At 66.0% G+C, this 55,131-nt stretch carries 57 protein-coding genes and 1 pseudogene (1 of these 58 cut by a window edge); 41 read left to right on the forward strand and 17 right to left on the reverse strand.

Translation table 11 applies throughout. The features are described 5' to 3' along the window. Positions 1-314: the 3' end of an HTH-type transcriptional regulator ArgP gene (locus AC3WR5_RS10425; protein WP_492484120.1), read on the forward strand. 673 nt of this gene lie to the left of the window's left edge; the window shows 314 of its 987 coding nt (coding positions 674-987); its start codon lies off the left edge, out of view; its stop codon occupies positions 312-314. Here the strand turns inward: AC3WR5_RS10425 and AC3WR5_RS10430 are convergent. Beyond that, a complete protein-coding gene (locus AC3WR5_RS10430) occupies positions 267-1,532 on the reverse strand; it encodes an SLC5/6 family protein (protein WP_492484122.1) in 1,266 nt (421 codons plus the stop codon). The two genes, AC3WR5_RS10425 and AC3WR5_RS10430, sit on opposite strands and share 48 nt — an antisense overlap. Then, complete coding sequence (locus AC3WR5_RS10435; protein WP_492484124.1) at positions 1,529-2,470, reverse strand: fatty acid desaturase; 942 nt, start codon at positions 2,468-2,470, stop codon at positions 1,529-1,531. The genes AC3WR5_RS10430 and AC3WR5_RS10435 overlap by 4 nt, the downstream gene beginning before the upstream one ends. Before the next feature lie 257 nt (positions 2,471-2,727). Between AC3WR5_RS10435 and AC3WR5_RS10440 the strand changes: the two genes are divergently transcribed. The 20 genes and pseudogenes from AC3WR5_RS10440 to AC3WR5_RS10535 form a co-directional block, all read left to right on the forward strand. Continuing rightward, on the forward strand, positions 2,728-3,135 hold the full coding sequence (locus AC3WR5_RS10440) for an ACT domain-containing protein (RefSeq protein ID WP_492484126.1): 408 nt from the start codon (positions 2,728-2,730) through the stop codon (positions 3,133-3,135). A 200-nt stretch (positions 3,136-3,335) separates the two neighbouring features. Next, positions 3,336-3,734, forward strand: coding sequence for a hypothetical protein (locus AC3WR5_RS10445; RefSeq protein ID WP_492484128.1), 399 nt, complete (start codon positions 3,336-3,338; stop codon positions 3,732-3,734). Continuing rightward, the gene (locus AC3WR5_RS10450) at positions 3,715-4,482 is read left to right on the forward strand and encodes a helix-turn-helix transcriptional regulator (RefSeq protein ID WP_492484130.1); all 768 of its coding nucleotides are present in this window, start codon (positions 3,715-3,717) and stop codon (positions 4,480-4,482) included. Before AC3WR5_RS10445 ends, AC3WR5_RS10450 begins: the two co-directional genes overlap by 20 nt. A gap of 136 nt (positions 4,483-4,618) precedes the next feature. Next, positions 4,619-5,182 carry a hypothetical protein gene (locus tag AC3WR5_RS10455; RefSeq protein ID WP_492484132.1) on the forward strand — a complete coding sequence of 188 codons (564 nt, stop codon included), beginning with the start codon at positions 4,619-4,621 and terminating at the stop codon, positions 5,180-5,182. A gap of 10 nt (positions 5,183-5,192) precedes the next feature. Next, positions 5,193-5,702: a lytic transglycosylase domain-containing protein gene (locus tag AC3WR5_RS10460; protein WP_492484134.1), complete on the forward strand. Its 510-nt coding sequence runs from the start codon at positions 5,193-5,195 to the stop codon at positions 5,700-5,702. Continuing rightward, positions 5,699-5,989, forward strand: a complete 291-nt coding sequence (locus tag AC3WR5_RS10465; RefSeq protein ID WP_492484136.1) for a TrbC/VirB2 family protein — start codon at positions 5,699-5,701, stop codon at positions 5,987-5,989. Before AC3WR5_RS10460 ends, AC3WR5_RS10465 begins: the two co-directional genes overlap by 4 nt. Positions 5,990-6,007: 18 nt before the next feature. Then, positions 6,008-6,340, forward strand: coding sequence for a VirB3 family type IV secretion system protein (locus AC3WR5_RS10470; RefSeq protein ID WP_492484138.1), 333 nt, complete (start codon positions 6,008-6,010; stop codon positions 6,338-6,340). Beyond that, on the forward strand, positions 6,324-8,816 hold the full coding sequence (locus AC3WR5_RS10475) for a VirB4 family type IV secretion/conjugal transfer ATPase (RefSeq protein WP_492484140.1): 2,493 nt from the start codon (positions 6,324-6,326) through the stop codon (positions 8,814-8,816). The genes AC3WR5_RS10470 and AC3WR5_RS10475 overlap by 17 nt, the downstream gene beginning before the upstream one ends. Then, the gene (locus tag AC3WR5_RS10480; protein ID WP_492484142.1) at positions 8,813-9,220 is read left to right on the forward strand and encodes a hypothetical protein; all 408 of its coding nucleotides are present in this window, start codon (positions 8,813-8,815) and stop codon (positions 9,218-9,220) included. Before AC3WR5_RS10475 ends, AC3WR5_RS10480 begins: the two co-directional genes overlap by 4 nt. A 13-nt stretch (positions 9,221-9,233) precedes the next feature. Beyond that, positions 9,234-10,334: a TrbL/VirB6 family protein gene (locus AC3WR5_RS10485; protein WP_492484144.1), complete on the forward strand. Its 1,101-nt coding sequence runs from the start codon at positions 9,234-9,236 to the stop codon at positions 10,332-10,334. Between the two features lie 26 nt (positions 10,335-10,360). Beyond that, the gene (locus tag AC3WR5_RS10490; protein WP_492484146.1) at positions 10,361-11,065 is read left to right on the forward strand and encodes a TrbJ/VirB5 family protein; all 705 of its coding nucleotides are present in this window, start codon (positions 10,361-10,363) and stop codon (positions 11,063-11,065) included. A gap of 69 nt (positions 11,066-11,134) precedes the next feature. Continuing rightward, the gene (locus tag AC3WR5_RS10495) at positions 11,135-11,920 is read left to right on the forward strand and encodes a VirB8 family type IV secretion system protein (protein ID WP_492484148.1); all 786 of its coding nucleotides are present in this window, start codon (positions 11,135-11,137) and stop codon (positions 11,918-11,920) included. Next, a complete protein-coding gene (locus AC3WR5_RS10500; RefSeq protein WP_492484150.1) occupies positions 11,917-12,840 on the forward strand; it encodes a TrbG/VirB9 family P-type conjugative transfer protein in 924 nt (307 codons plus the stop codon). The genes AC3WR5_RS10495 and AC3WR5_RS10500 overlap by 4 nt, the downstream gene beginning before the upstream one ends. Further along, a complete protein-coding gene (gene virB10 / locus AC3WR5_RS10505) occupies positions 12,837-14,294 on the forward strand; it encodes a type IV secretion system protein VirB10 (protein WP_492484152.1) in 1,458 nt (485 codons plus the stop codon). The genes AC3WR5_RS10500 and virB10 overlap by 4 nt, the downstream gene beginning before the upstream one ends. After that, entirely contained in the window at positions 14,291-15,376 is a 1,086-nt protein-coding gene (gene virB11 / locus AC3WR5_RS10510) for a P-type DNA transfer ATPase VirB11 (RefSeq protein WP_492484154.1), read from the forward strand. The genes virB10 and virB11 overlap by 4 nt, the downstream gene beginning before the upstream one ends. Then, positions 15,373-17,379, forward strand: a complete 2,007-nt coding sequence (locus AC3WR5_RS10515) for a type IV secretory system conjugative DNA transfer family protein (protein WP_492484156.1) — start codon at positions 15,373-15,375, stop codon at positions 17,377-17,379. The genes virB11 and AC3WR5_RS10515 overlap by 4 nt, the downstream gene beginning before the upstream one ends. A 15-nt stretch (positions 17,380-17,394) precedes the next feature. After that, on the forward strand, positions 17,395-18,048 hold the full coding sequence (locus AC3WR5_RS10520; protein ID WP_492484157.1) for an OmpA family protein: 654 nt from the start codon (positions 17,395-17,397) through the stop codon (positions 18,046-18,048). Between the two features lie 32 nt (positions 18,049-18,080). Further along, positions 18,081-19,223, forward strand: coding sequence for an LPD7 domain-containing protein (locus tag AC3WR5_RS10525; RefSeq protein ID WP_492484159.1), 1,143 nt, complete (start codon positions 18,081-18,083; stop codon positions 19,221-19,223). A gap of 10 nt (positions 19,224-19,233) precedes the next feature. Beyond that, on the forward strand, positions 19,234-20,478 hold the full coding sequence (locus AC3WR5_RS10530) for a DUF1173 domain-containing protein (RefSeq protein ID WP_492484161.1): 1,245 nt from the start codon (positions 19,234-19,236) through the stop codon (positions 20,476-20,478). A gap of 413 nt (positions 20,479-20,891) precedes the next feature. Beyond that, a pseudogene (locus tag AC3WR5_RS10535) lies at positions 20,892-21,065 on the forward strand (IS21 family transposase); the annotation flags it as partial. Position 21,066: 1 nt separating this feature from the next. On the opposite strand, the gene AC3WR5_RS10540 reads toward AC3WR5_RS10535, so the two are convergent. From AC3WR5_RS10540 to AC3WR5_RS10565, 6 genes are all read right to left on the reverse strand, one after another. Further along, entirely contained in the window at positions 21,067-23,052 is a 1,986-nt protein-coding gene (locus tag AC3WR5_RS10540) for a DUF3732 domain-containing protein (RefSeq protein WP_492484163.1), read from the reverse strand. After that, a complete protein-coding gene (locus AC3WR5_RS10545; protein WP_492484165.1) occupies positions 23,052-23,546 on the reverse strand; it encodes a three component ABC system middle component in 495 nt (164 codons plus the stop codon). The genes AC3WR5_RS10540 and AC3WR5_RS10545 overlap by 1 nt, the downstream gene beginning before the upstream one ends. Before the next feature lie 2 nt (positions 23,547-23,548). Continuing rightward, on the reverse strand, positions 23,549-24,760 hold the full coding sequence (locus AC3WR5_RS10550; protein WP_492484167.1) for an ABC-three component system protein: 1,212 nt from the start codon (positions 24,758-24,760) through the stop codon (positions 23,549-23,551). A 140-nt stretch (positions 24,761-24,900) separates the two neighbouring features. After that, a complete protein-coding gene (locus AC3WR5_RS10555) occupies positions 24,901-25,455 on the reverse strand; it encodes a PDDEXK family nuclease (RefSeq protein WP_492484169.1) in 555 nt (184 codons plus the stop codon). 55 nt (positions 25,456-25,510) lie between these two features. Continuing rightward, the gene (locus tag AC3WR5_RS10560) at positions 25,511-26,617 is read right to left on the reverse strand and encodes a helix-turn-helix domain-containing protein (protein WP_492484171.1); all 1,107 of its coding nucleotides are present in this window, start codon (positions 26,615-26,617) and stop codon (positions 25,511-25,513) included. Beyond that, the gene (locus AC3WR5_RS10565; RefSeq protein WP_492484173.1) at positions 26,614-27,213 is read right to left on the reverse strand and encodes a hypothetical protein; all 600 of its coding nucleotides are present in this window, start codon (positions 27,211-27,213) and stop codon (positions 26,614-26,616) included. Before AC3WR5_RS10565 ends, AC3WR5_RS10560 begins: the two co-directional genes overlap by 4 nt. Positions 27,214-27,349: 136 nt before the next feature. Between AC3WR5_RS10565 and AC3WR5_RS10570 the strand changes: the two genes are divergently transcribed. Together AC3WR5_RS10570 and AC3WR5_RS10575 are read left to right on the forward strand one after the other, a co-directional pair. Then, positions 27,350-27,946 carry a DUF6088 family protein gene (locus AC3WR5_RS10570; protein WP_492484175.1) on the forward strand — a complete coding sequence of 199 codons (597 nt, stop codon included), beginning with the start codon at positions 27,350-27,352 and terminating at the stop codon, positions 27,944-27,946. Then, complete coding sequence (locus AC3WR5_RS10575; protein WP_492484177.1) at positions 27,939-28,964, forward strand: nucleotidyl transferase AbiEii/AbiGii toxin family protein; 1,026 nt, start codon at positions 27,939-27,941, stop codon at positions 28,962-28,964. The genes AC3WR5_RS10570 and AC3WR5_RS10575 overlap by 8 nt, the downstream gene beginning before the upstream one ends. A gap of 119 nt (positions 28,965-29,083) precedes the next feature. Here AC3WR5_RS10575 and AC3WR5_RS10580 read toward each other — a convergent pair whose 3' ends face one another. Both AC3WR5_RS10580 and AC3WR5_RS10585 read right to left on the reverse strand, forming a co-directional pair. Then, positions 29,084-30,058 (reverse strand): relaxase/mobilization nuclease domain-containing protein, encoded by a 975-nt coding sequence (locus AC3WR5_RS10580; RefSeq protein WP_492484179.1) that lies wholly within the window; start codon positions 30,056-30,058, stop codon positions 29,084-29,086. A 15-nt stretch (positions 30,059-30,073) separates the two neighbouring features. After that, positions 30,074-30,649, reverse strand: coding sequence for a hypothetical protein (locus AC3WR5_RS10585; protein WP_492484181.1), 576 nt, complete (start codon positions 30,647-30,649; stop codon positions 30,074-30,076). Positions 30,650-30,850: 201 nt separating this feature from the next. Here AC3WR5_RS10585 and AC3WR5_RS10590 point away from each other — a divergent pair, with 201 nt between their 5' ends. The 5 genes from AC3WR5_RS10590 to AC3WR5_RS10610 all read left to right on the forward strand — a co-directional run bounded on the left by AC3WR5_RS10590 (position 30,851) and on the right by AC3WR5_RS10610 (position 33,075). Next, entirely contained in the window at positions 30,851-31,216 is a 366-nt protein-coding gene (locus AC3WR5_RS10590) for a hypothetical protein (protein WP_492484183.1), read from the forward strand. A gap of 1 nt (position 31,217) precedes the next feature. After that, positions 31,218-31,928 carry a StbB family protein gene (gene stbB, locus AC3WR5_RS10595; RefSeq protein WP_492484185.1) on the forward strand — a complete coding sequence of 237 codons (711 nt, stop codon included), beginning with the start codon at positions 31,218-31,220 and terminating at the stop codon, positions 31,926-31,928. Further along, on the forward strand, positions 31,925-32,386 hold the full coding sequence (locus tag AC3WR5_RS10600; RefSeq protein WP_492484187.1) for a hypothetical protein: 462 nt from the start codon (positions 31,925-31,927) through the stop codon (positions 32,384-32,386). The genes stbB and AC3WR5_RS10600 overlap by 4 nt, the downstream gene beginning before the upstream one ends. Before the next feature lie 90 nt (positions 32,387-32,476). After that, the gene (locus tag AC3WR5_RS10605; protein ID WP_492484189.1) at positions 32,477-32,755 is read left to right on the forward strand and encodes a ribbon-helix-helix domain-containing protein; all 279 of its coding nucleotides are present in this window, start codon (positions 32,477-32,479) and stop codon (positions 32,753-32,755) included. Then, positions 32,752-33,075, forward strand: coding sequence for a type II toxin-antitoxin system RelE/ParE family toxin (locus AC3WR5_RS10610; protein ID WP_492484587.1), 324 nt, complete (start codon positions 32,752-32,754; stop codon positions 33,073-33,075). The genes AC3WR5_RS10605 and AC3WR5_RS10610 overlap by 4 nt, the downstream gene beginning before the upstream one ends. A gap of 41 nt (positions 33,076-33,116) precedes the next feature. Here AC3WR5_RS10610 and AC3WR5_RS10615 read toward each other — a convergent pair whose 3' ends face one another. From AC3WR5_RS10615 to AC3WR5_RS10625, 3 genes are all read right to left on the reverse strand, one after another. Continuing rightward, positions 33,117-33,470: a DUF7673 family protein gene (locus AC3WR5_RS10615; protein WP_492484191.1), complete on the reverse strand. Its 354-nt coding sequence runs from the start codon at positions 33,468-33,470 to the stop codon at positions 33,117-33,119. A gap of 107 nt (positions 33,471-33,577) precedes the next feature. Beyond that, entirely contained in the window at positions 33,578-34,462 is an 885-nt protein-coding gene (locus tag AC3WR5_RS10620; protein ID WP_492484193.1) for a DUF932 domain-containing protein, read from the reverse strand. Between the two features lie 90 nt (positions 34,463-34,552). Continuing rightward, positions 34,553-35,026, reverse strand: coding sequence for a single-stranded DNA-binding protein (locus tag AC3WR5_RS10625; RefSeq protein ID WP_492484195.1), 474 nt, complete (start codon positions 35,024-35,026; stop codon positions 34,553-34,555). A 1,041-nt stretch (positions 35,027-36,067) separates the two neighbouring features. Between AC3WR5_RS10625 and AC3WR5_RS10630 the strand changes: the two genes are divergently transcribed. Next, complete coding sequence (locus AC3WR5_RS10630; protein WP_492484197.1) at positions 36,068-36,439, forward strand: VapC50 family PIN domain-containing toxin; 372 nt, start codon at positions 36,068-36,070, stop codon at positions 36,437-36,439. A 253-nt stretch (positions 36,440-36,692) separates the two neighbouring features. Here AC3WR5_RS10630 and radC read toward each other — a convergent pair whose 3' ends face one another. Continuing rightward, positions 36,693-37,223, reverse strand: a complete 531-nt coding sequence (gene radC, locus AC3WR5_RS10635) for a RadC family protein (RefSeq protein ID WP_492484199.1) — start codon at positions 37,221-37,223, stop codon at positions 36,693-36,695. A gap of 720 nt (positions 37,224-37,943) precedes the next feature. On the opposite strand from radC, the gene AC3WR5_RS10640 reads away from it, so the two are divergent. After that, a complete protein-coding gene (locus AC3WR5_RS10640; RefSeq protein WP_492484201.1) occupies positions 37,944-38,087 on the forward strand; it encodes a hypothetical protein in 144 nt (47 codons plus the stop codon). Between the two features lie 138 nt (positions 38,088-38,225). Here AC3WR5_RS10640 and AC3WR5_RS10645 read toward each other — a convergent pair whose 3' ends face one another. Then, the gene (locus tag AC3WR5_RS10645; RefSeq protein WP_492484203.1) at positions 38,226-38,519 is read right to left on the reverse strand and encodes a hypothetical protein; all 294 of its coding nucleotides are present in this window, start codon (positions 38,517-38,519) and stop codon (positions 38,226-38,228) included. Positions 38,520-39,102: 583 nt separating this feature from the next. Between AC3WR5_RS10645 and AC3WR5_RS10650 the strand changes: the two genes are divergently transcribed. After that, positions 39,103-41,031, forward strand: a complete 1,929-nt coding sequence (locus AC3WR5_RS10650) for a hypothetical protein (RefSeq protein WP_492484205.1) — start codon at positions 39,103-39,105, stop codon at positions 41,029-41,031. Between the two features lie 883 nt (positions 41,032-41,914). Here the strand turns inward: AC3WR5_RS10650 and AC3WR5_RS10655 are convergent. Beyond that, positions 41,915-42,664 carry a FadR/GntR family transcriptional regulator gene (locus tag AC3WR5_RS10655; RefSeq protein WP_141287651.1) on the reverse strand — a complete coding sequence of 250 codons (750 nt, stop codon included), beginning with the start codon at positions 42,662-42,664 and terminating at the stop codon, positions 41,915-41,917. Between the two features lie 198 nt (positions 42,665-42,862). Here AC3WR5_RS10655 and AC3WR5_RS10660 point away from each other — a divergent pair, with 198 nt between their 5' ends. From AC3WR5_RS10660 to AC3WR5_RS10700, 9 genes are all read left to right on the forward strand, one after another. Then, positions 42,863-44,422 (forward strand): sugar ABC transporter ATP-binding protein, encoded by a 1,560-nt coding sequence (locus AC3WR5_RS10660; RefSeq protein WP_492484207.1) that lies wholly within the window; start codon positions 42,863-42,865, stop codon positions 44,420-44,422. Beyond that, entirely contained in the window at positions 44,419-45,402 is a 984-nt protein-coding gene (locus AC3WR5_RS10665; RefSeq protein ID WP_492484209.1) for an ABC transporter permease, read from the forward strand. Before AC3WR5_RS10660 ends, AC3WR5_RS10665 begins: the two co-directional genes overlap by 4 nt. Positions 45,403-45,465: 63 nt before the next feature. After that, positions 45,466-46,407: an ABC transporter substrate-binding protein gene (locus tag AC3WR5_RS10670; protein WP_492484211.1), complete on the forward strand. Its 942-nt coding sequence runs from the start codon at positions 45,466-45,468 to the stop codon at positions 46,405-46,407. 48 nt (positions 46,408-46,455) lie between these two features. Continuing rightward, positions 46,456-47,472, forward strand: coding sequence for an aldo/keto reductase (locus AC3WR5_RS10675; protein ID WP_492484589.1), 1,017 nt, complete (start codon positions 46,456-46,458; stop codon positions 47,470-47,472). Further along, on the forward strand, positions 47,469-48,305 hold the full coding sequence (locus AC3WR5_RS10680; RefSeq protein WP_492484213.1) for an amidohydrolase family protein: 837 nt from the start codon (positions 47,469-47,471) through the stop codon (positions 48,303-48,305). The genes AC3WR5_RS10675 and AC3WR5_RS10680 overlap by 4 nt, the downstream gene beginning before the upstream one ends. A gap of 8 nt (positions 48,306-48,313) precedes the next feature. Beyond that, entirely contained in the window at positions 48,314-49,324 is a 1,011-nt protein-coding gene (locus tag AC3WR5_RS10685; RefSeq protein WP_492484214.1) for a zinc-binding alcohol dehydrogenase family protein, read from the forward strand. 10 nt (positions 49,325-49,334) lie between these two features. Beyond that, positions 49,335-50,492: a mannitol dehydrogenase family protein gene (locus AC3WR5_RS10690; RefSeq protein WP_492484216.1), complete on the forward strand. Its 1,158-nt coding sequence runs from the start codon at positions 49,335-49,337 to the stop codon at positions 50,490-50,492. A 39-nt stretch (positions 50,493-50,531) separates the two neighbouring features. Continuing rightward, on the forward strand, positions 50,532-52,070 hold the full coding sequence (locus tag AC3WR5_RS10695) for a UxaA family hydrolase (RefSeq protein ID WP_492484218.1): 1,539 nt from the start codon (positions 50,532-50,534) through the stop codon (positions 52,068-52,070). Continuing rightward, complete coding sequence (locus tag AC3WR5_RS10700; RefSeq protein WP_492484220.1) at positions 52,067-53,011, forward strand: sugar kinase; 945 nt, start codon at positions 52,067-52,069, stop codon at positions 53,009-53,011. Before AC3WR5_RS10695 ends, AC3WR5_RS10700 begins: the two co-directional genes overlap by 4 nt. 132 nt (positions 53,012-53,143) lie before the next feature. Here the strand turns inward: AC3WR5_RS10700 and AC3WR5_RS10705 are convergent, their stop codons facing one another. Next, complete coding sequence (locus tag AC3WR5_RS10705; protein ID WP_492484222.1) at positions 53,144-54,013, reverse strand: SDR family oxidoreductase; 870 nt, start codon at positions 54,011-54,013, stop codon at positions 53,144-53,146. 101 nt (positions 54,014-54,114) lie between these two features. Here AC3WR5_RS10705 and AC3WR5_RS10710 point away from each other — a divergent pair, with 101 nt between their 5' ends. After that, positions 54,115-55,014, forward strand: a complete 900-nt coding sequence (locus AC3WR5_RS10710; protein WP_492484224.1) for a LysR family transcriptional regulator — start codon at positions 54,115-54,117, stop codon at positions 55,012-55,014. Positions 55,015-55,131 lie beyond the last annotated feature (117 nt).

Below are 55,131 nucleotides of genomic sequence, written 5' to 3' on the forward strand. Positions count from 1 at the left end.
CATCCGCCCTGCTTGAAGGCATCGCGATGGGTGCCGGCTACGGGTTGGCGCCCTCCACCCAAGCCCAACGCCTGGTTCAGGAAGGGGTGCTGCAAGAGCTGGCACCGGGCGATCCTGTGCACGTCGACTTGTTCTGGCATCACTGGGAGATGGAGCCGCCCATGGCCAGGGAGATCACCGACCTGATCGTCGGCCATGCGGCGAAGTGCCTCGTCCAACCGCGCCGGTCGACCAGCAAGCCACGCCGTCAGCGGACGCTGTCTTCGCTACCGGCGCGACGCAGGCCACGCGAAGTGGTCATCGCGTCGATGTAGCGCGGCTCGCGCCACGGCAGCGGACGCCAACCCGGCAAGGAGCGAGACCAGCTCGCGATTCGGAATCGGCCAACTCAGCCAGGTCACGACGAAGACAGCCAACGCGACAAGAAAGCCGGTCGCGATCACCCAGGTTTCGTCAACCCTGTGCCCATGCCTTCCAAGGAGAAAGCCATAAAGGCTGACGCCGACACTGGCGATGTAGACCACATTGACCGACACCATCGTGTCCACGATGGGCAAACCACTGGCCGTCAAAGTCGCTGCGACGGCCATGGCGATGGAGGCCGGGACAAGAGGCGTCATCCAGAGGCGGCGAGGCCCAGCTGCCTGCAGCGCTGACACCATGGCGCGCAGCACCGCGCCGCCCGATCCAAGCGCCGCGACACAAAGCGCGCCGAGCATCATCGGGGCAACACCGACCGCCAGATGCTTCGCGGCCAGCGACAGCGCCTGCGGCACGACCTGCTTGGGATCCGCGATGCCAGGCCAACTCGGCTGGGCAATCGTGGCCAGCACGACCGCAGGGGGCAGGAACGCGAGGAAGAGCAAACCGACGCCTGCCAGCAGGCAGCCACAGATGGCCGCGCCAGGCCCGCGTGCGGCCAGGACGAACTGATGGTAGTCCGCTCCGGTGCAAACGAGCAGGCCCACGCCAATGGCGATCGTGAAGGTCTGCGCCACGCCGAGCGCCGGCAAGGCCCGAGCGAATGCCGGCAATGATCCGACGTAGAGCTCAACACCGCCGCTCGTGACCAAGGCGAACAAGAGGACCATCGCGCTGGCCGCAAGGCAACCGGCGAAGACGACAGAAGCCGCGCGCAACTCGACGCGAGACGCCGCGAAGATCAGCGCAATGGCTGCGGCATTTGCTGGCACGGCGTTGACACCCAACAAGCGGATGACGGCGACCGCGCCATGGATCTGCGCGGCCAGCACGCCCGCCATCCAGATGACAGAAAGCAGTGCGACCAGCCGTCGCACGCGCTCCCCGCACTGATCTCCAAGCAGGTCCCACACGGGACGGCTTGCCCGCCACAGCCGGCCGGCGACAGCAGCCATCGCCATCATTCCCAGCCCAGTCGCAACACCATAGACCGCACCCGCCATGCCGAATCGCAGGGCGTATTCGCCTGAACCGAACAGGAAGCCAGTGCCGTAGCTGGCCGAGATCAGGAGTGCGCCGACCTGAAGTGCGCCCAGCGTCCGTGCTGTCACTGCGTCGGCCCTCGCTGCCATGAAGCCACCGCTCGCCCGGGACCCGAAAAGTAGGCCTCGCTGACACAGGCGCGCTCCTGGTACTCAGGCAGCGTCGCAAATAGGCGCTGGGCGTCGGGCAGCCTGTAGTACGGAATGGCCGGCAGGAGATGGTGGGTCAGGTGGTATGCGTTGTTCCGTGGATGGATGAGCAGCGACCACGGTCCTGCGGCCTTGATGTCGCGCGTGAAGCTGAACACACCACCAGGCGCAAGGCCATGGTGATCGCACATCTCCCGGAAGGTGGTGATCAAGTGAAAAACCGTGCATCGAGCGGCCAACCACAAGGCAAGCATCCTGACCGCCGCACCGACGCCGGTCGCCGCGGCAAGCGCAGCGAACAGCAGCGTCCACCACGCGAGGATGTACAGCTTCTCTCGGCGGGAAACACCTCTGTCCAACAAGTGCCCGCAAGCCGAACCCAGCACCGCTCGCACGGACAGCGCGTTGACCGCGACCGCCGACACCCAGGATCGAGCCTTCATCGGCGGAATCGGGATCAAGTCGGGGTCGGCGCCCTTCGCCCCGAGGTCCAGATGGTGGCGGAAGTGCAAGTCTCGATAGCGCGGAAGGCTCGCGAACAGTACGGGCGCGATCAACGCCCACGTCACCAGATCGTTCACCACTTGGTCGCGCATCAGGTTACGGTGCGCAGCGTCATGCAGGATGTTGCCCAGCGCCCGCTGGCGATTGCCGAGGACCAGCAGCGCAAGCGGCGATGTCCAGGGTTCGTGCAGCGCGACAGCGAGCGCTGCACAGATCGCTGCAACATCGACAAGAATGTCCCTGATCGGGCGCCAGCCCTCCAGCTCCAGCAGTGGCAGGTGAGGGCTGCCGGCGCGACGCAAGGACTGCCGGAGCAGCGCGATGTCGGACAGTACTTCCGAGCGGGTGGCCATGGCAGACCTCCTTGAGCGCGGCCGACGGGCGCCGTGGAAAGGGCCCGCACTCGACCGGATCGTCCCAGCCGCGACCCCAAGGTACCAAGCCGCCGCCGCCGGTGATCGCGGTTTAGCAACTTTCGCTTCAGGTCAGGAACGCTAAACCGGAGCCGAGCTCATCTCCCGCTTGGTCGTTCGATTGAAGGTTCCTTCGGCGCTGGAGGATGGCCATAATCTCGGCCGGGGTGGGTCCAAGCAGGCTAGAGGAAATCACGATGACCGCAGTTCGCGATCTGCACGACTTGTGCCGAGAGATGACGCCGAGCATTGCCGGTGACGTCTTCGTCTTTTGCACCTTCAGTGACTTCCGACTTCCGCAGGGCGTCGATCCCATCTGCACATTCCGGGAAGCTGAGGGGCTCACCGCCATCATCAGCAAATCGCAGGCGGAGGCAGCCAGCGTTCGCTACACCTTCCCCTGTCGCCTCATCACCCTCACCGTCCAGTCATCGCTCGATGCAGTCGGTTTTCTGGCCTGCATCACGGACAGGCTCGCGCACGCAGGCATCGCCTGCAATGCTGTGGCGGCCTTCCACCACGATCACCTCTTCGTGCCCGAAGCCCGCGCTGCGGAAACGATGGAAGTCCTCCGCCGGCTCTCCGCAGACGCCAGCGTCTCCTGATTTCGGTTGAGCCTCGCCCTTGCGCGATTTGCTGTCGTTTAGCAGAGCTGACGCGGCCACAAAATTTACGCAAACCGGTCCTGATGCATTGACAGGCACTGCAGCTGGTTTCTAGGCTGCGCTCGCGGAATCTCTTGGATCGTATGACCCGCAGTCGGGACGACGGATGAAGAGGTACCGGATTCATTGGGAGCGCCGCCATGAGCACGTCGCAGTCACGAGCCAAGAAGCATCCGACCAATCGCCCTGCTTTGGATCAGGATTGGCGCGGGCGCCGAACGCCTGCAGGACGCCCGCGATTTGCATCCGCCGTGCCTGTCCCTCCAACGGTCGCATCCCTCGCCCGAGATCGCGGACAAGTCCATGCATCGTGGATCTCCGAGCACGGCTGGCTTGAACTCGTCGTGGGCGCTGATGCCGCCGGCCTGCAAGTCCAGCTGAATACCTGGCTGCACACTGGCACGGCATTGGAGGAGTGCTTCGTCATCCACACCCTGGCCGAGTTCGAGCATTGGCTCGCCAAAGCGCCGACCAAATTCGATCACCCCATCGCTCACGACGAACTGCGGAGGTTTGCGCATGGCAACCTCGCTCAATGACGCCGACCGGCGCAGTGAACCTGCACTTTCCGCTTGCCCCCCAGCAGCATTCGAGCTTTGCGAGTTGGCCAGTTCGCTGACCTTCGCCGACCTGGCGAGCGTCATCTCTGCGCTGGAACTGGCTGCGCAGACGGGCGGCGCAAGCGCAGCACTTTTCGTCTGGGCGATCTCACACAGCGGCCAGGGCTGGTACCGATCCATCGCGGCACTGGACCCAGACTGGACGGCAAGCGCGCTGAGGCAATTGCACAGCGGCCCATGCAATTGGTTGGCCCATGCTGCGCGATCGAGCGAGCCCCTGCTCGTTCAGCAGTCCCTCGATGAGCGACAAGAAGCAGAAAACCAGAATCCCGACCCCAGCGGACGTGCGCGAGCAGTCTGGCTGATTCCTGCGCCGCTTCCTCGAGGTTCTGACGCACTGGGCCTCCTGATACTGGCAGGCGAGGATGCGCATTGCCTCGACCCCGCCAGCCGCCTGATGCTGGTCTACCGCGCCCTGGCTCTGGGGCTGACGGACTGGTTCCAGCGTCGAGGGCGCGACGAACTGGTTCAACGCGCTCACCTGACGGACCGTGACCTCGAACTGCTGCGTCGCGAGTCGCTTGGGCAGGGTTCAAAGCAAATTGCATCGGCCCTGAACACGGAGCCGAAGACCGTCGACTGCCGCTTTCATCGGCTCAACGTGCGGCTTGGCGTAGCCAGTCGCCGCGATGCGGTCCGGTTGTGCAAGCGATATGGGCTGCTCTGAGACAAGCCCGTCGCCGGCGCGCAAGAAAGTCGCGCAATTGAAGCAGTGGTGCACGCGGATACGGCGCATAGAGTGAACTCAATGCAAGTCGCCGGGTATCCCGAAGCGGCCTCGCAGCCTCAGAAGGAGCCGCGACATGACAACTGCAATGACCGCCCGCGTCTCTTCGCAGACGAGTTCCCCGCTGCGCCAGCGCTGGATCGCCTCGGCGCTGGCAACCCTCGCAGCCATGACCGGTGCTTTCTTCGCAGGTCCTGCCCATGCGGTCGACGGCTGCCTCGTACTGCTCTGCTTCGCCGCGCCCAGCTGGCACGCCATCCCGCAGTGCGTCCCGCCGATCAAGCAGGTGTTGCATGACCTGGCCTTTGGCAAGCCGTTCCCGACCTGCGGCATGGCCGGTGGCGGCAACTCGGCCAACAACGCCTGGGCCAACGCACCAAGCTTCTGCCCGGCGCAGTACACGCGGGTCTTCGAGAGCGACATCGGCCCCGTCTACACCTGCGACTACACCGGCGCGGTGTCCGTCTCGATCAATGGCGAGCCCTTCACCCGCACTTGGTGGAGCATGAGCGGCGACACCGTGACCGAATTCAGCCAGGCTGCGAAAACACAGCTCGGCACCTGGGACACACGGTTCGACGACGACTACGCAGCCTGGCTCGCCTCGTTGCCGCCGCCACCAGTCGAACCGGGCAACTGAGGTCCATGCCATGGACGCGTCCGCCTTCCTCGCGTTGGCAGTGACCTGTGCACCGCAGGTGCACGCCGACACCGCACGGGCTCTCGTCACCGTCGAAAGCGCCTTCAACCCCTGGGCGATCGGCGTGGTCGGCGGGGCGCTGGTGCACCAGCCGCGGCACCGCGCAGAGGCCCTGGCCACAGCGCGTGCCCTGCGAGCTGCTGGTTGGAGCTTCAGCGTCGGTCTCGGCCAGATCAACGTCGGCAACTTGGAGCGCCTGGGCCTGACGATTGAATCGGCCTTCGAGCCATGCACCAACCTGGCGGCCATGCAGTCCGTGCTGGTCGAGTGCTTTGACCGCGCACGTACTTCGGCAGCGGCTACGCCGGTCGACCAAGCGGCCTTGCGACAGGCCCTGTCCTGCTACTACAGCGGCAATTTCGTCACCGGCTTTCGCCAAGGCTACGTGCGCAAGATCGTAACCGCCGCGGTCACCGCTGCACGTCCCGTTTTAACCGCCCAACCAAAGGACAAGACATGAAGCCCCTCACATCGATTCGCCGCGCCGCACCGGCGCTGGCAACCTTGCTGGTGCAAACCGCACCTCGAATGGCCATGGCCGACGGCTTCGACAAGATCAACACCACGGTGATGAACGTCAACGCCATCCTGGTGACGATCTCGATCGCGGTGGTGACCATCGCCATCATCTGGGCCGGCTTCAAGATGATCTTTCAAGGCGCGCGCCTGGCTGATGTGTCCAACGTGCTGATCGGAGGCACGTTCGTCGGCGGCGCCGCGGCTTTCGCCAGCTACATCGTCAGCTGAGCGACGACAGGCCAGACCATGCAAGTCGAAGCCATCTACAAGGGCGCAACGCGCCCGGCCATGAAGCTGGGCATCCCGCTGGTGCCACTGGTGGTGCTGTTTGGCACCGGGATGCTGCTGGTCATCTGGGGCGGCATCCTGGTGAGCTGGTGGATTGCCCTCGGGGTGGTGATCGCATTGGTACCTGCGCTGCTGTGGATGCGCTTCGTGACCGCCAAGGACGACCAGCGCTTTCGGCAAATGTTTGTCGCCCTGAAGCTGCGCCTGCACGACCGCAACCGCCGCTTGTGGTACGCGCGCAGCTACACGCCCACCCTTTACCGGAGCAACCGCGATGCTTGGCATGTCTAAGACCAACGGCGCCGACGCGCGGCCGGGCCGAGACGCCCGCGTGGCTTCGCGGCCTCGGTACTGGGCGCAGGCCCGGACCGAGAACCCGTTGGCCCGCTTCATCCCGTTTTCGTCGCTGCTCAGCCCGCACGACGTCATCACACGGGGTGGTGACTACCTGCGCGTGTGGCGCCTGGACGGCGTGGCCTTCGAGTGCGCCGATGACCAGCAGATCAGCGAGCGGCACGAGGCCTTGTGCAGCCTGCTGCGCAACCTGGCCGGTGGCCAGTGGGCGCTGTGGACGCACCGGTTGCACCGGATTGCAAGCGACAGCCTGCAGGACCCGGCACAGCCCGGCTTCGCCCGGGACCTGTCCATCGCCTACCAAGCCAAGCTCGGCGAGCAGCGGATGATGAGCAACGAGCTCTACCTGACGCTGGTATACCGGCCCAATGTGTCGCGTGTGAGCCGTGCGCTGCAGTCGACTCAGCGTACGCGCGCCGCCATCGCCGAAGCGCAAAGCGAGGCCCTGCGGATCATGGAAGAGCGCAGCGCGCTGGTGGACCGGGTGTTGCGCGGTTTCGGTCCCCAATTGCTCGGCAAGCGGGCGCACCGCGGCCGGACCTACTCCGAACTGGCCGAATTCCTCGGCTACCTGGTCAACGGCCGCTGGCGGCCCATTCCGATGACGGCTGGGCCGCTTTACCGAACGCTGCCCACGGTTCGGCTGTCCTTCGGGGGCGACAAGCTCGAACTGCGCCACGGCGATCAGCGGCGTTATGCAGCCCTGGTGGACATCAAGGAGTACGCCGATGCGGTCGAGCCCGGCATCCTCAACGCCCTGCTCTACGAGGCCAGCGAGTTCATCGAGACGCAAAGCTTCTCGATCCTGCCGCGCCGCGAAGCGATGCGCTCGCTGGAACTGCAGCGCGACCAGCTCATCGCCAGCGACGACGTGGTGGCCAGCCAGGTGGCCGAGATGGACGTGGCGCTGAACGAACTCGGCGACGGCCAGTTCTGCATGGGGGAGTATCACTACAGCCTCGTCGTGTTTGGTGAGGATGTGGCCGATGCCGGCCGTCGGGCGGCGCAGGCCATCGGCGCGATTGGTGAGGCTTCCAGCCTGCAGATGTCGCCGGTGGACTTGGTGGCCGATGCCGCTTGGTTCGCCCAGATGCCAGGTAACTGGCAGTGGCGACCCCGGGATGCCAAGCTGTCCTCGCGCGCCTTTGCGGCACTCGCCAGCGCTCACAACTTCGCCCGCGGCAAGCGTGAGGGCAATCCCTGGGGCGAGGCGCTGGCCCTGCTGCGCACGCCCTCAGGCCAACCGTTCTACCTGAACCTGCACAGCAGCCCTGAAGGCGAGGATTCGGCCGACAAGAAGCTGCCGGGCAACACGCTGATCATCGGCTCGACCGGTGTGGGCAAGACGACGCTGGAGATGTTCCTGCTGACGCTCACGCGCAAATGGAACCCGGCGCCGCGGCTCGTGCTGTTCGACCTGGACCGTGGCTGCGAGATCGCGATCCGGGCTCTGGGCGGACGCTACTTCACACTCGAAGCCGGCAAGCCCACCGGCTGCAACCCATTGCAGCGCGAGCCGACACCGGCGCGCATTCAGTTCTGGGAACAGTTGATCCGCACCTGCATCGCCACGCCGAGCATGCCCCTGCTGCCGGCCGACGAACGGGCCATCGCCGATGCGGTCAGGGCCATGGCAATGATGCCGGCGCCACTTCGCCGCTTCTCAACCGTGCGCCAGAACCTGCCGAAGGCGGGTGAGAACAGCCTGTTCGAGCGGCTGGGCCGCTGGTGCCAGGGTGGCGCGCTGGGGTGGGTGTTCGACCTGGCCGACGATCAGTTGCTCGACCTCGACGAAGCATCGGTCATCGGCTTCGACACCACAGAGTTCCTGGACCTGCCCGAAGTTCGCACGCCGGTGATGATGTACCTGCTGCAGGTGATGGAAGAGTTCGTCAACGGTGAACGCCTGATCTACGTGATCTCCGAGTTCTGGAAGGCGCTCGACCACGAGAGCTTCAGCGACTTCGCCAAGCAAAAGCAAAAGACGATCCGCAAGCAGAACGGCTTGGGCATCTTCGACACACAGAGTCCGTCCGACGTGCTGCGCCACCCCATCGGCCGCACGATGATCGAGCAGAGCGTGACCAAGATCTTCCTGGCCAATCCTGAAGCGGTGCGCGAGGAATACATCGACGGTTTCGGCCTGACGCAGGCCGAGTTCGACATCGTGCGCAGCCTCGGCGCACAAGGCGGCCGGCGCTTCCTGGTCAAACAAGGCCATGCCAGTGCGATTTGCGAGTTGGACCTCGCGGGGCTGGAGGATTTCATGACCGTGCTTTCGGCCACCACCGACAACGTGGCCCTGATGGACGCGGTGCGTGAACGACACGGCAACGATCCGTTTCAATGGCTTCCCGTCCTGCTTGCCGAGGTTCACGATCGCAAGTTTCGAACCTCCAGGAGAGCCGCATGAACGCTGTTCGTCACCTCACTGCAGCGGTCGCCATTGCAGTTGCCGCCACCACCACCAGCGCCCAGTTCGTCAAGGGCAACGAGGCTGTCAAGGTGATGCCTGATGGGACCAAGAAGGTGGAGACTCCGCCTCTTCCGTCAGCCACCCTGGCCATGCCTTGCACTGCCGACAACCCGGCATGCGCAGCGAGTGGATGGCGGATGGTCGAGACCGCGGATGGCCTTCGCGAATGCACCGAGATCTACGCGCGACCGGGAACCTGTCGTCCTTCGACATTCGGCACCGAGAAGAGGCCCCGTTTGTGGATCGTGAAAACGCGAGGTCAGTGGATGCAGTGCCAGCTTCCTGACATCGGCAGCAAGTGCGTGAGCACGAAAGCCTTGCCCTACAGCGCCATTCAATGATTGAGGTGACGCAATGTTCTCGTGGGTCGGATCTCAATTTGACAGCGTTCTGAACACGTATGTACTTGGCGTCGTGTCGGCGCTGATGGCTGGAATCGCACCCATCGCACTGACGGCGATGACTTTGTGGGTGGCCCTCTACGGCTGGGCCGTGCTGCGAAACGAAGTCTCGGAGACCTTGCCTGTCTTCATGTGGAAGGTATTCAAGATCGGCCTTGTCCTGGCCTTTGCTCTGCAGTCCGGCTTCTACATCAGCAACGTCTCCGACACCGCGAACGCACTTGCCACCGGCGTCGCATCGACGTTTCTGCCCGCTGTCGCCAATCCAGCAACCATCGCTACGCCATACGCGATCCTCGACACCTTCAACGACAAGGCCGGCCAGCTCGTGCTGGATCTGTTGAAGGAAGCGGGGATCATGCGGCTGGACCTGATCTTTGCTGCGGTGATCACGGCATTGGGGAACGTGATCTTTCTGTGCATCGCGCTCTTTGTCGTCACGCTCGCCAAGGTGTTCCTGACCTTCGTGATTGCCGTTGGTCCGCTGTTCGTTCTCTGCCTCGCCTGGCGGCCCACGGCCCGCTTCTTTGACAGTTGGCTGTCCATGGTTTTGAACGCCGTTGTGCTGACCTGGTTCGCGTTCTTCGCGCTCGGGCTCAGCGCATACATGGGAGACACGCTGGTCCAGACGATCCAAGACCAAGGCGGCTTCCTCGGCGCAACCTTCAACGTCATCGGCGAGAGCCTGAAGTACTGCGTCGTGATGATCCTCATGGCCATCATCTGCTTCCAGGCGCCCAGCCTGGCCTCCGCACTGACTGGCGGCGCCGCAGTCCAGCAGGGCATGCAGATGATCCAGAACGCCCTGATGGTTTCAGGCCTGCGCTCCGCCTCGTCTGCAAGGGGCACGGGTGGCGCGAGTGCGGCCGGCGGCGTCATTCGCGCCGGTGCCGGCCTGCCCTACGCGACGGGCCAGGCCACCAGCGCCGCTGCCTCGGCCACAGGTCGCGCTGCGGGAGCCATGGCCGCCGGTGCCGGCGCTGTGGTTCGCCAAGGTTACGGCGCGGTGCGAACCGCCGCCTACAAGCTCGCCGCATTGCGCGGTCGGGCGTGATCGTCAACCAGCACAGGAGCCTTGCCATGCGCATCCGTCTCACAGCCGCTGCCGTCGCCTGCGCCATCGCGAGCAGTTTTGGCGCCAGCAATGCCCTCGCCCAGGGCATCCCGGTCATCGATGCCGCGAACCTGATGCAGACCGTCCAGCAGGTCCTTAACGACATCACCGAGATCAACAACCAGGTGCAGCAGATCACCCAGATGCAGAGCCAGCTCGACAGCATCAACGGCATGCGCAACCTCGGCAACGTCTTCAACAACCCGATGCTGCAAAACTACGTGCCGGCGGAGGCCTACACCTTCGTCAACGCCATCAACTCGTCGGGCTATTCCGGCCTGAACGCCACGGCCAAGGCACTGCGCGACGAGGCCATGGTCTACAACTGCACGGACCTGATCGGCGACGCCCGGACCAGCTGCCAGGCCTCGCTGGCCCAGCCGTATCAGTACAAGGGCCTGCTGCAGGACGCGATGAAGTCGGCCGCGGGGCGCCTGTCGCAGATCCAGTCGCTGATGGGCCAGATCAACGCCACCACGGATCAGAAGGCCGTGCAGGAGATCCAGGCCCGTGTCGGCGCGGAAGGCGCCCTTCTCGCGCACGAGATGTCCCAGCTGCAGATGCTGCAAGGCATGGCCGACAGCGAGGAGCGCATCGCCAGGTCGCGCGATCGCGAACGCCAGTACCAGATGCTCGTCCGCACTGGGAAGGTATCCGACTACCTGCCCTGATGCTTGATCCCTGATCCTTCTGCGCCCTGCTCTACCGAAGCCCGCGCGCAGTCCACCTGAGGTCCCAACATGAGTGCCGTCCTGTCACCAGGAATAGCTGCTGCATTGCCCGGTCGCTCCCAAAGCCCGGAGCAGGACGGCGACAAGACCACCGCTGAGCAGGCGGTGATCGACGCCAACCGGGCGTGGGAGCTTGACCGGGCGTTGATGCTCGAACGATCCGAACGGCGGGCATGGTGGGTGGCCATCGCAGGCCTGACGCTGGGTTTCATCGGCATCGCAGCCGTCTTCGTCCAGGGTCCGCTACGCCGCGTTGTGGAGATCCCCATCGTCGTCGACCGGGTCACCGGCGAGGCCACGGTCCAGCAGCGGCTGGACGTCGAAACCATCCCGCCGATGGAAGCGCTCGACAAGCACAACCTCGCCACCTTCGTGCGCGCCCGGGAGGGCTACAGCTGGGCGTTCCTGCAGCGCGACTTCGACCAGGTGGCGCGAATGGCAGTGCCGGCCGTGTTCGCCGACTACAACCGCCAGTTCGAGGGCGACGGTGCCCTGCAGAAGAGGATTGGGCCGACCGAGGATTGGCGCATCAACGTCATCGGCGTGCGCTTGACGGCCTCCGCTCGCAGCGGCAGCAAGGGCCAGGCGACGGTCACCTACGACAAGGTGGTGCGCCTGACGGAGCGCAACCTGCCCGAGGTCACCACGCGGCACGTGGCCAGCGTCAACTTCCAGTACCAGCCCAAGGTGCTGGCCAAGGAGCGCGACCGAATTGAAAACCCGTTTGGCTTCGTCGTCACCGCGTATCGGTCCGACCCCGAGATCAACACGACCGCACCGGGAGCCAAGCCATGAAAGCCCTGACCTGGCTCGCAGCCATGGCCGGACTGACGCTGTACGGCCCAGCCGTCGCCACCTCAGAGCCGGCAGATTCTCGCCTGCGCGAAGTGGTCTATGACCCGCACGCAGTGGTGACAGTCCCAGTCAAGCGCGGTGTCGTCACCCTGGTCGTTCTCGACACCGACGAGTCGATCACCGAGGTAGCGGCAGGCCTGGGCGGCGACTGTGCGAAGGCTGAAGCAGCATGGTGCGTGGCGGCCCAGGCCGGCGGCCGAAACATCTTCGTCAAGCCCAAGAGTTCGGCCAGCGCGGCGAACAACCTGGCCGTGGTCACCGACCGCCGCACACATGCCTTCCGCTTTGTCGTGCTGGCCGATGGCGACCCCAAGCCGCCGGTGTACCGGCTGGTGGTCAGGGCGTCGGCCCAGGTGATGCCTGTTGCTCGGCTCACGCAGCGCGAGACGGCGCCCCTGATCGCACTGCCAGCCTTGCCGCCGCCATTGCCGCCTGAACAAGTCGTCGCCGAACGGCTGCAGGCCAAGCCGCAGGTGATGAACACCCGATATTCGGTTGCCGAAGGCGACGGCTCGCAGGACATCGTGCCGACCCTGGTCTTCGACGACGGCCGTTTCACCTACCTGCGCTTTCCAGGCAACCGCGAGGTCCCGGCCGTGTTCCATGTCTTGGGCGATGGCAGCGAGACGCTGGTCAACGCACGCATGGAAGACGACCTGCTCGTGCTGGACCGCGTCAGCCGGCGGCTGATGCTGCGCGCCGGCGCGGCTGTCGTCGGCCTCTGGAACGAGTCCTTCGACCTGGATGGCAGGCCACCCGCTGATGGCACCACCGTGCCAGGCGTGCAGCGTGTGCTGAAGGACGAAACCGGTGGCCACGCCGTTGCGGCCACCGACATGCACAGAGGAGTGACGCCATGAAGCGCGACACCACCGAGAGCGGCAATGCCGATCCTGAAATTGGCGCCCAGACTGCTGCCGACGCGGACGGCCCCACGATCTCGCCACTGCCCGGCGAGCCCGGCATTCCCAACGTTGCAGCCCGCCAGCGCGTGTCACTGTCGAAGAAGGGCTTGCTGGCGGTTGCACTGCTGATCGGCTCGCTTGTCGCCGTCGCGGGCCTGACGATCCAGCGGTTCACGGCCAGTGGCAAGAAGACCAACGACGCGGCGGCCACGCTGGTGAAGAACAAGCCAACAGCGGCGACCGCAGAGCCGCGCCAGCTTGACATGTCTGCAGCACCCGCGGCAAGCACGCCCGCGGCCACAGCGCCGCGCATCCCGGCCCTGACCCCGACGGCCGAAGAGCTCGCCGAGCCCATCGGCGTCCGCCGGACAGGATCCGGTGATGCCGCGTCGGGCGGTCCGAAGACGGCGTCGCCGCTGGACGCCCCTGTCCTGCTGGTCACCTCCCGCCCGGGCGCATTCAACCGAAAGGCGGATGCAGCCACGCCTCCTGCTCAAGACGGCGCGACTTCGCCCGATGCTGCTAGCCCATTCGATCCAATGGCCGCAACCTCGCGCAACTTGCAGGGCTACCAGCGCCAGCTTCAGGGCCTGCTCGACAGCATGACCAAGTCCGCCGCACTGGCCACAGGCCAGGCGACCGGCCAGACACCGTCGGGATCCCTTCTCGGCGGGCCGCCGATGACCGGCACGGCACCCATTGGTGGAGCCACTGCTGGGGGTGGCCTGTTCGGCGGCCAGCTCCAAGGCTCCGCCACGCCCAAGGTGGCCGCCTCCATGCTCGGCAAGCGAAGCCTCACGCTGCCCAAGGGCACCGCCTTCACCTGTGCGCTCAAGACCAAGGTGATCAGCGCCGCATCCGGCCTGGTCGGCTGCCAGGTGCAGCGCAACGTCTTCAGCGACGACGGGCGCGTGCTGTTGATCGAACGTGGCTCGCACATGGATGGCGAGTACCGCGTTGCATCCGTGAAGCCCGGCACTGTGCGCATTCCGGTGCTGTGGACCCGCATCCGCACGCCGCTTGGCGTCATGGTCGACATCGACTCCCCTGGCACAGGCCAGCTGGGCGAGTCCGGCATTGACGGCTACGTCGACAACCGCTGGGGCGAGCGCATCGGCGCGGCCATGCTGCTGTCCTTGATCGACGACTCGGTCAAGCTCGTCATCCAGAACCAGGCCAACGAAAGTGACAGCAGCGACCAGGCCAACACCGTCGTGCTGCCGTCCACCACGGCCAACACCAACAAGCTCGCCGAGAAGGTGCTGGACAGCACCATCAACATCCCGCCGCTGATCTACCAGAATCAAGGCGGCATCGTGGGCATCTACGTCGCCCGGGACGTGGACTTTTCGTCGGTGTACGCGCTGAGGCCCACCGCCAACGAGCTGGCACGCGAGGTGGCGCCATGAACCCGCACACCTGCGAGCACGAGACCCTGGGCGAAGGCTGGTGCGGTGACGCGACCTCGGTGGTCGAGTTCCTGCGCCCGTTGCGCGACCAGCTCGATGCGCCTGGCGTGCTGGAGGTCTGCATCAACCGGCCCGGCGAATTGCTGGTCGAGACGGTGCATGGCTGGCAGACCGTGCCTGCGCCGGAGATGACGCAGGAGCGCTGCCTGTCGCTGGCGACTGCGGTTGCCACATTCTGCGACCAACAGGTCAACCAGGAACGGCCACTGCTGTCGGCCACGCTGCCCAGCGGCGAACGCATCCAGTTTGTGATCCCGCCGGCGGTGCCGCGCGGCACGGTGTCGGTCACGGTGCGCAAGCCGTCGCACCTGATCAAGCGGCTGGAGGACTTCGAGCGCGAAGGCCTGTTCGAGCGCACGGCCACCGTGACGCGCACGGCGAACGCCGAACTACTGCCGTTCGAGCGCGAACTCATGGCGCTGAAGGACTCACGCCGCTACGCCGAATTCCTGCGTCTGGCGGTGTGCAAGCACCAGACCGTCGTGGTCAGTGGCAAGACCGGCTCGGGCAAGACCACCTTCATGAAGGGCCTGGTCGAGGAAGTGCCCAGGCACGAGCGGCTGATCACGATCCAGGACACGGCCGAGCTGACGCTGCCCAACCACCCGAACGTGGTGCACCTCTTCTACAGCAAGGACGCACAGGGAACGGCCCGGGTGACGGCCAAGTCGCTGCTGGAAGCCTGCCTGCGCATGAAGCCAGACCGCATCTTCCTGGCCGAGGTGCGCGGCGACGAGTGCTTCCACTTCGTGCGCCTCGCAGCCTCTGGCCACCCAGGCAGCATCACCAGCGTGCATGCCGGCAGCTGCGCGCTGGCCTTCGAGCAGATGTCACTGATGATCCGCGAGACCGGCGCTGGCGGCGGACTGCGCTTGAACGAGATCAAGTGGCTGCTGAACGTCGTGGTCGACGTGGTCGTGCAGTTCGATCGCGACGAGCGCGGCCGCTTCATCTCCGAGATCCTCTATGAGCCCCGCGGCCAGCGGCTCAGCCGAGGGGATGCACAGGTGGCGCCAGCATGAGCAGCGTCACTGCCTTGCCGTTTTCTGCATGGCCCGCAGGCCGCAAGGTCGCAGCCTGCGGCTTTGCAGTCATGGGCTACGTCGTGCTGGCCTGTGCGGCGTTCTACGTGGCAGGCGCCCTATTCCTGGTGCTGAACAAGGCCAACCCACGACAGGCGCACTTCGCCAGCATCGTGCACTACTGGGCTTTGTACGCGGAAGATGCTCAGCTCCGCAAGAAGCTGCAGCTCTCAATTGGCGTCTCGGGGTTCGGCCTGCTGATCCTGCTGCCTGCGGGCCTTGTCGCCGCAGCACGGCCGCGCCGCGCGCTGCATGGCGATGCCCGCTTCGCCAGCCCCTCCGAGGTGGACCGCGCTGGATTGACCCGCAGCGACAGCGACGGTCAGCCCGGCATCCTCATCGGCCGGCACCGCGGCAAATTCCTGTCGCTGCCCGGCCAGCTGTCGGTGATGTTGTCCGCCCCAACTCGCAGCGGCAAGGGCGTGGGTGTCGTGATCCCCAACCTGCTGAACTGGCCCGACTCGGTCGTGGTGCTCGACATCAAGGGTGAGAACTACGACATCACAGCAGGCTACCGCGCCACGCATGACCAGGCTGTCTATGCCTTCTCCCCCTTCGACGAAGACGCGCGCAGCCACCGCTGGAACCCGCTGACCGCTGTGCGCTCCAGCCTGCTGCACCGCGTGGGCGACCTGCTCACCATTGGGCAGGTCTTCTTTCCCAACGATGGCGGCGGCACTTCATCGGAAGCCTTCTTCAACGACCAGGCGCGCAACCTGTTTTTGGGTCTGGGCCTGGTGCTCCTCGAAACGCCAGACCTGCCACGCACCATCGGCGAGATGCTGCGCCAGTCCTCAGGCAAGGGCCGCTCGCTCAAGGATCATTTGAGCGGCCTGCTCACAGCACGTAGGAACGAAGGCGCCCCCTTCTCCGACGAGTGTGCGGACGCCCTGCAGCGCCTGTTGTCAAACTCCGAGAACACGCTGTCCAGCGTGGTCGCCACCTTCAACGCGCCGCTGACCATCTTCGCGGATGCCGTGGTCGATGCGGCCACGAGCGCCGACGACTTCCGGCTCCAGGACGTGCGCCGTCGTCGCATGTCGGTCTATGTGCGCATCCCGCCGAACCGGCTGGCCAACGCCCGGCCGCTGCTCAACCTGTTTTTCTCGCAGCTCGTCAACCTGAACACCCAGCACCTGCCCGAGCAGGACCCGACGCTGAAGGTGCAATGCCTGCTGGTCAACGACGAGTTCACGGCCATGGGCCGCGTGGGCGCCATCACCAACGCCGCCGCCTTCCTTGCCGGCTACAACTTGCGTCTGCTGACCGTGGTGCAGGCCATGTCCCAGCTCGATGCCGTCTATGGCGACAAGGAAGCCCGCACATTCGCCACCAACCACGGCTTGCAGATCCTCTTTGCGCCGCGCGAGCAGCGCGACGCCGACGAATACAGCGCCATGCTGGGACAGTTCACCGAGCGCGCTACGTCGCGTGGACGCAGCCGGTCCATCGGCGGTCACGGCCACAGCAGCATCAGCCGAAATGAAAGCGAGCAGCGCCGAGCCTTATTGCTTCCGCAGGAATTCAAGGAGCTGGGCAGCGAACGGCTGGTGGTGATCTTCGAGAACTGCAAGCCCATCCTGGGCAAGAAGATTCGCTACCACCGCGACAAGGCCTTCACCTCACGCCTGCTGTCCCCGCCGCCTGTGCCGCGCATGAACATGGACCTGCACGTCGCACGCGTGCAAGAGCGTTGGCGCTACGCCGACGATGAACTGGCGTCCGGTGAGAGCCTGGACGTCGAGCAACTCGTCTGCGACATGAGCCGTTTGCCTGAGCTACCCGACGGGCAGCCAGGCGAAATGGCCGAGGCCGTGCTGGACTTCGTCGTCAGCCCCAGGGCGGGCCAGGCCGCTAGCGGTGGCTTGATCGAGGCCGCTGCAGACGAAGACGGCGTGCTCATCGACGACCCATGCATCTTCGAGCGCGCAGACATCACTTGAACCGGGAGCACCGTCATGCGAACAAGCATCATCCTCACGCCCTTTGTTCCCTGGCTGCTGCTGTTGGCCTCCTGCAGTTCGCCGCCGCAGCCGCCGGCGGTGGACGAATCGCAGAAGCGGCCGGTCAACGCGAAGACGGCCGTCGAGCTGCAGGTCTGCAAGAACGACCTGCAGAACACTCGCCTGATGGCCACCGAGTCCGGACGCTTGGCGGAGACAACTGCCGCCACGCTGGCGAACATGGCGGCGCGCCAACAGATCCTTGCCGCCATGCAGGCGCCGTCGGGTCAGCAGCGCCAAGCAAACACCATCTTCACCGTTCGATTCGAGTTCGGCAGCACCCGCGTTGCCATTCCGGCCGATGTCACGTCAGCCCTGGTCGAGGAGGCCAAGGCATCGCCACTGGTGCTGCTGCGCGGGCGCACCGATGGCACCAGCGACGCGTCGGCCGAGGGCCGCATCGCCAGGGACAGGGCGGCCGCAGTCCGCGACTACCTGGTGGCCGCTGGCGTGGAGCCCGGACGCATCCGCAGCACCTATCAGCCGATTGGCGATCACGTGGCCGACAACGCCAGCGCAGCCGGGCGCGGCTTGAACCGCCGCGTCGAGATCGAGCTGTACCGCGCGTTGCCCGTTGCGCTGAGCGCAGCCGCAGTCGCCCAGCACTGAGCCAGCACTCAATCCACCATTGCGAGGCCGCCATGGATTCAGACAACTCCCCCGTTCGCCAGATCGCGCCGGCCCAGGGTGGCACCGTGGAACCTGCCAGCCGCATCTCAAAGGCCACCTCCCGCACCCAGGCACCGAGTGACAAATCCAGCGAGCACTTCGAATTGCGCGACCCCTTCGCAGAGGTCACCTACCGGGCCAACAGCTTCCCGGAGATGGTGGCCAAGGCCGATCGACTCGGCAGCACGCGATTTGTAGCCGTGGCCGAGAGCGGCGCGCGAACAACGATCCAGAAGGTCAACGGCGAGTGGCAGCGCGGCCTGCCGCACCCGGCGCCGCCCGAGCGTCCTCTGGACCCATTGCCGGCGCGCGACGAGGTGCCCAGAGCTGCAAACGTGGTCACCATGCCCGGAGCCGCCAAGACCCCGGCGAAACCTGAGCAGGACGTCGTCAAGGAGGCCGCAAGAATGGATGGCCAAGCCGAACGCGCCGCGCTCGTCGCCCGCCTCGAAGCCGCGCTGATGGAGCGCTACATCATCAAGCGCGCCCCGGTGACCGTCGGCGAGGTGTCCATCGGCCGCACCGAGTACCGCTTCCGCGGTGACAGCTCCCGCGTGGCGTTCACGGAATCACCGTTTCGGCTGGCCACGGACACCAACAGCCCGTCGGTCGCGCGCTCGATGGTCGACGTGGCCGAGGCCCGCAACTGGAAGGCGCTGCGCGTCTCGGGCAACGAAGACTTCAAGCGACTGGTCTGGCTGGAAGCGTCGGTGCGTGGCGTGAAGGCCCTGGGCTACGAGCCGAACCTGGGTGACCTGGAGGTGCTCAAGCGCGAGCGCGAGGCGCGCCTGGTCAATCGCATCGAGCCGACTCGATATGCCAGCAGCCGCCTCGCAGCGCCGCCCACCGAGAAGCCCTCCGCCCGAGGCAGCGGCAGCCGCAAGGCCGTACTGGCTGCCGTCGAAGCGGTGCTGGTTGCCAAGAATGTGCCTGAGAAGCAACGCGCTGCCGTGATGGCGGCGGCGGCCGAGAAGCTGGCCCAACGCATTCGCAACGGGGAGGCGCCCAAGGTCAAGGTCTACGACAAGTCGGCGCCTTCGCAGCGAACCGTTGTCATGCCAACACCCGAGTTGCAGCGTTCGCGCGAGCGCGCTGCGCCGACGCCCGCTCGTTGAGGCAACGCCAGTGGACAGCGAGGCCAACGGCGACGCGGCGCCGACTGCGACCTACGAAATAGGTGGGCAACGGTTCGAAATCGGATCGCGCGGCCTTGCGGAGGCCATCGCCGACGCCCATGCAGCACGCATGCGGCCTCGCTGCATGTGCGTGGCCCAAGGGGTCGAGATGTACGTGGCCCGGCTGGCCGATGGCCACATCGTCAAGCGTCTTCCGGACACCGGCAGCCTTCACGCGCCAACCTGCCCGTCTTACGAGCTTCCGCCAGCGTTCTCGGGACTTGGCCAGAAGATGGGCACCGCCATCACCGAAGACCTGGCCACCGGCAACACCACGCTAAAGCTCGACTTCTCACTGTCGAAGCTGGGCGGCCGTCTGCAGGCCCCGGCCTCTCGCCAAGGCGGCTTGGGTTCGGTGAAAGGTGGCAGCAGGCTGTCCATGAGAGCCTTGCTGCACTACCTGTGGGATCAGGCAGAGCTCACGCACTGGCATCCTGGTTTCGAAGGAAAGCGCTCATGGGCCACGGTCCGGCATCATCTACTGCAGGCGGCGGAAGGCAAACTGGCTCACCAAGCGGAACTGCTAAGTCGGCTCTATGTGCCGGAGGTGTTCCGTGTCGAGCAACGAGAGGCCATCAACGCTCGCCGCGTCGCAAGATGGTCCCACACAGCACCCGACTCGGGTGGGACACAGCGACTGATGCTGCTCATTGCGGAACTCAAGGAACTGGTGCCGGCGCGCTTCGGCGCGAGAGCCTTGATCAAGCATGTGCCGGACCAGGCTTTTGCGTTCGACGACACGCTCTATCGCCGTGTGCGGCGGCGATTCGGCTCGGAGCTCTCAATGTGGGGCGCGGCACCGGAGCTGCACATGGTGATCGTCGCGACGTTCGGCATCAGCGGCCTCGGCATTCCAACCATTGCGGAGCTGTCCCTGATGCCGGTGGACCGTCGATGGCTGCCGGTTCAGGACGTTTCGGAGTGCCAACTCCTCGACGCACTTGCGGGCGAGAACAGGCGCTTTATCAGCTGTCTTCGATTCGACTTGCCTTCAGAAGCAGGACTACCAGTTGTGGTGCTGACAGATGCAGTGCCGAAACCGGCTCCTTTGTTCATACTGCGAGGGTCATTGCGGGAGCCGCGGGCCAGCACCGTCGAGGCCGATGCTGACAGTCTCAGTTGGGCATGGCATGCAGCCGATGTCCAGATGCCTTGTTTTCCGATGCAAACTGCATCGCTCATCCGCCGCAACTGACCGGCTTCGCATAGGTTGTGTGCCCGCCAGCCGAGTTCGAGACCGATTGTCCTCACTGGCCAAGCCATGACCGTCTTGTTGATGGCTACCGGCCCCTGCGAAGCCCAGGGCGGTTCACTCTGCCCGTCCACGCCCCATCCCCAAAGCTGCTGATGTCCAAACGCCCATATACAGCGACAACCTCGTTCCTGTTGCCGGTGTTTGCAGTTCGCATCGAGGGAACATGGAATAACTCGTCCCCGAGGCCGGCTGGAGGAAGGTCTGGAGGGCCCGCTTGGCAGTCCTATGGACATGCGCAAGCCTTTGCCTCGCCTTCGGCCCTTTGCCCCTGACCGTGGCCATGGCCACGGTCGCGCCGCCCCCTACCGCAATCACTACCTTCAAAAAGTGGCTCAGTTTTCGGTCGGCGCCAACATGCCGAGATCAAGGGCACGGGCTATGCCGGCGGCTACAGCCGGGTGACCGACTTCATTCGCGCCTGGCGCGAGCAGGAAGGCCAGGCGGCGGTGGCCAACGCCTTCATCCCGCTGGCGTTCGAACTGCGCGAGGCCTACCAGTTCGACTGGAGCGAGGAAGGGCTGGCGCTGATCAGCCGCCGCTGAGCCAGTCCATGGGCACGAGTTTGATGCCGTTGCGCCACTCGGGAAGGCCGACGACGCCCTCGACATCACCCCAGACGTCCCCTGACGCATGGTCGAGCACGATCAGCTGCAGCTTTCCTTTCGCGCTCAGCACGACCTTCCCCATGACATCGAAGGCCATGTGCACGGCATCCACGTCCTCGTCACGCAGGCGCGGCTCCTCATCGTCCGTCTCCTCGCCTTCAGTGCGGGCCAACACGCGTTTGGGGAAATACACCTGGCTCGGTTGGTCCAGCACAAGGAACGCGGGAACAGGGCTGTTGCGCTGCGCCAAGAAGTACTGGTGGAGTGCAAGGAGTACCGCCAAGTGGTAGGCGAGCCAGTTCGATCCGCTCCCGATTTCCGAGAGGTAGTCGTCCCGGTCCGAACCATGTACCCTTATCGTGAGGTCATTAATTTCCAGGGAAATTGGATCCTGCGGATTCTCGACGTCAAGCGACGGCAGCAGTCTGCCCGCATAACCGTTGATGGCCGCTAACGCTCGACGCTTCCGCGACTCAACGTCCTGTTCACGCAGCTCGCCTTCCAACTGCCGCACCAGATCCCTCAAGCGGGCCACCTCCTCGACCAACTCACTGTCACTGCCCAGCCGCCGATGGAGATCCAAAGCCGACTCCAAGTTACCGACGAACCGCTCGGCGCGTTGAGCCGCAAATTGGCGCTGCCGCGCTTCGTCGGAACGTCCCGACAAGGCACGCTTGCGGATCTGCACCGACCGCAACCTTTCGGTCGTCTGGCCAACCTCTGTGGTCACGCGCTGCAGCTCCCGATCGAACGCTGCCGGCACTTCCTTGTCGACGCCGGCCTCGGCCTCAACTTCGTGCAGTCTCGTGGACAGCGCTTGGAGCTTCTTCTTCGCGGAGTCGGTAAAGCTGCCGCACATGGGGCAGTCGGCATGGTCGTCGGTGTGCTCGACCAACCAGCTCGACAACTGCAGGCGGCCACGTTGGAGCGTGAGCGCGACCTGGTATTGGTCGACGCCGACCCGCATGCGATTCATCTCCTCGAGCCGGTGACGCAAGGTCGTCAGCTCACGGGACACCTCGCGCTCCTCCACGTCGAGCCCGCTGAGCTCGCTCAGCGCGTTGGAGATGGTGGACGTGCTCACCGCAATCGTCAGGTCGGTCCTGGCGACCACTTCCTCGAGCTGCTCGATCATCTGTCCGCGCGACAGCTCTTGTTCTGGTCGCGCCGCGAGTCCCAGTTCCTGTGCTTCACTGAACTTGGCTTTCAGATCCGCGAGCCAGCGAGCCGACACTTCTTGCGCGTCCTTCAGCTCCCGCTCTTTGCGTCGCAGCTCTTGGCGAGCGCGCCCGAGCTCAAACTGCTTCGCCATGAGGGCCGGCGTCACCGCTCCGATGACATAGGGAAAAATCTTACGCAGCTTCTCGCGGTGCTCGTAGGTGTTGGCCTTAAAGAACAGAACGTCCGGGTTGGCGACGACGTTCTGCGGCTGGAAGGTGAACGCCGCCAAATCACGGAAGCTGGGACGTCCATCGAAACCGGTCGAGTCGTCGCCGCCCGAGAAGTCCAGCTTGGAGAGGCCCGCCAATTCATCAAGCAGCCGCTTCACGGCATCGGCGTTAGTGTTCTTGGCGACACGATGAGGAATCTCGGTAATCCGATCTGCCTCCAGCAGGAACATATCGTCGGTGCTGCGTTGGGCGCCGGGCTCTCGGCGCGCCAGCAACTTGTCTCCCTGCGCGGTGGCCACAACGACACCGAACCATTCGCAGTGCTTGCGGATGGTGTTGACCGGGATGGTGCACGTTCCGGCACCCAGGCAGTAGTCGATGATGGGAATGACGGCCGACTTGCCGGTACGCGACGCGCCGCTGATGACGTTGACCTTTCCAAGTTCGAACGGAAGCCGCCGGGGCTTGAAATCAGCGTTGCGCGGCCAAAGCACGATCTCGCGAATCTGCAGGAACATCAGAGCTTCACTTTCAGCGTTGTTGTCACTTCGTGCAGCGTCAATTGCCCGCACCACTTGCCGAGCTTCTCCGCATCGGCCAGAAGTTGCTTCACCTCATCAGGGAGTGCTCGCGCCTTGGTGCGCGACAACGGAACCACTTCTCCCGCCTCGGACAGGTGCACCAGCCGCCCAGCCGATGCCAGCTCGATCGACTGGAGACTGAGGCGGCGCCAGCGGATCGCCCGCTCATGGATCTGCAGTAGGACATCCTGCTTGGAGACGCTCGAATCTCCGAACTTGGCAGCGTAGGCACGAAGCCCGGAACTCGATCGAGTGCGCCGCAAGAGCTCTGCCGTGGCTTGATGCAACACGATCGGCAGCACCAAGAAAAGCAGTGGCAGACGTGGTGCGTCGCTCGCAGGGTGGGACTCGACAAAGCCGCAGCAGAAGCGCCAAAGAACGGCGGCACCCAGGGCGGGGTTCTGAACGTTCTGCGCCTCCCGTGCCAGCATCGTTAAGCCGCCTTCTTGACCTTGAGCTTTTGCTCGAAAGTGGGATGCCAGCCGATCAACATGTCGTCGGCCAATCGATGCAGGCACCCAGGAATGAAGTGGTCCGGCGGCTCCATGGCCTGCACGGGCACGCTGAGCCCCATGCATTCGGAATACAGCGCCTGCCCTTGAAGATCATCCGCTTTGCCGGCATGCTGTATGCCGCCGGCTCGCCGCTTGTTCTTCCAACTGCGTTTCAAGACCGCATCCAGGTCGTCAAACGACGTCTCGTCCACTTCGCCCCTCACCGCCCATTCCGTCCTGTCAGCCGCGGCCATCAGGTAATCGCTCACGGCCTCCAGCTTGTCTTCGAACGACAGCCCGATGATCTCCAACTGCAGCACAAAGACCTTGGGCAGCAGACCGCGAGACTCCTCCTTGCTGGGCATCCGCGCGCGGCTGAGCAGGACCATGTCGCGATCAACCTTGCGAACGTAGGCAGCGTACCAACCAGCGAATTCATCGCGACCGATGACTGCCGGCCGCCCCGCCTCCAGATGCTCATCCACTCGACGCTTCACGACCCCGCACATGTGGTCGGCAATCTCCATGACCTTGGAAGCGGACACGGGATGGCTTCGAATGATGGCCTCGACATCGGCATGCGGGCTGCCGCTCCCGCAGGTGAGCTGGAAGTTGCAGATGATCTGCGCCAGGCGCGCCAAGTCAGCGTTGAACACGCGCTCGACGTAGGGAGCGATGTCTTCGGCCAGTTCACTTTTCAGCAGGAAGCCAGGCGCCTCGCCCCACAGCTCCGCCCGAGCCCGGGCGATGGCCGCACCCGCAGCCTCGAGCGTCTTGGCATCAGCGAAGGACTGGACGATCGCACCTCCCACCGGGCGGGAAACATAGATCTCGAAGATCGTTTTCTCGAGTTCGAAGTCCCAGGTGGCCGACGCCTCGACCCAGTTCGACAAGGTCTTCCAGAGCGATTTTGCGCGGCCCGAGACCGGATTCGCGGTCAGGGCGCTCTTGCTTTGGATCAGGCGAACGCCCTTCTTCGGATGCTCTTGAGCGACGTCGTCGAGAACCTCCATGCTACAGAAGCTGCCCTCCGGCGCCTGCAGCAAGAGTTGCGTGAGGCGCGTGTACTGAAGGCTGTAGCCCAGGGCTTGCCCCGGCACCTCGGTCTTTCGCTTCGCACGGGGCGATCCATCGCCCTTCGACTTCGCCATATCCACCCTCGCCATATTTTCCGATCATCATACAAATTGGGTCAGGTCTCGCATATCTTCGCTAACACCAATTCTGAGGTGAGGCATGTAGCAACGCCCCGGCGCGGCCCACGCCTGAAACGTGGACACTGCCAACGAGACTAGGGCCCGCCGGACTGGCCATGTTCGAACCTGGCGCCCCGCGCAGCCTTCAGCCCGTCGACGATCTGGTAGGCGTAGCTGCCCGACAACGGGTACTTGTGATCACCCTCGTGGGGAATCGGATTGAGCGCGAATGCCCCGAGGTCGTCGGAGACCAGCCAGATCTCGCGCGAGTTGCGGCGTCCTTCTCCGAACTCCCAGCCCTCGCTCATGTGCCGGTGGTCCACGGGCTGCGAGAACAGCATGACGTCATAGAGCTTTCGCTCGCCTTCAATCCATGGATCGCCGGAAATTAGAAGGACAAGCTTTCCCGATGCCTCTGACAACAGCCGGCACTTATCGATTTCCTCTGCCGTGGGTTTCGGGCCTTTGATCTCGATCCACGCATTCCAGTCCGGCACCCAGAAGTCCGGGAGGTAGCGCGTGCCATCAAGATCAAAGCTCTGCTCCTCGTAGCGCCAGCCGATCTGAATCGTTTCGAGGAAGACAGCCCACCTGGCTTCGCTCCTCGATCGGAATCGGAACCCTTTGTAGTTGGTTTCGATGGGTTGCATGCTTTTGATTTTCCCTTCAGCGAGTCAGCCCACAACACGCAAAGATCGATGACAGCTAGATGGCCATCTTGGGCGGCGCGAGCCGCACAACATTGGCCGATGGCTCGGCAGCGGCGTTGTCCAGCAAGGTCTGCAACAGCTGGGGCTGTATCCGCATCTCGCGAGCGACCGCAGCCTCGGGCACGCCGAAATGCTCCCTCATGACCTTCAGGCTCTCCACGACAACCTCTGGCTCCTCATTGGCGATCAGGTGATCTTCCGTCTCGCGCAAGGCTTCGCCGTGCCGGTTCAGTCCGAAGTACCCCGCTCTGGCCTGATCCTCGGTGAACAGTCCAAGCTGGCGCGCCCGGAAGATGATCGCTGCCTTCGAGACGCCCCAGCGAAGCTTCAACTCCGACAGGCCGGCCCAGTTCAGCCGCGAGCCTCGAAGGGCGAGACGGCACTCCGTGGCAAACGTGCTGCGCGGCAGCAGCAGCGCGCTCGCGAAACGGTTGGCCTGCGTCTCGGTGAGCCGATCGCCTGTCAGGACACCGATGTGCAGCGAAAAGTGACCCAGTTCGTGAGCGATGCCAAAGCGCTCGCGGCAGGCCGAGCGGCCGTCACCATTCAAGGCGATCAGAGGGCGCTTGGTGGCAAACGAGATCGCATCGATCTCGGGGGCCAGCCCACGCACGCGCATCACGACGGCGCCCGCGTTCTCCGCGATTCGCGTCACGCTGCTCAGCGGCCCCATACCCAGGCCGAACAGTGACCGGAAGATCTCTGCAGCACGCTCGATGGCCTCGGCCGTCTCCGCGTCCGCCTCCTTCACCTGGTACGACGGTAGCTCGACGTGCTCATCGAGCACGCCGACCAGGCGCTTGAGCATCTCCCCACGAGCACGGGCGACCTGGCGCAACGCGACCTTGGTCGTGAGCTGCCGGCGGAAATGACACTGCTCGTCGGCGATAGGATTGGTATCGATGCAATGGAAGAAGTCGGGCAGCACCTGCAGTTCTTGAGCCAGACTGGCTTGGAGTTGCGCCGAGGCGGCTTCCGCCCCGGTTTCGACGCGGCTCAGAAACTGCTTGGAGACGCCGACCTTGTCGCCCAGGTCCGTGAGCGACAGGTCGTGGAACAAACGGACCAGTCGCAGATTGCTCCCAATGAACCAGGTGCTCATCGAACGGCTTCTGCGGCCGCGTCGCCTTCGTCGCGGCGCTTGGGCGCGATCTGCGGCTTGCCGACGGGCACCGTGGGCGCCAAGGGCTGCTCGCCTTCCACCCGCAGCACACGCACGGCATCGGAAACCCAGCGGCATGCAATCTCGCCGCTGGGCGTGAACCCCAGGAACTCGACGCGCGGTTCAGCAGCCCCGTCATGGCCGCGATCGATGATGAAGCAGAACCGGCCCGGCTCGCCCGGGCTGACGAACTCGAGGAAATCCGCCTGATAGCGATTCGCCGTCAGCACCGCATCCTTGGACGGGTTGGAAGGATCGTCGTTGCTGAACCGGCACGGCACACCGCCGATCGCGAGGACGACGTCGTTGTTGCCGTTGGGCAGGCCAAGCCAGGAATGCTTGCCGGACGCAGCTTCGGCCACGATGCGGCTGCGCTGCCGGCCAAACGTCGTGCATCCCCGCGTGTAGCCGTTGTCGGTCGAGCGCGACAGGTCGTCCTCCGTCGCGTAGAGCTCGTCCAGCAGCCACAACGCTACCTCCTGGAGACGGTCCGAGGAAAGGGCGGGATTGAAGACGGCAGGCAGCGGCAGGGTCATTTGTGCAAATCCGAAGAATCGTCAACTGCAGTTTGGTGCGAATTTTCTCGTTCGTCAACCTCCCTGCCTCAACCGATCTGGAGCCAAAGCAAAATGTCAGAAACGGCGATAAAATTCTGACTCAAGAGGTTCAGCCATGAGCACGCTCCCCCGCTCCATCCTGTCGCATGCCGAGTCCCTGCCCGAGGGCGGGTTGGTGTCGCCCAAGGAGTTTCTGCACCTTGGGAGCCGAGCCGCGGTTGATCAGGCCCTCTCGCGGCTTACTAAGGAAGGCAAGTTGCTTCGGGTGGCGCGAGGCACCTACGTCACACCGGTTTCCAGCCGGTTCGGGACACGCGCACCGGCTCCCGAGAAGGTCGTGCAGTCGCTGGCCGCACAAAGTGGTGAGGTGGTTACGCCGCACGGCGCCAACGCGGCCAACGCGCTGGGCCTGACCCAGCAAGTGCCGATTCGCGAGGTCTATCTGACCTCGGGGCGCAGTCGCAAGCTGAAGCTGGGCCGCTACGAGGTGACGGTCAAGCACGCCCCCCGCTGGATGCTGGCGCTCGGGGCCAGCCAAGCCGGTGCGGCCGTGCGGGCGCTGGCCTGGATGGGCCCGTCGCATGTGCACGAGTCGTTGGCCGCCTTGCGGCGAACGCTTTCGTCCACGGAATGGCAGGCGCTGACGTCAGGGCGTGCCGGCCTGCCCTCATGGATGGCCAGGGCGATCGGCGAAGAGGCGATTCGTGGCTGAGTCCTACCTCTCCCTCAGCGACGCGGACCGGGCCGAAGTCCTCGAAGTGGGCCGGGAGCGGACCGGCCGCCCGGCCCATCTGCTGGAGAAGGACGTCTGGGTCGTCTGGACGCTCGACACGCTGTTCGGATCGCCGGTTGGTGCTGACCTGACGTTCAAGGGCGGCACGTCGCTCTCCAAGGCCTACAAAATCATCGACAGGTTCTCGGAAGACCTCGACCTGACGTACGACATCCGCAAGCTGATCGCCGACCTGACGGGAGGCGAGGAGTTTTTGCCGGCCAGCCGCAGCCAGGCCAGCAAGTGGACGAAAGCCGTGCGCGACCGGCTTCCGGAGTGGATCGCTGGCACAGTGCAGCCCGTGATTCAGAATGCGCTTGACCAGGCGAAGCTAGGTGCGAAGCTGGAAGTTGCAGGTGCAGACAAGGACAAGCTGCTGCTTCACTACCCGGCGATCAAGCAAGGGACCGGGTATGTCGCTCCGGTCGTCACATTGGAGTTTGGAGGCCGAGCGACGGGCGAGCCGCACGCGGCCATGCCGGTCACATGTGACATCGACGGCCACGTCGATCGCGTGGCGTTTCCGACCGCGTCCCCGGTGGTCATGAGCGTCGCCCGGACCTTCTGGGAGAAAGCGACTGCCACGCACGTCTACTGCGCCCAAGGCCGGATCCGCGGCGAGCGCTATGCGCGGCACTGGCACGACCTGGCCGCCATCATGCGGAGCTCGCACTTCGAGGCCGTTGTCAAGGATCGCGAAGTCGCGCGCGCGGTCGCTGAGCACAAGTCGTATTTCTTCCCCGAGAAGGATGCTGCGGGCAATGCGATCGACTACCTCGCCGCCAGCGCAGGCACCCTGCAGGTCGTGCCGGAAGGGGCCGCACGCGAGGCCCTCGCTGCCGACTACGCCAGCATGCTCGAAGATCAAGTCATGGTGGGGGACGCCCTTCCTTTCGAAGACCTCATGAAGGCCTGCGCGGAAGTGGCTGCAAAGGCTAACGAAGCTGCGAAGCTTTGAGCGGCCGGCCATGTGGAATGGCCAGGCTGCCTCGGCGCTTGGTGGGCTGACCTTACACATCGCAGGACCTCTCAAGAATCTGCACGGTTCACGCCGCCGCGGCCAGGAAAGCGAAAGCGTTACCTCTCATGGCCCTGCCCGCCAGCCCTGGTGGGTTCATTCGGCATGAGGCCGGCGCCTCCGCGGTGCGGCCTCGGCTCGCCACTCATCGCTTCCACGTACTCCTCGATCAAAATTGCCAAGCCGCGATCGGATTTTTCAACGGACGACGCCAACGCCCGCGAAATCTCCCCCCACGCTCTGATGGCAGCATCGCGCTGCACCGTCGCCCCGCCACCACGGCTCTCGGCCTGTCGCGTCAGGCGCAACCGCCCTTCTTCCTTCGCCTTGATGCGCCACAGCGGGTCGTAGTTGCGCGCCCGCCCGCGCGTCGCCTGCCTCGTCGCCTCCGCGTCCACGCCATGGCCTCGCAGCTTCTCCGCGAAGGTCTCCCGCCAGCGATGCAGGTCTGCCTTTCGCGGGTTCAGGCGCTTACCCTGCCTGGACTCGGCCCGCACGCTGATGTGAACGTGCGGGTTGGCCTGGTGGTCGTGCAGCACCATCACGTACTTGTGATCCGCCAGCTCGGCTTGCGCGAACTCCCTCGCAGCGCGCTGGACCGTCAGCGGGTCCGTGCCACGTGGCATCGACAACATGATGTTGAATGCCTCGCGCCGATGGCCAGGTTGAGCGTCATCGGGAATCAGGGAGCCACCAAAGCGCCACTCGTCTGCCAGTTCGTGCAAGGTGTCCTTTCCCCGCATCGTCTCGCCGCGTTGGTCCTCGATCTCCAGCCGACCGTTCTTGCTGATGTAGCGAAAGTGGGCCGCGATGGCCCGCATGCCGCGCCCGCCTCCCGTCACCTTAACCATCACCTGCGGCGCTCGCCGAACCACCGTTGCCTCGATGCGTTTGCGGATGGCGGCGGCGCATGAACGTGCCGCGTCACCGCCCAGCCTCGGCTGTGGCTTCACGTTGACCACCCGGTTGCCGGGATAGAACAGGCGGTCGCCCCAGGTGATCAGGACGCCGTCGATGTTGGGCGGTTGAGCCACTGCAATCTCCTTTGGTCAACAAGAATCGCGAGCTGAGGAAGCGGCGCCGCGGCTGCGCGGCTGCAGGTCGGCCAACACGCGAGCGGCCAACTCCAGGTGGCGGCGCACGTCACTGGCCAGCGTGTCCAGCATCTCTCGGTAGGGCCTGGCGGGCTCCACGTTGGCCTGGCGCAGCAGCGCCGTCAGGCGGTGGACGTTCCGGCTGAGGGTCGACAGTTCGGCGCTGGACGTCATGAGGGCGGCAATGTGCTCAGCACGGCCGCCGCCGGCGGACAGCACAGGCACGTTGGCAATGAGACCCGCCAGGTACGCACCGCGCGACAGGCCCGCCGCGCGCGCACCGGCGGCGAGTTGTCGCGCTTCCTCGGCCGTCATGCGAATCGACAGCTTGACGCTGGTAGCGTTTGAAGCGGCCTGGCTGGCCACTTGCATCTGCCGTGCATCGCACTCGACTGGCAGCCCGAGTTCGCGTGCCACCGCGCGGCGCACCAGCACCGACACGTTCACGCGGTCCGCATGTGCGCGTGCCACCAGCGTGGCCTTCAATCCGCGCATGTCGACGGTGACGAAGTCGTGGGCAGTGGTGTTCATGGGGCGACCGATGAGCAACAGCGGGAGGGGCGCGAAGCGCTTGTGAAACTGGCGGCAGGCCGCCTATCTCTGCACTCACCTTGGAACCCAGTATTGGCCTCGAACGAGCCGGCTGAGCAGCGAGATTCGGGCCGAAATGCTGCATCGCAAAGCACGCCAATCCGACAAAAACTACGTCAAACCGAACCTCACCGATGTCCAGTGAAGCTGAACCCCACCATCGCCCCCGGCCGACCGAACCGCAAGGCGCGCGCCTTCGCCGAAGAGATCGCCAGGCTGGTCATGGAAGGCTACAGCAGCAAGGCCATTCACCAAGCGCTGACCGATGTCGGCCTGTCCGTGCACAAGAGCACTGTTCAGCGCGAAGTGGCCCGCCTCACAAAGCCGACTCGGCCGACAGATTCGCGCGCCGCTGTTTCGCGCACCACCCGTCTTGAAGCCGAAGCATCGCCGTCGCCGCCCTCCCCTCGCCTCCCGGCCGCCGGCGGCCAGCAAAGCGGCAAGGAAATGGCCGCCGAGTTCATGAAGAGCCGCATCACCAACCCTCTCTTTCGCAACAGGAGCTGACATGAAGATTGCCGTCATCAATTTTTCCGGCAACGTGGGCAAGTCGACGATCTCGCGGCATCTGCTGCTGCCGCGCATCGCCAGTGCCGAGCTGATCTCCGTCGAGAGCCTGAATGCCGACGAGAACCAGGGCCAAGCCCTGCGCGGGCGGCAGTTCGGCGAACTGCAGGAGTACATGCAGACCGTGGACAACCTTGTCGTGGACATCGGCGCCAGCAACGTCGAAGACCTGATGGCGCTGATGCGCAGGTACCAAGGCAGCCATGAAGATTTCGACTTCTTTGTCGTGCCCACGGTCCCCGAACTCAAGCAGCAGGAAGACACCATGGCCACCTTGGGCGAACTGTCCCGGTCGGGCGTCCCACCGTCGCGGCTGAAGCTGGTCTTCAACAGGGTCGACGAGGGGATCGAAGTAGCCCAGGCCTTCGAGCACCTGCTGGCCTTCCTTGAACGGTGTCCCGTCGCGAACGCCTCGACACACTGCCGCTTGGGCACAAACGAGGTTTACAGCCGGATCAAGGGCAATGGCGTGGACTTGGCCGCGCTGGCCAGCGATGACACCGACTACAAGGCGCTGATCACCCAGGCGAAGACCACCGACGCAAAACTCGCGCTCGCCCAGAAACTCGCGACCCGCCGGCTCGCCCGCGGGGTGGTGCCGGAGCTCGACGCGTGCTTTACGGCGCTCGAGTTGGAACCCGTCTCGACATGAGCGGCCCGAGCACTGCACGCGAAGCGCTCATCGTCGAGACGCTGGGCGAGGTGGCGGCCTTGCTGGACCGGGTGGAAGCCGTGGCCGCCACATTGGACGCCGGCCGACTCGCACTGATCAACGCGAGCACGGAGCTGGCCAGCCAGGTCACCGACTTCGAGAGCCGCATGACGGGCATCACGGAGAATGCGAAGGCTCAGGCCATCAAGCACATCGCCCGTCGCACCGACGAAATGGCAGGTCGCACGCTCAGCGCACACACCCAGGCCATGGAGGCGGCGGCCCGAACCGTCCTCCGCGATGAGCTGGGCCCTGCCCTGCAGCGCCTCGTGGCCCAACAGCTGCCGCCTGCCGAAAAGCGCGCCAGTCCCTTTGAGCTTTGGCTGACGTACGCGGCGACCGCCGCAGCGACCTTCATTTTGACCTGGGCGGCAGCATGGCTGTGGGCACGCCTTTGACAGCCGGATCGGCGGATGCCGGCGTCATGGACACAGCGACGCGGCCGACCTGGTGTAGGATTAAATCCTACGAAAACCGCAAGGATTGCCATGCGCTCGACACAGCAGTTCAGCATCACGCTGCCCAACGAGATGGCCGACGCCGTGCGCGCCAAGGTGGCCTCAGGCGAGTACGCCACCGAGAGCGAAGTGATACGCGACGGCTTGCGCACGCTGCTGGCGCGAGATCGCGCCGTCGAGGACTGGTTGCGCAAGGATGTGGCCACCGCCTACGACGCACTCAAGGCCGCCCCGTCACGTGCGGTCGGGGTCAACGCCGTCAAGGCGCGACTGGCCGCCGCGCACAAGAAGGTATCAGCGAAAACCTGAGGCCACATCTCGTCGTCTTCGCCCCGGAGGCGACTGACCAACTCGAGGCGCTGTTCCTGTACATCGCGGAACACGCCTCGCCGAACACAGCACAGCGCTACACGGACGCGGTCGTCACGACCTGCGAACAGCTCGCACTGTTCCCTCACCGGGGCGTGTCACGGGAGGACATCCGCCCAGGCCTGCGGCTCACGCACCACAGGGGGCGCACCGTGATCGCCTACACCGTCGACGATGAGACCAGGACGGTCGCCATCGTCGGCGTGTTCCATGGCGGACAGGACCACGAAGGCGCTTTGACGGAACGTTGGGAAGACTGAATCGAGCGCAGCGCCCGCGTCGGGCCGAGACGGCGCGGCCGTCAGATGCTGGCCGGCCACTGCAGGCCCCAGCGGTCGATCACGGCGCGCACGCGTGCGTCACCGTCCGTCACCAGCGTGTGCAGATCCGCGCGCGCCCACCGCAGTGCGTCCAGGCAGGTCAGCATGTCGTCGCTGATGGCAATGTCGACGGCGCGCAGTTCGAACAGGTCGAATGAGAAGGCCTGACCGTTGTAGGTGGCCGCAAGGAAGCGCGCGATGCGTGGGATCTGGCCGGAGTCGCGTTCCTCGGCCAACTTGAGCAGCCGCGCGAATGCGGGCGCGGCTGCTTGGGTGGCCAGGTGCGATCGGGACTCGCACAGCGCGATCTCAGCATGGATGGCATCGGGGTTCATGCGTGGCTCCATGGTTTCGGAAACGATGGCCGTCCGACGGTCGGGCCGGCGCGTTGCCAACTGCGCGCCAGATTCGGAGAGAAATCTGGCGCGCGTTGCCGGGTGGTTCAGCTCTTAAGCTTGCGCATCTCCTCGGCCAGCATCCACAGCGCGCGGTTGAGGCTCACGCCGCGGTCGATGCTGCCCACCGGCCGGGTCTGCAGGCGGCGCCCTTGCGCGCTGCGGCCGGGCTGTCCACCACGGATCACGTTCTCCTGGACCCGCTGGAACGTGGTCCACAGGCTGTGGCCGATGTCCTCGGGCCGACGCGCCTCAATCAGCTGCTCGGCCGTAACAGGCGCGGGACGCTGCGCACCGGTCTCGTCCGCGCCACGCTCCCCGAAGCGCAGCGCCAGGGCGGCGTTTGCAAAGGCAATCTCCTCGGGCGGCTGCAACTGCAGCGCCTTCATCGCCTCGGTGTGCTCGGTGACCGCTTCGAACTCGTCGAGCACGCGGAAGGCGCCTTCGATCACTTCGCCCTGGATGTTGCCTTTGTGCGGGATGCGGATGTCGTCCACCACGTCGCCCACGATCAGGCCGTTGCAGCAGACGAACCTGAACAAGCCGGCGAGCATCTGGTACGAGCTGGCGCCGTCGTGGCTGTTGATCAGGATGATCTCGTTGGCCTCGGCGCGCGTGCTCAGCTGACCACTGCCGTCACGAAGGTGGCGCATGCGGATCATGTGCTTGGTGAACGCACTCTTGCCTTCGATGCGGCTTTTGCCCTGCGCCACCATGAAGGGCTCGAAGCCCTCCTTGCGCAGGCCGCGCAGCACGTCGATGGTCGGAATGTAGGTGTAGCGCTCGGAGCGGCTGGCGTGCTTGCCCTCGGCGAAGATGGACGGCGCTGCGGCGCGCATCTGGTCTTCGCTCAGCGCTTGATCGCCACGCATCACGCGGGTGTCGCGGGCAAAGCGGGTGACCAATGCGGGAGTCGTCGGGGTCGAGTACATGATGATTTCCTTCGATCGGCAAATGGGGGACGAAGGGCGGACGCGGTTCGGTGGCCTGACGGGCCTACGTGGCGCCCACCCGGTTTTGGGTCAGGCGCTGGTGTGTGCCGGCTGGCGCGTGCTGCGGGGCTTGCGGCTCGTTGCCGCAGTGCTGGGGCGTTCGGCCCTGCCCTTACCGTCTTCGACTTCGGCGCCACCGTTGCGGCGGGCTTCGCTCTCGGCACGGCTGTCGAGGTAGTCGATGTCCTCGGCCGTGAACGCCATGCCATAGACGGTCTCGCCGTCCTTCTCGAAGTTGTTGTTGCGCAGGCGGCCGACGATGTTGACGTGCGAGCCTTTGCCCAGGTACTGGGCGGCGTTCTCGGCCTGCTTACCCCACAGCGTCCACTGGATCGCGGTGGCTTCTTCTTCGCGGGTGCCGGCGGGATCGCGGTTCGCGCGCCGGGTGTTGCTGATGGCGGTCAGCACCGCCTTGGCAACCTGGCCGTCGCGGCCGTTGACGAATTCGAGCTTGACGGCACCGGCCAGGTGCGCGTGACGCTGGATGACTTGAACGTTGGCCATGAGGGGCTCCTTGCAAGAACGATCAGCCGGACACCGCCCTGGTGTTCCTCAAAACTGATCCTCTCGCTCGGACTTCCTCGCTCCCGCCCACGGGCGGGCGGGGGGTGGGCATGGCCCCTTCCCTCACGGGAAGGGGTGGGGGATGGGTGGTGTAATCCGCAGCCGACGCAGTGCGCCGGTTTCCCGGCCCACCGCTCGAAGATCCCCCCACAAGTCCCCCTCGCAAATCGACGGGGGCGCAGCTGGGGGGAGCGCGGTGGGACGACTGGCGCACGGGCTGCCCTCCCCTGCGTCTCCACGGGCGACGCAGCGTCGCGACCGACGTGACAGCTCGTCTGGCGCGGCGGTTGCAGCGAAGCCGACCGAACATTCACGAGTTGCGGCGCCTCTGCGGCCGACGTGCCACCAAGGGAGCCGCAGGCGAGCGACTGGCGCGGCGGTCGAGCTGCTGCGAGCATCTCTCTGCAATCCGCATTCAGCGGCCCGGCTTCGGGCATGGCGGGTGACCGGGGTGGCGATCTGGCCGGCGCCGCACCGAGTGGAGCGCAGCGCAACGACCTGCAAGCCGGTCAGTTCGCCAAGCGGGCCTCGTTCACGCGCAGCGGGAAGGAATCAGGGCCCGCGCGCCCCGGACACGGGAAGGGCCGCTGTCGCCATCCCCGCCGGCACCGCCGGCCTGACCGTGTTGCGTGAGGGATGGCGGCCCGTCAGGGGCCAGACGCTGGGCCTTTGACAGCGGCTGGCCGCGCAGCGCAACAGCCCGGCCCCGCGCTGCGGGGACACGCCCGAGCCCCCAAGACCAGGCACCAGCACCACAACAACGCTCAAGGCCACATCGTCCGCCACCACACCTCTACAGCCCGGAGTCAACCTTGCTCGCCTTTTCGAGAGATTCGAGTATTTCGTGCACTCGTCGATGCGGGCCGCAAGCCGGATGCCGCGTCGGCACGCCGCCACGAACAACACATGCGAGCAGCATTGCCGAAGGCTAAGGTCCCGACACAGCGAGTCCAGGCTCAATTCGCCAGCGTCGCACCAGCGATGCGTTCCGCCAAGGACACCCATGTCGCCACCTGCGCCAGTGCCAGTGCCAGCGCCAGCGCCAGCGCCATCCTGGCAGGTGACTTCTATGCTGGCACCCAGGTCGTCAGCCTTGTCACAAAGAACATCCGCGACTTTGGCGTGCGCAAATTGGCCACCCTCGGCATCGACGTCCAGCGCCCGGACGCCTTCTTGCTGGATCAGTTCCGACGCGATCCAGAAGCCGTTGCTTCTGCCTTCGCTGCCCTTCGAACCACGCTGCACTCGGCGCCCGAACCCCGACAGTTGCTGGAACGACTCGCCGCCGACGGCCAAGCCCTCATGGCAGCGGCCCTGCACAACGCCTGGCAACAGGGCACGGTGCGCCTGTGACGGCGAGATCGCTTCGATGCATCCCGAGATCGGCCAAACGCGTCGGTGGCGTTGGATGAAGGCTTACTTCACTGCGCTGCCTTCGCGACGTACGACCTCGCATTTCCCAGGATGTCGCACGCCATATTCACGCGCGCCAGCTCAGCTGCCTGCATGCACCGCACAGCAGCGGCTTGGCACGACGGCCGAGCCGCTGTGCGCTGGCCTGCCGAAGTTGAATGCAGCGGCGGACGAGGTCCGCCGCCCTTCGGGCTTACAACAGCCCGCGCTCGGCGAAGCTGACGGACGCTGAGCCAGCGACCACCAGGTGGTCCAGCACCCGCACGTCGACCAGCGCCAGCGCCGCCTTCAACGCGCCGGTCAGCACCTCGTCGGCCCGGCTGGGCTCCGCGACCCCGGACGGATGGTTGTGGGCCAGGATCACCGCCGCGGCATTCAGCGCCAGCGCTTCCTTGACGACTTCTCTCGGATAGACCGAGGTCTGGCTCACCGAGCCACGGAACATTTCCTTGAAAGCCAGCACGCGATGCTGCGTGTCCATGAACACGACGGCGAACACCTCGTGTTCCAGCGTCCCGATCTGCATCGACAGGTACTCACGCACATCCCGAGGCGACGACAGCAGCGGCCCGCCGCGCAACCATTGCGACAGCAACTGCCGCGCTTCCTGCAGCACCTCCTCGGCACGGGCGGCCCGGTACTGGCCATCGGCTTCGCGAACCAGCAGCGATGGGAGCGCGAACTGAGCGGACGATGCAGCGGAAGTCTGAGCGATCAAGGACATGGCGAGCTCCAGTCTGAGTCGGGCGGGATTGCCCGACCCCGGAGCGCCCCGACGCAGCGCAGCTGTCAAGGCTCAGTGACGACCGAAGGGCGCAAGCACTCGCCGTGGCGAGCGCGAAGGCCTTGACTGCGAGAACGTGGGGGCACTATGGGTCGACACAGCAACCCGCACCCTTTGCACACCACCGACCTCCTTGGAGAGAATGACGGCGCAGCCGGCCTGGCAGAGTTGCGTGAGGGATGGAAGCCCGTCAGGGACAAGACGGTGGCCGCAAGACCGCGGCTTGACCCGCAGCGCGAGAGCGCGGCCCCGCATGGCGGGGACACGCCCGGCCCTCGCTCACTGCACGCGCCGCTGCCTCGGGCTGGGGACCACCGGCAACGTGTGGGCGCGTTGCTCATCACCAGCCAGTTCCCCACTGACGCCTGCCATGCACTCTTTCCTGACCCGACCATCGCTGTCGATCAGATCGTTCACCAGTCCCATCGCACCGCCCCGACCGGCGAATCGATGCGCAAGCGCTGTGGCAGGAAGACGTTGCAAGCCGGGTAGCGAGGCAGCTGACCAGCGACAGCCGTGTTGCTCACGCTGCCGGCGACGGAGTGCCTGTCCAGCCTGCGCGACCAATGACGGGCAGCTGAATCCCCTCGGTCGAGACGGTAGCGCGTCCCATGCGCTCTCCCTCCATGCCTCACGAGCTACAGTTACGTTGCTGCACGCATGCCCCACGACAAGCCCCGCAAGGCGATGCATGCAAGACTTGTGGGGTATTCCGTGGGGTTTTTGGGCCGGCAACGAGAAAATATGATTGCACGACAACCGCTTAGCTTCGAACTCGAAGTTCAGGTGCAGAACATTGAGTGAGGTTTCGGGGCTGACATAGGCCAGCGTCTCGCTGCGGGCGTTGTCCCAGGCAGTTGCCCCGCCGGCTCATGGAGGCTGTGATGCCGTGCTCGGCCAGCACGTCCCGAAAGACCTGGCTGGCGTGCTGGCTGTCGGTGGTCACCTTGAAGCGCCACTGGCGAACGCGTTGCAGTGCCAGCTCTTCTCCAACTGTGCCGCAATCAGCCGGTTGTCTGGATCGCACGCGGCATATCGTCGCTCGGCAAGCCCGGCCTCATGGCGTGCCTGCTGCAGTTCGAGGTCCCAGATGCGTCGCTGATCGGCCTGAGATTCCGTGGGCCTCCGTTGCGCTTCCAGGGCTGCGTCAATCGAGAGCGGCTCGGCAACACGCGACAGCTCATGCGTGATCGCTGCGTCGGGGCGGCGACCGCCGAACATGAAGCAACGCGGCATGGCGAGCGCGAAGTTGGGCCAATCACAGCGGTAGGACCGCCTGCGGAATCCGGCCGGCATACGCCACCGTCAGCCATCGCCCGCAGCGGCCGCAGCACAACATGCCTGCGAGCAAGGCCTGCCGACCACGGCCTGACTTTTCCACCATCCGCTCGGCTGTAGGCATTGGCGGCGAGCTGCTTCTGGTCGCGCTCAAACTCTGCCCAGCCGACGTAGGCTTCGTGGTGGTCCTTGAGCACCTTTCCGGCCAAGGTCTTGGTGCCGAGAGCGCAGCGGCGACACATTAGGGGTATTCTCAGAATTTCCCTGGAAATTTCTTGCAACCGTCCTGAGCCCGCTCTATCCTGATCTGACACGCACTTGACACCTCATTGACACGCTGCAGACCCGAGGGCGACACCGACAGAAACACCTGCGCCGCGCCGCAGAACCTGGGTCAGCGCCGTCGGACACCCATGCCAGCGTCGAGTTCTTCGCCAGCTTGGCAGGCAGGCGAAGACCTTGGGCAATGCGGCGGGCTTCCAAATCAACATCGTGCCTTGGCAACACACGCCTGAGCATCCCCACACGGAGTCTTTTGGTCATGAACAGAACTTCCATGCGACCCGCTGCCATTGCGCTGGCGTTGGCCGCCTCCAGTTCCTGGGTCCACGCCAAGGTGGCCGAGATCGAACCCAACAATCGCTGCGCCGCCGCGCAATCCATCGGAGCCGCGCCCGGCGTGTCGGTGAGCGGAGAGATCGTCGCCGGCGATGTGGACTTCTTCCGCGTGACCGCGGCACCAGGCAAGCTGCTGCAGGTCAATCTTTCGGCGGCGCTGGGTGGCGGCGGCACGCTGGCAGACAGCATCGTCGGCGTGTTCGACAGCAGCTGCCAGCAGATCAGCCAGAACGACTATGCGGGGCCGGACATGGACTCGCGTGCGCTGTTCAGGGTACCGGCCGATGGCACCGTCATCTTCGCCGCGGCGGGCTTTCCCGACTTCTCGTTCACTGGCAACACCAGCGAGCTGGGCACTTATTCGCTGAAGGTGGTCAAGCCGCAACCGCCTTACGTCACCGGCACGGTGAAGGATGCGGTGACCGGCCTCCCGCTGCCCGTGGGCGTCGGTCCCGTCACGCTGCGCCACTGCGACGGTCCAGGCTACGACATCTGCCAGACCGAGTTGATGACGCTGCCCGTGGCCGCCGACGGCAGTTTCGCGCTGTCGCTGTCCGGCATTGACACCGGCTACTACCAGCTCAGCACCTCGCCGACCGGCTACGTCACCACCTACGGCACGCCATTCCACTACGACGGGCCGGACACCGTGTTCAAGGAGGCGCTGAAGGCCAAGCTGGCGCCGGTGAGCGTGACTTCACCGACCAACTGCACCCGGGCCACCGACGGCGGTGACTGCGAGTACACCGTCACGCTCACCAACATCACGGCCAACACGATCGACGCGGACGTGTGGACCATGGTCAGTGCCAACATGAGCGGCGGCCCCTATGGCACCGCGACCTTCATGAGCGGCACGGCGCTTTACACCCCGGCCCACGTGCAACTGGCCCCTGGCGCCTCCACCACCGTCACGCAGTTGCTGCCCATCGCCGGCGCGCCTACCGGCATCCTGAGCCAAGGCACGGTGTATGTGAGCAAGGCCGGCAAGCCGCTGGCCACGCTGGGCCAGCTCTTCTTCGGCTTCACCGTGACGCCCGAGGGCGCCACCGGCATGACGGAGGCGCAGTTCGCCCAGCGCACGCAAGGCCAGGCCTTGCGCATGCAGGCCAGCCGCCAGACCAGGCAGAGCGCGCAGGCCGCCGCTCCGGCGCCCCAGCTCAGCTTCCGCGGGTCGCTGCTGAACGCGGAAACCGGCCAGCCGGTCACCGATCCGGCACCGCCTTACGTCAACCTCTACCTGTGCATGGCCCCTGGCTACGCGCTGTGCACCGGCTACTTGAAGAGCGTGCAGGTCGGGTTGGACGGCAACTTCACCATGGACATGCGCCGCGCGCCGGCCGGCCGTTACCAGTTCTGGGCCATGGGCATTCCGGGCTTCGACATCGGCTACTCGGCCGCGTTCGATTACGACGGCAAGGCCGCCCCGGCGGCGGTGAACTTCACGGTGCCGCCCAAGCACATAGTGATCGCCAACATCACCGCCTGCAGCAACAGCGACGCACTGCCTGCAGGCAGCAAATGCAGCTACGGCTTCGACTTGCGCAACACCGGCACGACGGCGCGCACCCTGGCGTTCTGGACCTCGGACAACGTGCTGCCCACCGGGTCCCCGAACAACAACACCAGCTTCGCCGTGCCGGGCGACGGTGGCCAGGCGCAAACACTGGTCACGCTGCAGCCGGGCGAGACGCGCCACATCTCCAAGGGGCTGCCGCAGGTCACCAAGCTGCCCGCCGGCGCGCACCTGTACCCGTCGCTGTGGCTGTCCACGCCCGACAAGCCCTTTGAGATCTGGGCCTCCGACTGGGTCCCGACCGTGAACGCCGTGCCGGCCGCAGGTCAGCCCTGAAAACCCGGCCCTCTCAAGCGCGCTGAGCGCGCCCCGCCGGCATGCCAGCATTGGCCGATGACCTGTCCGTCGAGCTCGGGCACAGCTACCGTGAGGGGCGGCCACCACCGCTGGCCGGGCTGGCTGACCCGGATCTCTCAAGCCAAGCCAGTTCGCTCGATGTTGCACGAGGGGTGCTCGCCAGACAACGCCGCATGCGAGGGCTTAAACCGCCCACCCGCCCGCCCTGCACGTCGCCGCATCACGTCCACGAATGCTGACCTGTCGTCATCTCGACCTCCAAGCTGGCTTCAGTTCGGCGATCAGGCGGCGGGCGGCGATGGCCATGCGGTGTCGAACGTCGGCGGTCAACGACCGAAGGCTGGCGCGCTAGGGTTCGAACTGCTCTCCAGGCACATGCCCGACCAACCGCAGAAAGGCGTTCAGATCGGCGGACAGGGCGGCCGCCGATCGGTTGAGCCCTCAGTGCCGCCATGGCAATGGCATGGTCAGCTTGCCTTCCAGGAGAGCGCCGACGTAGGCACCACAGTCACGCGATCAGGCGTCTCCGTGCCCATCCGCCGACCGCCGAGCTGGCCCCTTTCGATCACTGAGGCTTTGGATCTATCGGGTGATTCAGGCGCCTCAATTTGAAGAAGCGGCGCAGCCTGGACAGCGACATTCTGCAGCAATTCCAGCTGCCGATGGCCCGGTTGGCTGCCCGTCGTGCACATGGTCGACATCGTGCGCTCTTCGGCGCTGGCTCGGTAGGCCTGCACCTTGGCGCACTCGTCGTCTCACAAGATTCCGTGATGTGCCACTGGATCGCGCAGCCTCCCAAGACGCTCGCGATCGGCTCACCATTCGTATCAACTTTTCCGGCCGGCGCCCTGGCCCTCGCGCATCACGCTGAATCCTTGTCGGGAACGTTCATCAGCGGCGTGGGTTCGTGCGCCGCGGAGGGCTCGGCGAGCCAGCGCTCTTGCGACGCTCGCAAATGCGTGAACATTGCAGCGGCGGCCGCCTGGGGGTCGCGCGCCTCCAACGCGTGGTACACGGCTTCGTGTTCCTGGAGCGCGGTGGTCCAGGTGTGCACGTTCTCGGACCGTCCGCGCATGTGCGACGAGATCGGGCTGTGGCGGCCGTCGAACAACTCGCCGACCAGCCGCACCAGCACCGAGTTGCCACCCATCTCGGCGATGCTCAGATGAAAGCGCCGGTCTGCGTCGACCGGCGTGCGCCCGCGCGCGTGCTCGCGTCGCATCGCCCGCAGGCTCTCCGCAACACGGTCGAGACCGGCACGCGTGGCGCGAGCCGCGGCCAGCGTGATCACGGCGCCTTCGAGCGCGGCGCGCGCCTGCATCAGCTCGATGGCACTTTCGCCGAGTGCCGGCGTGCCGTGCTCGATGGTGGCAGGCGGCGCGCAAACATAGACGCCCGAGCCCATGCGGATCTCGACACGACCGTCGATTTCGAGCGCGATCAGGGCCTCGCGGAGAGACGGCCGCGAGACGCCCAGCTGCAGCGCGAGCTCGCGCTCCGGCGGCAGCCGCGAACCGACGCTGAACGCGCCGTCCTGGATGACGGCGCGGATCCGGTCGGCCACCTGCTGGTACGACCTGCGCGCATCGACGGTACGGGAAGAGGAAGGCATTCGGAAAGCTTGTGAGAGGAATTGGCCTGACCAGCGGCGGGAAGCGCCGCCACCCGGGCGCAGGCACGACGCGCCTACGCCAGTCTCGCTCACGGCACAGCGGGGCCAGGATGGGGTTTTTACTGGTCAGTCCAATTCGTTTTTGTGGCAAATTGGCTTTACCAATTCTCAAGCCTTCGATTTTTCCTGACCTCGCTGATGTCTTCCCCTGGTTCGTCCGTGCCGCCGCCGCTGCTCCAACTGAGCGGCGTGACAAAGCGCTTCCTCAACGTCACCGCGCTCGCCGGCGTCAGCTTCGACGTCCGGCGCGGCGAAGTGCACGCCGTCTGCGGCGAGAACGGTGCCGGCAAGTCGACGCTGATGAAGGTCATCAGCGGCATGTATGCGCCCGACGAAGGCCAGTTGCGCTTCGAAGGCGAGGAGATGCGCTTCGGCTCCCCACAGGCAGCGCAGGCCAAGGGCATCGTGATGATCCACCAGGAGTTGAACCTGGTGCCGCACCTGGATGTGGCGGAAAACATCTTCCTGGGACGCGAACCGCGGCGGGGACCGTTTGTCGACCGTGCCCGGCAACGCGCCGGCGCGCAGGCCTGCCTCGACCGGCTGGGCGTCGCGATCCGGCCCGATGCGCCGGTGGCAGGCCTGTCGGTCGCCCAGCAGCAGATGGTCGAGATCGCCAAGGCGCTGTCCATGAACGCCGAGCTGCTGATCATGGACGAGCCGACCTCCTCGCTCACGGACACCGAGACCGCGCAGCTGTTCAAGGTGATCCACGAACTCAAGCGCGCTGGCGTCGGCATCGTCTACATCTCGCACCGGCTGGACGAGATGGCCGAGATCGTCGACCGCGTCACGGTGCTGCGCGACGGTCGCTACGTGGCGACCATGGACCTGGCAGCCACGTGCATCGACGAGATCGTCTCGCTGATGGTGGGCCGCGCCCTCGACGACAAGTTTCCGGCGCCTACACGCCAACGCGGCGGCGAGACCGTGCTGGCGGTGCGCGGCTTGCGCCGCAAGGGCGCGTTCGGCCCCATCGACTTCGAGCTGCGACGCGGCGAGATCCTGGGCTTTGCCGGACTGATCGGCGCCGGGCGCACGGAGGTCGCTCGCGCGGTATTCGGCGCCGACCCGGTCGATGCCGGAGAGGTGCTGCTGCACGGCCGCAAGCTGGACATCCGCTCGCCCATTGACGCGATCCGCCATGGCATCGCCTACCTGTCAGAAGACCGCAAGGCGCACGGGCTGGCGGTGAAGATGACGGTCGCCCAGAACGTCACGCTGGCCAACATGCGGGCCGTCTCCGACAACCTTGGCTTCATCCGCTTCGCCGACGAGACGGCTGCGGCGCGGCGCTACATCGAAGCGCTGGGCATCCGCACGCCGTCGGCCGACCAGGTCGCCAGGTTGCTCTCCGGGGGCAACCAGCAGAAGGTGGTCATCGCGAAATGGCTGTTCCGCGACTCCCGCGTGATCTTCTTCGACGAACCCACGCGCGGCATCGACGTGGGCGCCAAGTACGCGATCTACGAACTCATGGACAAGCTCGCTGCCGACGGCATCGGCGTGGTGCTGATCAGCTCGGAGCTGCCGGAGATCCTCGGGCTCACCGACCGGGTCTGCGTCTTCCATGAAGGCTCGCTGACCAAGATCCTGGAGACGCGCACCACCAGCCAGGAAGAAATCATGCACCACGCCTCCGTGCGTTCGCCGGCAACGGCGGCGCACGCTCCCACGCTCCAGACCACTGCACCATGAACGACAGACAGAAGGATCTCATCCAGAAATTTGCAGCGCTGGCGGGCCTGCTGGTGCTCGTGATCGTGTTCTCCACCACGAGCAACTCGTTCTTCACGCTCGGCAACGGCATGACTGTCGCGCTGCAGGTCACCTCCATCGTCTATCTCGGCATCGGCGCAACCTACGTGATCCTGACTGGCGGCATCGACCTGTCGGTGGGCTCGATCCTGGCGTTGTCGGGCGTCGTCGCAGCGCTTGCCGTGAAGGCCGGGATGTCGGTGCCGCTGGGCATGACGCTGGGCATCGCGGTGGGCGCACTGTGCGGCGCGATCAACGGGCTGCTGGTGACGCGGCTGAAGCTGCCGCCGTTCATCGCGACGCTGGGGATGATGCTCGTGGCGCGCGGCGTCGCGCTGCAGATCACCGGTGCGCGCGCCATCTCGGGCCTGGGCGAGGCCTTCGGCGAGCTCGGCAACGGCTCGCTGTGGCGCGTGGTGAAGCTCGACGCACGAGGCTTTCCGGACGTGGTTTTCCCCGGCATCCCTTATCCCGTGCTGCTGATGATCGTGCTGGCGGTGATCGCCAGCATCCTGCTGACCCGCACCACGCTGGGCCGCCACATCCACGCGGTGGGCTCCAACGCGGAGGCCGCGCGGCTGTCGGGCGTCAACGTCGGGCGGGTCGTGATGTTCGCCTATGTGGTGTCCGGCGCGCTCGCCGGCCTCACCGGCTGCGTCCTGATGTCACGCCTGGTCACCGCGCAGCCCAACGAGGGCGTGATGTACGAGCTCGACGCGATCGCCAGCGCGGTGATTGGCGGCACCTCGCTGATCGGCGGGGTCGGCACGATCTCCGGAACCATGATCGGCTCGTTTGTCATCGGCATCCTGCGCAACGGCTTGAACATGAACGGCGTCTCGGCGTTCACCCAGCAAATCATCATCGGCCTGGTCATTCTTCTGACCGTCTGGATCGACCAGATGCGCAATCGCCGATGACGTTGTCCCCGGCCGCAAGGCCTTCTCGAACCGCCCCACCACAACATCGACAGGAGACAAACCATGAACCGCAGACTTCCCCGCTTGCTGCTGCTCAGCTCGCTCGCGCTCGCATCCATTGGCGCTTGCGCCGGCGAGATCGCCGTGATCGTCAAGACCACCAACTCCAACTTCTGGCAGAACGTCAACAAGGGCGCTGAGGCTGCCATCAAGGAGGGCAAGGGCCACACCATGACCTTTTCAGGTCCGGCCTCCGAATCGGCCGTGGCCGACGAGGTGAACCTGGTCGAGAACGCCGTCAACCGCAAGGTCGCCGGCATCCTGCTCGCCGCCTCCGACCCTGACGCACTGGTCCCCGCACTCAAGAAGGCCTGGGAAGCCAAGATCCCGGTGGTCTTGATCGACTCGATGGTGTCGGATGCCGGCAAGGCCTACTACCAGTCCTTCCTGGCCACCGACAACAAGGCTGCCGGCGAAATGTGCGCCAAGGAAATGATCGCCAAGGTCGGCACCACGGGCAAGGTCGCCATCATGTCCTACGTCGCAGGTGCCGGCTCCGAGATCGGCCGCGTCGGCGGCTTCAAGGAATACCTCCAGGCGCATTCCAAGCTGCAGGTCGTCGGCCCGTTCTACTCCCAGTCGCAGATGGCGACCGCACTCAACCAGACGACAGACGTGCTGGCCTCCAATGCGGACCTCAAGGGCATCTTCGGCGCCAACGAGCCCACCGCCGTCGGCATGGGCCGCGCGCTGGTGCAAAGCGGCAAGTCCGGCAAAGTCGTCGCCATCGGCTTCGACGGCAACGAGGACCTGCAGAAGTTCGTGCGCGACGGCACGCTCCAGGCCACCGCCGTGCAGAGCTCGTACCAGATGGGCTACCTCGGCGTGAAGACGCTGGCCGACGTGATCGCCGGCAAGCAGGTGCCCAAGTTCCGCGACACCGGCGTGGTGCTGGTGACCCGCGGCAACGTCGACAAGCCCGAAGCAAAGAACGTCCTTTATTGACCTGCAGGTCCGGGCGTGCGCCGCGTGCCCGGGCCGGATGCCATCGCCATGCAAGCAAGCGCTCTTCGACCCATCGCCGGCGGCCGCCTCGCTCTCAGCGCGCTCGGCCTGGGCACCGCCGCCCTCGCTGGGCTCTACACGCCGGTGAGCGCGCGCGACGCCGAAGAAACGCTGGCAGAGGCCTGGGAGGCCGGGCTGCGCTACTTCGACACCGCGCCGTTCTACGGCTACACGCGAAGCGAGCGGCGGGTCGGCGCCTTTCTGGCCGAACGCCCGCGCGAGGCGTTCGTGCTGGGCACCAAGGTCGGTCGCCTGATGCGGCCGGACCCGGGCGTCGCGCCGCTGGACGATGGATGGGCAGACCCGCTGCCATTCCGTCCCGTCTTCGACTACAGCCGCGACGCGATCCTGCGATCGGTCGAGGACAGCCTGCAACGTTTGGGGCTCGCGCGCATCGACATGCTGCTGGTGCATGACATTGGCCGCATGACCCATGGTGACCGGCACGACAGGCACTGGGAGGCGCTGACCCGCGGCGGCGGCTTCCGCGCGCTGGAGGAACTGCGCGCCGAGGGCCGGGTGGCCGCCATCGGCCTCGGCGTCAATGAGTCTGCGGTGGCGCGCGATGCAATGGGCGAAGTCCACCTGGACTGCACGCTGCTCGCAGGCCGCCATACCTTGCTGGAGCAAGGCGCGCTGGGCTTTCTCGACCAGTGCGCGAAGGCCGGCACCGCGATCATCGTCGGCGGGCCATTCAATTCGGGCCTGCTGGCCGGGCAGGCGAAATTCGACTACGTGGACGCGCCGCCGTCCGCGCTCTCCCGAGCGGCATCGCTGCGCACAGCCTGCGCAGAATTCGACGTGCCGCTCGAGGCCGCCGCACTGCAGTTCCCGCTGGCGCATCCTGCCGTCGCCGCGGTGCTCTGCGGCATGCGCAGCGCCGCGCAGGTGCGGCAGAACGTCGCCTGGTTCGAACGCGCCATCCCCACGGCCTTGTGGGACGCGCTGCGCGAACGCGGGCTTGTCGACCCGCAGTCGCCCTGCCCCGTCGGGAGCGCCGCATGAAGGTCGACGCGCATCAGCACTTCTGGCGCCTGGCCGATCGCGCCAGCGCCTGGCCGCCGGCGGAACTGCACGCCATCCACCGTGATTTCGGGCCGCAGGACCTCGCCCCGCTGCTGCGCGAGAACGGCATCGACGCGACGGTGCTGGTGCAGTCACTGCCGACCGCGCAAGACACCGCCTTTCTTCTCGAAACCGCGCGCAACACCGACTTCGTGCGCGGCGTGGTCGGCTGGGCCGACCTGAAGGCCGCCGACGCGGTCCACACCATCGATGCGCTCGCCAGGGACCCGCTGCTCAAGGGCCTGCGCCCGATGCTGCAGGACCTGCCAGAAGACGACTGGATTGCCGACCCCGCGCTGGCGCCTGCGGCTGGCGCGATGGCACGCCACGGCCTGGTGTTCGACGCGCTGGTGATGCCTCGGCACCTCGCGGCGCTGCACAGCTTCGCCGCTGCCCATCCGACGCTCGCCATCGTCGTCGACCACGCCGCCAAGCCGTCCATCGCTCGCGGCACGCTCGAGCCGTGGCGCACGGACATGGCACGCCTGGCCGCGCTGCCTCACGTGCATTGCAAGCTCTCCGGCCTGCTCACCGAGGCCGCCCCGGGCGCCGGGCGCGAGGCGTTGCAGCCCTTTGTGCAGGCGGTGTGGACGCTGTTCGGTCCGCATCGGCTGCTGTGGGGCAGCGACTGGCCGGTGCTTCGGCTGGCAAGCGACTACACCGCATGGCGCGCAATGGCCGAAGCGCTGATCGACGCCGTCGATCCTGCGCCCTCGGACGCCGACCGCGCTGCGCTTTTCGGCGGCAATGCCGCTGCCCTCTACCGACTCTGAACCCCCTCATGCTCACCGTCCTCTGCGAAACCCCTGGCCGCCTCGTCGCCCAAGACCGCCCGCGCCCCGAGCGCCAGCCCGGCGAGGTGATGCTGCGCGTCAAGCGAGTCGGCATCTGCGGCACCGACCTGCACATCTTCACGGGCAACCAGCCTTACCTCAACTATCCGCGGGTGATGGGGCATGAGTTCTCCGGCATCGTCGAGGAGACCGATCCGGCAAGCCCGCTGCAGGTCGGCGATGCGGCCTATGTGATGCCCTACCTGTCCTGCGGCCACTGCATCGCCTGCCGGCAAGGCAAGACCAATTGCTGCACCGACATCCGGGTGCTCGGCGTGCACCGCGATGGCGCGCTGACCGAGCTGCTGTGCGTGCCGGCCGGGTTCGTGCACGCTGCGGCCGGTGTCAGCCTGGACCAGGCGGCGATGCTCGAATTCCTGGCCATCGGTGCGCACGCGGTGCGCCGTGGCGAGATCGTGGCCGGCCAGCGCGTGCTGGTGGCCGGCGCAGGTCCCATCGGGCTGGCCGTGATGCTGTTCGCCAAGCTGCGCGGCGCCAGCGTGACGGCGCTGGACACGCGGCGCGACCGCCTCGACTTCGCGACGACGCACCTGGGCGTTGACGCAGCGGTGCCGGTGGGTGACGGCGACACGGAAGAACTGGCCCGGCTGAGCGACAACGAGTTTTTCGATGCAGTGTTCGATGCCACCGGCAACGCCAAGGCCATGGAACGCGGATTCCGTTTCATCGCGCATGGCGGGCGCTACGTGCTGGTCTCCATCGTGCAGGGCGCCATCGCCTTTTCGGACCCTGAATTCCACAAGCGCGAGGCCACGCTGCTGAGCAGCCGCAACGCAACGACCGAGGATTTCGAGACGGTGCTCGCGGCCATGCGCGCAGGCCAGGTGCCCGACGCGGCACTGGCCACGCATCGGCTGGCGCTGGCGAACCTCGCTGCCGGCTTCGAGCGCCTGCTCGATCCGGCCGAGGGCGTCATCAAGGCCATCGTCGAATGCTGAGCGCCTGACGATGCCGCTCGGCCATCCCATTCTCCAGTTCGGCACCAGCCGCTTTCTGCAGGCGCATGTCGACCTGTTCGTGTCGCAGGCGCTGGACGCGGGCGAGGCGCTAGGCGGCATCACCGTCGTGCAAACGACGGGCAGTGCGCAGGGCGCGGCGCGCGTCGCGGCGCTGGCCGAGGGCCGCGCTTACCCGGTGCGGCTGCAGGGCCTGATGCACGGGCGGGAAGTCGATGAGTTGTGCCATTGCCACGCCGTGAGGGCGGCGCTGAGCACCACCACGCAGTGGAACCGGGTGCGCCGCGAGTTGGCCGAAGGTGAGGTGCAGGTCGTGGTCTCGAACACCGGCGACGCGGGCTGGCAACTCGCCGACGCGGACGGCCCCGGCCTTGCCGCGCCCGACGCCGCCGCGCCGCAGGCGTTTCCCGCCAAACTGCTGGTGCTGCTGCACGACCGCTGGCAGGCGCAACCGGAGGCTGCCCTCAGCCTGCTGCCATGCGAACTGGTGTCGCGCAACGGCGACCGCCTGCGCGAACTGGTCGCCGGCCTTGCCAGGGCCTGGCAACTGCCGGCGGCGTTCGAGGACTGGCTGCGCGGTCATCTGGTCTGGGGCAACTCGCTGGTCGACCGGATCGTGTCGGCGCCGCTGGAGCCGGCCGGGGCGATCGCGGAGCCCTATGCACTGTGGGCGATCGAGCGAACCGCCGGGCTGATCGTTCCCTGCAGCCATCCAGCCATCGTCACGACCGATGCGCTCGACCCGTTCGAGCGGCTCAAGCTCTGGCTCCTCAACCTGGCGCACACGGTGCTCGCGGAGCTTTGGCTGCGCGAGGGCCAGCCGGCCGGACGCACGGTGCTGGAGGCCATGCATGTCGCCGCGTGGCGTCTGACGCTGGAGGGCGTGTGGACCGACGAGGTGCTGCCGGTGTTCGACGCCCTGGGTCAAGGCGGGGCCGCGCGCGCCTATCGGGACGAGGTTCGCGAGCGGCTGCTCAACCCGTTTCTTGCACATCGCCTGGCCGACATCGCCGGCAACCATGACCAAAAGAAGGCGCGCCGCCTGGCGCCCGTGGTCGCGGCGGCCCGCGAGCACGCGCCGGCGCTCGCCCAACCCTGGCTGATCGGCGCCATCGCGTCGTCAGGCCCAACCCATCAGGATCCGTCATGAAACGAATGGAAAAGGTGCCCGGCGGGGCGGAGGTGTGCCATGTCGACTGAGACCCAGGCGCCGGCCGTGCTGGTACTGCATCCGGATGACAACGTCGCCGTGGCCCGCGCCGTGCTGTTGGCGGGCGCGGTGATCGCGGTTCCGCGCGGCGGCGCGCTGGTGGCTCGCAACGAGATTCCCGCGGGCCACAAGATCGCGCTCGCTGACATCGCAGCGGGCGCCGTGGTGCGCAAGTACGGCCAGGTCATCGGCACGGCCACCGCGCCCATCGCCGCCGGCGAGCACGTGCACGTGCACAACCTGGACATGGGCGACTCCCATCCGCTGCACGGCGTCGGCCATGCCTACGTGCCGACCCGGCCCGCGGAGGTGCCCGCCACCTTCGAGGGCTACCTGCGCGCAGACGGCAGTGTCGGCACGCGCAACTTTGTCGGCGTGGTGTCCAGCGTCAATTGCTCCGCGACGGTGTGCAAGGCCATCGAGAAGGCGTTCGAGGGCGCCGCGATGGCCGAGTGGCCGGGCGTGGACGGCGTCGTCGCGATCACCCACGGCGGCGGCTGCGGCATGAGCGGACGCGGCGAGGGCATCGAGTTGCTGCAGCGCACGCTGCGCGGCTACGCAGCCCATGCCAACTTCGCGGCCGTGCTCATCATCGGGCTGGGCTGCGAGGTGAACCAGGTCGACGGCCTGGTCGACCCGCGGCTCGCGGCGATTCCCGGACGGCTGCGCACGATGACCATCCAGGACGCAGGCGGCACCCGCGAAGCCATCGCCAAGGGCGAGGCCATCGTGCGGGAGATGCTGGATCTCGCGGCCACCGCCCGCCGCACGACGCTGCCCGCGAGCCGGCTTGTCGTCGGCCTGCAGTGTGGCGGCTCGGACGGCTATTCGGGCATCAGCGCCAACCCCGCGCTCGGCGCTGCAGTCGACCTGCTCGTGCGCCATGGCGGCACCGCGATCCTGTCGGAGACACCCGAGATCTACGGCGCCGAGCACCTGTTGACGGCGCGCGCCGCGCGGCCCGAGATCGCCGAACGCCTGATGGCCCGGCTGCGGTGGTGGGAGGATTACACGGGCAAGAACGGCGGCGACATGAACAACAACCCGTCGCCCGGCAACAAGGCGGGCGGCATCACCACCATCCTCGAGAAGTCGCTCGGCGCCGTCGCCAAGGGCGGCAACACCGGGCTGATGGACGTGGTCGAGTACGCCGAGCCGGTCACCGCGCACGGGCTGGTGTTCATGGACACGCCCGGCTACGACCCGGTTTCGGCCACCGGCCAGGTCGCCGGCGGCGCCAACCTGATCTGCTTCACCACGGGCCGCGGCTCCACCTACGGCTGCAAGCCCACGCCATCCATCAAGCTGGCCACCAACAGCGCGATGTTCGAGCGCATGCGCATGGACATGGACTTCAATGCCGGCGAGATCGTCGATGGCACGCTGGATGTCGCTCAGGCAGGTGAGCGCCTGTTCCAGCTCATGCTGGCCACGGCTTCGGGACAGCGCACGCTGAGCGAGCAGCACGACCTTGGCAACAACGAATTCGTGCCCTGGCAACTCGGAGCCGTGATGTGAGCGCCAGCGCAGCGTTGGACGTCCTGACCGCTGGCGAGGCCCTGGTCTTGCTCGCGGCAGAGGAGACAGGCGGCCTGCATGCCGTCGAGCGATTCCGCCGGTTCAGCGCCGGGGCGGAGTTGAATGTTGCGATCGGCCTGGCGCGCCTGGGCCTGCGCGTCGGCTACCTGACCCGGCTGGGCGACGATGCCTTCGGTCGATTCCTCGGCGAAGTCCTTCAGCGCGAAGGCATCGTCGCGGACTTCGCGAGCGTCGATCAAGGCAGTTCCAACGGCTTCATGCTGAAGTCGCTCGAAGCGGACGGCACCGATCCGCAGATCGAGTACTTCCGCCGCGGTTCTGCGGCCAGCCGCATGCAGGCGGGGGATCTCGCCCGCCTGGACAGCACCCGGGCACGCCACCTGCACCTGACGGGCATCCTTCCCGCACTGTCGCCTGGCTGCGGCGAGCTGGCGCACAGGCTCGTGCAACGCGCGCGCGAGCAAGGCAGCAGCCTCTCGTTCGACCCGAACCTGCGCCCACACCTGTGGCCCGACCGCGAGCAGATGATCCTGTCCATCAACGGGTTCGCGGCCATCAGTGACCTGGTGCTGCCTGGCCTGGCGGAAGGGCGCCTGCTGACAGGCCGAACGCAGCCCGACGACATCGCCGATTTCTACCTGGCACTGGGCGCAGGGGCCGTCGTGGTCAAGCTCGGCCCGGATGGCGCCTATTGCGCCAACCAGCAGGGACTTCGCGCACACGTCCCAGGCGTGCAGGTGAAGCGAGTGGTCGATACCGTGGGCGCAGGCGATGGCTTCGCGGTCGGCGTCGTCAGCGCGCTACTCGAAGGACTGCCGCTGGAAGCGGCGGCGCAACGCGGCTGCGCCATCGGGGCGCGCGTCGTTCAATTCCCGGGCGACTGCGACGGCCTGCCCTCGAGAGCGCAGTTGCAGGTTTGACCATGCGGCCACTGCGGGCCTTTGGCCTTTCCTGAAACGCATCAGGAGCGCCTCAGTGCTGTGGAAGAAGCGGGTTGATCGCTCGGCCTGCTCTTCGGGGCCGTTCGGCGCTTTGCCGCGCAGGCCGGCAGTTCAGGCCGAAGCCGAGTTCTCGGCAACGAAAGCGCGGTAGGCGCGCAGCGGCCGGCCCAGCAGCGTCGCCAGGCGTTCGACGTCACCGGCGTCGGGCTTCATGCCTTCGGTCAGGAAACGCTCGCTCATCAGGCGCATGTCGTAGGCCATCCAGCCCGGCATGAAGTTCAGCAGGTTCTTCTCGAAGCCCGCGGTGTCGTCGCCACCGTAGTTGATCGGTCGACCCAAAACGTCCGACCAGATGCCAGCGACGTCACTTCCCGTCAGCGCGTCCGGGCCGACCAGGTTGATCCGGCTCAGTGGCAGCGACCCCGGTGCCTGTTCGCGGCGCAGCAGTTCGAGAGCCGCGACTTCCGCGATGTCGCGCGTGTCGATCATGGCCAGACCCTTGCTGCCGATGGGCATCGGATACACGCCGTAGCCGGTGATGACGTCTTTGATGGTGAGGTCGTTCTGCATGAAGTACGCGGGCCGCAGGATGGTGGCACCGAAGCCCATCTGCTCGAGCATCCGCTCCACGCCGAACTTGCCGGCGAAGTGGGGCACGTTGAGGTACTTGTCGCTGTGGATCACCGACAGGTAGACGATCCGGTCGATGCCGGCGTCACGTGCCAGATTGAGCGTGACCAGGGCCTGCGTGAACTCGTCGGGGACGACGCCGTTGAGCAGGAACAGCGTGGAGGTCCCGGCCAAGGCTCTGCGCAGCGACTCGACGTCGAGCAGGTCACCTTGAACGACTTCGACGCCGGCGGGGAACTGGGTCTTGGCCGGGTCGCGGACGAGTGCCCGCACGGCGGCGCCCCGGTCCACGAGTTGCTGAACGACTTGGCGGCCGATGGCGCCAGAGGCGCCGGTGATCAGGATGGTCATGAAAAACTCCGTGTTTGGTTGAAGCGAGACCAGATCTTCTTCGTTCCTCACGGAGGCCGATAGACGCTATATTTGGACACTTCGTCTCATGGCTGGAACACATGGACTTGCTTGCGCTGGCTGACTTCAACCTTGTCGCCCGACACGGGGGCGTCGGGCGCGCGGCGCGCGAATCGGGTCGTCCCAAGGCCACGCTGTCGCGGCGCGTGGCAGATCTGGAAAGCGGCCTCAACCTGCGTTTGTTCGAGCGGGGCGCGAGGGCGCTGAAACTCACCGAAGAGGGGCGCGCCCTGTACGAGAGAACCTCGGCGCTGCTGCTCGAAATCGACGAAACGGCTGCGGCGATCACGTCGGGCGGCGCGACGCCGCGAGGCAGCTTGCGGGTGAGCGCACCGCTGCTCTTTTCGCAGGCCGCCATGGGGAAGCTCGCGGCCAGGTTCGCGCTGCAGTATCCCGAGATCCGCCTCGAGGTCACCACCGAGGACCGGGCCGTGGACATGGTGGAAGAGGGCTACGACCTCGTGATCCGCGTCAACCCCGACGCGGATGCGAGGCTGGTGGGGCGGATCATCGTGAGGGATCGCCTCGTCGTGGTCGCCAGTCCGAAACTCAAGCCGCCTGTGGGCCAGGCGACGGTGCCAGCGGTCATGCGAGGCGGCGGCTTCGGCGCAGCGGCAGCTTCCTGGGAGTACATCGGCGCGTCTGGCAAGAAGAAGCGCATCACCGTGACACCCGCTTTGAGTCTTGCCTCGTTGTTCATGGTGCGAGACGCCGTTCGCGCGGGCGTCGGTGTGGCGTGCGTACCGATCTCTCTGGTGACCAAGGATCTGGCCGGCGGGCAGTTGGTGCGCTGGGGCGACGTCGAAGGCCCGGAGATTGCACTGTGGGCCTTGTACCCCTCTCGCCGGCTGCTGAGCGCACGTGTATCGACCTTCCTGGAGTTCTTGAAAGCGTCGTTTCCCACCGGGTCGCCAGATGAACTGGCGGCCTTCATCGACTGAGCTGCGGCCTGTTGACACATCCCAAGTGCCTCCCCGAGTGCCTCCCAAGTGCCCGACCGGCTGAGCTTCCAGCGCTTTGCCGGCTCGACGGGGTGCTGCACATTGCTCGCCCGAGAG

This window comes from Ideonella sp. FW305-24 (genome assembly GCF_058788035.1).

Excerpts from the sequence above, each read along its gene's own strand:
- AC3WR5_RS10435 (WP_492484124.1), bottom strand. The coding sequence starts at position 2,470 with ATGGCCACCCGCTCGGAAGTACTGTCCGACATCGCGCTGCTCCGGCAG.
- AC3WR5_RS10440 (WP_492484126.1), top strand. The coding sequence starts at position 2,728 with ATGACCGCAGTTCGCGATCTGCACGACTTGTGCCGAGAGATGACGCCG.
- AC3WR5_RS10445 (WP_492484128.1), top strand. The coding sequence starts at position 3,336 with ATGAGCACGTCGCAGTCACGAGCCAAGAAGCATCCGACCAATCGCCCT.
- AC3WR5_RS10450 (WP_492484130.1), top strand. The coding sequence starts at position 3,715 with ATGGCAACCTCGCTCAATGACGCCGACCGGCGCAGTGAACCTGCACTT.
- AC3WR5_RS10455 (WP_492484132.1), top strand. The coding sequence starts at position 4,619 with ATGACAACTGCAATGACCGCCCGCGTCTCTTCGCAGACGAGTTCCCCG.
- AC3WR5_RS10460 (WP_492484134.1), top strand. The coding sequence starts at position 5,193 with ATGGACGCGTCCGCCTTCCTCGCGTTGGCAGTGACCTGTGCACCGCAG.
- AC3WR5_RS10465 (WP_492484136.1), top strand. The coding sequence starts at position 5,699 with ATGAAGCCCCTCACATCGATTCGCCGCGCCGCACCGGCGCTGGCAACC.
- AC3WR5_RS10470 (WP_492484138.1), top strand. The coding sequence starts at position 6,008 with ATGCAAGTCGAAGCCATCTACAAGGGCGCAACGCGCCCGGCCATGAAG.
- AC3WR5_RS10475 (WP_492484140.1), top strand. The coding sequence starts at position 6,324 with ATGCTTGGCATGTCTAAGACCAACGGCGCCGACGCGCGGCCGGGCCGA.
- AC3WR5_RS10480 (WP_492484142.1), top strand. The coding sequence starts at position 8,813 with ATGAACGCTGTTCGTCACCTCACTGCAGCGGTCGCCATTGCAGTTGCC.
- AC3WR5_RS10485 (WP_492484144.1), top strand. The coding sequence starts at position 9,234 with ATGTTCTCGTGGGTCGGATCTCAATTTGACAGCGTTCTGAACACGTAT.
- AC3WR5_RS10490 (WP_492484146.1), top strand. The coding sequence starts at position 10,361 with ATGCGCATCCGTCTCACAGCCGCTGCCGTCGCCTGCGCCATCGCGAGC.
- AC3WR5_RS10495 (WP_492484148.1), top strand. The coding sequence starts at position 11,135 with ATGAGTGCCGTCCTGTCACCAGGAATAGCTGCTGCATTGCCCGGTCGC.
- AC3WR5_RS10500 (WP_492484150.1), top strand. The coding sequence starts at position 11,917 with ATGAAAGCCCTGACCTGGCTCGCAGCCATGGCCGGACTGACGCTGTAC.
- virB10 (WP_492484152.1), top strand. The coding sequence starts at position 12,837 with ATGAAGCGCGACACCACCGAGAGCGGCAATGCCGATCCTGAAATTGGC.
- virB11 (WP_492484154.1), top strand. The coding sequence starts at position 14,291 with ATGAACCCGCACACCTGCGAGCACGAGACCCTGGGCGAAGGCTGGTGC.
- AC3WR5_RS10515 (WP_492484156.1), top strand. The coding sequence starts at position 15,373 with ATGAGCAGCGTCACTGCCTTGCCGTTTTCTGCATGGCCCGCAGGCCGC.
- AC3WR5_RS10520 (WP_492484157.1), top strand. The coding sequence starts at position 17,395 with ATGCGAACAAGCATCATCCTCACGCCCTTTGTTCCCTGGCTGCTGCTG.
- AC3WR5_RS10525 (WP_492484159.1), top strand. The coding sequence starts at position 18,081 with ATGGATTCAGACAACTCCCCCGTTCGCCAGATCGCGCCGGCCCAGGGT.
- AC3WR5_RS10540 (WP_492484163.1), bottom strand. The coding sequence starts at position 23,052 with ATGTTCCTGCAGATTCGCGAGATCGTGCTTTGGCCGCGCAACGCTGAT.
- AC3WR5_RS10545 (WP_492484165.1), bottom strand. The coding sequence starts at position 23,546 with ATGCTGGCACGGGAGGCGCAGAACGTTCAGAACCCCGCCCTGGGTGCC.
- AC3WR5_RS10550 (WP_492484167.1), bottom strand. The coding sequence starts at position 24,760 with ATGGCGAAGTCGAAGGGCGATGGATCGCCCCGTGCGAAGCGAAAGACC.
- AC3WR5_RS10555 (WP_492484169.1), bottom strand. The coding sequence starts at position 25,455 with ATGCAACCCATCGAAACCAACTACAAAGGGTTCCGATTCCGATCGAGG.
- AC3WR5_RS10560 (WP_492484171.1), bottom strand. The coding sequence starts at position 26,617 with ATGAGCACCTGGTTCATTGGGAGCAATCTGCGACTGGTCCGTTTGTTC.
- AC3WR5_RS10565 (WP_492484173.1), bottom strand. The coding sequence starts at position 27,213 with ATGACCCTGCCGCTGCCTGCCGTCTTCAATCCCGCCCTTTCCTCGGAC.
- AC3WR5_RS10570 (WP_492484175.1), top strand. The coding sequence starts at position 27,350 with ATGAGCACGCTCCCCCGCTCCATCCTGTCGCATGCCGAGTCCCTGCCC.
- AC3WR5_RS10585 (WP_492484181.1), bottom strand. The coding sequence starts at position 30,649 with ATGAACACCACTGCCCACGACTTCGTCACCGTCGACATGCGCGGATTG.
- stbB (WP_492484185.1), top strand. The coding sequence starts at position 31,218 with ATGAAGATTGCCGTCATCAATTTTTCCGGCAACGTGGGCAAGTCGACG.
- AC3WR5_RS10600 (WP_492484187.1), top strand. The coding sequence starts at position 31,925 with ATGAGCGGCCCGAGCACTGCACGCGAAGCGCTCATCGTCGAGACGCTG.
- AC3WR5_RS10605 (WP_492484189.1), top strand. The coding sequence starts at position 32,477 with ATGCGCTCGACACAGCAGTTCAGCATCACGCTGCCCAACGAGATGGCC.
- AC3WR5_RS10615 (WP_492484191.1), bottom strand. The coding sequence starts at position 33,470 with ATGAACCCCGATGCCATCCATGCTGAGATCGCGCTGTGCGAGTCCCGA.
- AC3WR5_RS10620 (WP_492484193.1), bottom strand. The coding sequence starts at position 34,462 with ATGTACTCGACCCCGACGACTCCCGCATTGGTCACCCGCTTTGCCCGC.
- AC3WR5_RS10625 (WP_492484195.1), bottom strand. The coding sequence starts at position 35,026 with ATGGCCAACGTTCAAGTCATCCAGCGTCACGCGCACCTGGCCGGTGCC.
- AC3WR5_RS10630 (WP_492484197.1), top strand. The coding sequence starts at position 36,068 with ATGCGTTCCGCCAAGGACACCCATGTCGCCACCTGCGCCAGTGCCAGT.
- radC (WP_492484199.1), bottom strand. The coding sequence starts at position 37,223 with ATGTCCTTGATCGCTCAGACTTCCGCTGCATCGTCCGCTCAGTTCGCG.
- AC3WR5_RS10640 (WP_492484201.1), top strand. The coding sequence starts at position 37,944 with ATGCCCCACGACAAGCCCCGCAAGGCGATGCATGCAAGACTTGTGGGG.
- AC3WR5_RS10645 (WP_492484203.1), bottom strand. The coding sequence starts at position 38,519 with ATGCCGCGTTGCTTCATGTTCGGCGGTCGCCGCCCCGACGCAGCGATC.
- AC3WR5_RS10650 (WP_492484205.1), top strand. The coding sequence starts at position 39,103 with ATGAACAGAACTTCCATGCGACCCGCTGCCATTGCGCTGGCGTTGGCC.
- AC3WR5_RS10655 (WP_141287651.1), bottom strand. The coding sequence starts at position 42,664 with ATGCCTTCCTCTTCCCGTACCGTCGATGCGCGCAGGTCGTACCAGCAG.
- AC3WR5_RS10660 (WP_492484207.1), top strand. The coding sequence starts at position 42,863 with ATGTCTTCCCCTGGTTCGTCCGTGCCGCCGCCGCTGCTCCAACTGAGC.
- AC3WR5_RS10665 (WP_492484209.1), top strand. The coding sequence starts at position 44,419 with ATGAACGACAGACAGAAGGATCTCATCCAGAAATTTGCAGCGCTGGCG.
- AC3WR5_RS10670 (WP_492484211.1), top strand. The coding sequence starts at position 45,466 with ATGAACCGCAGACTTCCCCGCTTGCTGCTGCTCAGCTCGCTCGCGCTC.
- AC3WR5_RS10675 (WP_492484589.1), top strand. The coding sequence starts at position 46,456 with ATGCAAGCAAGCGCTCTTCGACCCATCGCCGGCGGCCGCCTCGCTCTC.
- AC3WR5_RS10680 (WP_492484213.1), top strand. The coding sequence starts at position 47,469 with ATGAAGGTCGACGCGCATCAGCACTTCTGGCGCCTGGCCGATCGCGCC.
- AC3WR5_RS10685 (WP_492484214.1), top strand. The coding sequence starts at position 48,314 with ATGCTCACCGTCCTCTGCGAAACCCCTGGCCGCCTCGTCGCCCAAGAC.
- AC3WR5_RS10690 (WP_492484216.1), top strand. The coding sequence starts at position 49,335 with ATGCCGCTCGGCCATCCCATTCTCCAGTTCGGCACCAGCCGCTTTCTG.
- AC3WR5_RS10695 (WP_492484218.1), top strand. The coding sequence starts at position 50,532 with ATGTCGACTGAGACCCAGGCGCCGGCCGTGCTGGTACTGCATCCGGAT.
- AC3WR5_RS10705 (WP_492484222.1), bottom strand. The coding sequence starts at position 54,013 with ATGACCATCCTGATCACCGGCGCCTCTGGCGCCATCGGCCGCCAAGTC.
- AC3WR5_RS10710 (WP_492484224.1), top strand. The coding sequence starts at position 54,115 with ATGGACTTGCTTGCGCTGGCTGACTTCAACCTTGTCGCCCGACACGGG.